Annotated in this window: 54 protein-coding genes and 1 tRNA gene (2 of these 55 only partly in view); 35 read left to right on the forward strand and 20 right to left on the reverse strand. The window is 71.1% G+C overall.

The genetic code is table 11. The annotated features are described in order from the left end of the window. The 3 genes from WFI16_RS05890 to WFI16_RS05900 all read left to right on the forward strand — a co-directional run. Window positions 1-234 carry the 3' end of an enoyl-CoA hydratase/isomerase family protein gene (locus WFI16_RS05890; RefSeq protein WP_419896858.1) on the forward strand. Its footprint begins 555 nt before the window's first position, so only the last 234 of its 789 coding nucleotides appear in the window; its start codon lies beyond the left edge, outside the window; the stop codon is at window positions 232-234. A gap of 14 nt (window positions 235-248) precedes the next feature. Further along, window positions 249-3,296, forward strand: a complete 3,048-nt coding sequence (ydiJ, locus tag WFI16_RS05895) for a D-2-hydroxyglutarate dehydrogenase YdiJ (protein WP_419896859.1) — start codon at window positions 249-251, stop codon at window positions 3,294-3,296. A 103-nt stretch (window positions 3,297-3,399) separates the two neighbouring features. Next, window positions 3,400-3,699: an alkylphosphonate utilization protein gene (locus WFI16_RS05900; protein WP_419896860.1), complete on the forward strand. Its 300-nt coding sequence runs from the start codon at window positions 3,400-3,402 to the stop codon at window positions 3,697-3,699. Here the strand turns inward: WFI16_RS05900 and WFI16_RS05905 are convergent, their stop codons facing one another. Continuing rightward, a complete protein-coding gene (locus tag WFI16_RS05905; protein WP_419896861.1) occupies window positions 3,700-4,551 on the reverse strand; it encodes a LysR family transcriptional regulator in 852 nt (283 codons plus the stop codon). 116 nt (window positions 4,552-4,667) lie between these two features. Between WFI16_RS05905 and WFI16_RS05910 the strand changes: the two genes are divergently transcribed. The 3 genes from WFI16_RS05910 (at window position 4,668) to WFI16_RS05920 (ending at window position 7,313) form a co-directional block, all read left to right on the forward strand. Then, the gene (locus tag WFI16_RS05910; protein WP_419896862.1) at window positions 4,668-5,453 is read left to right on the forward strand and encodes an SDR family oxidoreductase; all 786 of its coding nucleotides are present in this window, start codon (window positions 4,668-4,670) and stop codon (window positions 5,451-5,453) included. Window positions 5,454-5,464: 11 nt separating this feature from the next. Next, on the forward strand, window positions 5,465-6,181 hold the full coding sequence (locus WFI16_RS05915) for a ribonuclease activity regulator RraA (protein WP_419896863.1): 717 nt from the start codon (window positions 5,465-5,467) through the stop codon (window positions 6,179-6,181). Window positions 6,182-6,338: 157 nt separating this feature from the next. Beyond that, window positions 6,339-7,313 carry a Bug family tripartite tricarboxylate transporter substrate binding protein gene (locus WFI16_RS05920; protein WP_419896864.1) on the forward strand — a complete coding sequence of 325 codons (975 nt, stop codon included), beginning with the start codon at window positions 6,339-6,341 and terminating at the stop codon, window positions 7,311-7,313. Window positions 7,314-7,361: 48 nt separating this feature from the next. Here WFI16_RS05920 and WFI16_RS05925 read toward each other — a convergent pair whose 3' ends face one another. Next, window positions 7,362-7,631, reverse strand: coding sequence for an HU family DNA-binding protein (locus tag WFI16_RS05925; RefSeq protein WP_419896865.1), 270 nt, complete (start codon window positions 7,629-7,631; stop codon window positions 7,362-7,364). Window positions 7,632-7,831: 200 nt separating this feature from the next. Further along, window positions 7,832-9,016: an aminotransferase gene (locus WFI16_RS05930; protein WP_419896866.1), complete on the reverse strand. Its 1,185-nt coding sequence runs from the start codon at window positions 9,014-9,016 to the stop codon at window positions 7,832-7,834. A gap of 383 nt (window positions 9,017-9,399) precedes the next feature. Here WFI16_RS05930 and WFI16_RS05935 point away from each other — a divergent pair, with 383 nt between their 5' ends. Together WFI16_RS05935 and glnA are read left to right on the forward strand one after the other, a co-directional pair. Continuing rightward, window positions 9,400-9,738 carry a P-II family nitrogen regulator gene (locus tag WFI16_RS05935; protein WP_007002535.1) on the forward strand — a complete coding sequence of 113 codons (339 nt, stop codon included), beginning with the start codon at window positions 9,400-9,402 and terminating at the stop codon, window positions 9,736-9,738. A 211-nt stretch (window positions 9,739-9,949) separates the two neighbouring features. After that, a complete protein-coding gene (gene glnA, locus WFI16_RS05940) occupies window positions 9,950-11,389 on the forward strand; it encodes a type I glutamate--ammonia ligase (protein ID WP_419896867.1) in 1,440 nt (479 codons plus the stop codon). Between the two features lie 325 nt (window positions 11,390-11,714). On the opposite strand, the gene WFI16_RS05945 is transcribed toward glnA, so the two are convergent. From WFI16_RS05945 to WFI16_RS05970, 6 genes are all read right to left on the reverse strand, one after another. Continuing rightward, entirely contained in the window at window positions 11,715-12,845 is a 1,131-nt protein-coding gene (locus WFI16_RS05945) for an enolase C-terminal domain-like protein (RefSeq protein WP_419896868.1), read from the reverse strand. A gap of 6 nt (window positions 12,846-12,851) precedes the next feature. Beyond that, window positions 12,852-13,631, reverse strand: a complete 780-nt coding sequence (locus tag WFI16_RS05950) for an amino acid ABC transporter ATP-binding protein (RefSeq protein ID WP_442970643.1) — start codon at window positions 13,629-13,631, stop codon at window positions 12,852-12,854. A 5-nt stretch (window positions 13,632-13,636) separates the two neighbouring features. Then, window positions 13,637-14,299: an amino acid ABC transporter permease gene (locus WFI16_RS05955; protein ID WP_419896870.1), complete on the reverse strand. Its 663-nt coding sequence runs from the start codon at window positions 14,297-14,299 to the stop codon at window positions 13,637-13,639. Between the two features lie 77 nt (window positions 14,300-14,376). After that, window positions 14,377-15,219, reverse strand: coding sequence for a transporter substrate-binding domain-containing protein (locus WFI16_RS05960; protein WP_419896871.1), 843 nt, complete (start codon window positions 15,217-15,219; stop codon window positions 14,377-14,379). A 243-nt stretch (window positions 15,220-15,462) separates the two neighbouring features. After that, complete coding sequence (locus tag WFI16_RS05965) at window positions 15,463-16,026, reverse strand: transglycosylase SLT domain-containing protein (RefSeq protein ID WP_419896872.1); 564 nt, start codon at window positions 16,024-16,026, stop codon at window positions 15,463-15,465. A gap of 308 nt (window positions 16,027-16,334) precedes the next feature. Beyond that, on the reverse strand, window positions 16,335-17,000 hold the full coding sequence (locus WFI16_RS05970; protein ID WP_419896873.1) for a DUF1194 domain-containing protein: 666 nt from the start codon (window positions 16,998-17,000) through the stop codon (window positions 16,335-16,337). Between the two features lie 251 nt (window positions 17,001-17,251). Between WFI16_RS05970 and WFI16_RS05975 the strand changes: the two genes are divergently transcribed. From WFI16_RS05975 to WFI16_RS05985, 3 genes are read left to right on the forward strand one after another with little or no spacing between them, the layout of a single operon-like run. After that, window positions 17,252-18,760, forward strand: coding sequence for a circularly permuted type 2 ATP-grasp protein (locus tag WFI16_RS05975; RefSeq protein WP_442970644.1), 1,509 nt, complete (start codon window positions 17,252-17,254; stop codon window positions 18,758-18,760). 4 nt (window positions 18,761-18,764) lie between these two features. Further along, a complete protein-coding gene (locus WFI16_RS05980) occupies window positions 18,765-19,715 on the forward strand; it encodes an alpha-E domain-containing protein (protein WP_419896874.1) in 951 nt (316 codons plus the stop codon). Continuing rightward, complete coding sequence (locus WFI16_RS05985) at window positions 19,712-20,458, forward strand: peptidase (protein ID WP_419896875.1); 747 nt, start codon at window positions 19,712-19,714, stop codon at window positions 20,456-20,458. The genes WFI16_RS05980 and WFI16_RS05985 overlap by 4 nt, the downstream gene beginning before the upstream one ends. A gap of 66 nt (window positions 20,459-20,524) precedes the next feature. Here the strand turns inward: WFI16_RS05985 and WFI16_RS05990 are convergent, their stop codons facing one another. Then, a complete protein-coding gene (locus WFI16_RS05990) occupies window positions 20,525-21,160 on the reverse strand; it encodes a hypothetical protein (RefSeq protein WP_419896876.1) in 636 nt (211 codons plus the stop codon). A gap of 105 nt (window positions 21,161-21,265) precedes the next feature. Here WFI16_RS05990 and WFI16_RS05995 point away from each other — a divergent pair, with 105 nt between their 5' ends. The 5 genes from WFI16_RS05995 (at window position 21,266) to WFI16_RS06015 (ending at window position 25,166) form a co-directional block, all read left to right on the forward strand. Continuing rightward, window positions 21,266-22,336 carry a ligase-associated DNA damage response exonuclease gene (locus tag WFI16_RS05995; protein ID WP_419896877.1) on the forward strand — a complete coding sequence of 357 codons (1,071 nt, stop codon included), beginning with the start codon at window positions 21,266-21,268 and terminating at the stop codon, window positions 22,334-22,336. Beyond that, the gene (locus tag WFI16_RS06000; RefSeq protein WP_419896878.1) at window positions 22,333-23,937 is read left to right on the forward strand and encodes a cisplatin damage response ATP-dependent DNA ligase; all 1,605 of its coding nucleotides are present in this window, start codon (window positions 22,333-22,335) and stop codon (window positions 23,935-23,937) included. The genes WFI16_RS05995 and WFI16_RS06000 overlap by 4 nt, the downstream gene beginning before the upstream one ends. A gap of 75 nt (window positions 23,938-24,012) precedes the next feature. Continuing rightward, on the forward strand, window positions 24,013-24,186 hold the full coding sequence (locus WFI16_RS06005) for a DUF1328 domain-containing protein (protein WP_076955885.1): 174 nt from the start codon (window positions 24,013-24,015) through the stop codon (window positions 24,184-24,186). A 108-nt stretch (window positions 24,187-24,294) separates the two neighbouring features. Next, window positions 24,295-24,370: transfer RNA gene (locus WFI16_RS06010), tRNA-His, on the forward strand. A 31-nt stretch (window positions 24,371-24,401) separates the two neighbouring features. Further along, on the forward strand, window positions 24,402-25,166 hold the full coding sequence (locus WFI16_RS06015; protein ID WP_419896879.1) for an SDR family oxidoreductase: 765 nt from the start codon (window positions 24,402-24,404) through the stop codon (window positions 25,164-25,166). A 49-nt stretch (window positions 25,167-25,215) separates the two neighbouring features. On the opposite strand, the gene WFI16_RS06020 is transcribed toward WFI16_RS06015, so the two are convergent. Beyond that, on the reverse strand, window positions 25,216-26,388 hold the full coding sequence (locus tag WFI16_RS06020; protein WP_419896880.1) for a benzoate/H(+) symporter BenE family transporter: 1,173 nt from the start codon (window positions 26,386-26,388) through the stop codon (window positions 25,216-25,218). 83 nt (window positions 26,389-26,471) lie between these two features. Here WFI16_RS06020 and WFI16_RS06025 point away from each other — a divergent pair, with 83 nt between their 5' ends. From WFI16_RS06025 to WFI16_RS06050, 6 genes are all read left to right on the forward strand, one after another. Continuing rightward, window positions 26,472-27,176: a GntR family transcriptional regulator gene (locus WFI16_RS06025; RefSeq protein ID WP_419896881.1), complete on the forward strand. Its 705-nt coding sequence runs from the start codon at window positions 26,472-26,474 to the stop codon at window positions 27,174-27,176. Window positions 27,177-27,285: 109 nt separating this feature from the next. Continuing rightward, a complete protein-coding gene (locus tag WFI16_RS06030) occupies window positions 27,286-29,280 on the forward strand; it encodes a PhoX family protein (RefSeq protein WP_419896882.1) in 1,995 nt (664 codons plus the stop codon). A 118-nt stretch (window positions 29,281-29,398) separates the two neighbouring features. Next, window positions 29,399-29,557, forward strand: a complete 159-nt coding sequence (locus tag WFI16_RS06035) for a hypothetical protein (protein ID WP_419896883.1) — start codon at window positions 29,399-29,401, stop codon at window positions 29,555-29,557. Continuing rightward, window positions 29,557-30,282, forward strand: a complete 726-nt coding sequence (locus tag WFI16_RS06040) for a hypothetical protein (protein WP_419896884.1) — start codon at window positions 29,557-29,559, stop codon at window positions 30,280-30,282. The genes WFI16_RS06035 and WFI16_RS06040 overlap by 1 nt, the downstream gene beginning before the upstream one ends. Then, entirely contained in the window at window positions 30,279-31,373 is a 1,095-nt protein-coding gene (locus WFI16_RS06045; RefSeq protein ID WP_419896885.1) for a toxic anion resistance protein, read from the forward strand. The genes WFI16_RS06040 and WFI16_RS06045 overlap by 4 nt, the downstream gene beginning before the upstream one ends. A 103-nt stretch (window positions 31,374-31,476) precedes the next feature. Next, window positions 31,477-32,535: an alcohol dehydrogenase gene (locus WFI16_RS06050; protein ID WP_419896886.1), complete on the forward strand. Its 1,059-nt coding sequence runs from the start codon at window positions 31,477-31,479 to the stop codon at window positions 32,533-32,535. A 175-nt stretch (window positions 32,536-32,710) separates the two neighbouring features. Here WFI16_RS06050 and WFI16_RS06055 read toward each other — a convergent pair whose 3' ends face one another. After that, window positions 32,711-33,958, reverse strand: a complete 1,248-nt coding sequence (locus tag WFI16_RS06055; protein WP_419896887.1) for an amidase — start codon at window positions 33,956-33,958, stop codon at window positions 32,711-32,713. Window positions 33,959-33,968: 10 nt separating this feature from the next. Beyond that, complete coding sequence (locus tag WFI16_RS06060; protein WP_419896888.1) at window positions 33,969-35,000, reverse strand: bile acid:sodium symporter family protein; 1,032 nt, start codon at window positions 34,998-35,000, stop codon at window positions 33,969-33,971. A 104-nt stretch (window positions 35,001-35,104) separates the two neighbouring features. On the opposite strand from WFI16_RS06060, the gene WFI16_RS06065 reads away from it, so the two are divergent. From WFI16_RS06065 to WFI16_RS06120, 12 genes are all read left to right on the forward strand, one after another. Continuing rightward, on the forward strand, window positions 35,105-35,962 hold the full coding sequence (locus tag WFI16_RS06065) for a LysR family transcriptional regulator (RefSeq protein ID WP_419896889.1): 858 nt from the start codon (window positions 35,105-35,107) through the stop codon (window positions 35,960-35,962). A gap of 48 nt (window positions 35,963-36,010) precedes the next feature. Beyond that, entirely contained in the window at window positions 36,011-36,550 is a 540-nt protein-coding gene (locus WFI16_RS06070) for a hypothetical protein (RefSeq protein WP_419896890.1), read from the forward strand. Between the two features lie 89 nt (window positions 36,551-36,639). Then, window positions 36,640-37,020, forward strand: coding sequence for a hypothetical protein (locus WFI16_RS06075; RefSeq protein ID WP_419896891.1), 381 nt, complete (start codon window positions 36,640-36,642; stop codon window positions 37,018-37,020). Window position 37,021: 1 nt separating this feature from the next. Further along, window positions 37,022-38,287, forward strand: coding sequence for an MFS transporter (locus tag WFI16_RS06080; RefSeq protein ID WP_419897153.1), 1,266 nt, complete (start codon window positions 37,022-37,024; stop codon window positions 38,285-38,287). Beyond that, window positions 38,284-39,264: a Gfo/Idh/MocA family protein gene (locus WFI16_RS06085; RefSeq protein ID WP_419896892.1), complete on the forward strand. Its 981-nt coding sequence runs from the start codon at window positions 38,284-38,286 to the stop codon at window positions 39,262-39,264. Before WFI16_RS06080 ends, WFI16_RS06085 begins: the two co-directional genes overlap by 4 nt. A 224-nt stretch (window positions 39,265-39,488) precedes the next feature. After that, on the forward strand, window positions 39,489-39,839 hold the full coding sequence (locus WFI16_RS06090; RefSeq protein ID WP_076955897.1) for a RidA family protein: 351 nt from the start codon (window positions 39,489-39,491) through the stop codon (window positions 39,837-39,839). Window positions 39,840-40,179: 340 nt separating this feature from the next. Continuing rightward, window positions 40,180-40,899: a CHAP domain-containing protein gene (locus WFI16_RS06095; protein ID WP_419896893.1), complete on the forward strand. Its 720-nt coding sequence runs from the start codon at window positions 40,180-40,182 to the stop codon at window positions 40,897-40,899. 213 nt (window positions 40,900-41,112) lie between these two features. Then, on the forward strand, window positions 41,113-43,419 hold the full coding sequence (locus tag WFI16_RS06100) for a molybdopterin-dependent oxidoreductase (protein WP_419896894.1): 2,307 nt from the start codon (window positions 41,113-41,115) through the stop codon (window positions 43,417-43,419). Further along, complete coding sequence (locus WFI16_RS06105; RefSeq protein ID WP_419896895.1) at window positions 43,416-44,990, forward strand: PhoX family protein; 1,575 nt, start codon at window positions 43,416-43,418, stop codon at window positions 44,988-44,990. Before WFI16_RS06100 ends, WFI16_RS06105 begins: the two co-directional genes overlap by 4 nt. Window positions 44,991-45,039: 49 nt before the next feature. Continuing rightward, on the forward strand, window positions 45,040-46,089 hold the full coding sequence (locus WFI16_RS06110) for a phosphotransferase (RefSeq protein WP_419896896.1): 1,050 nt from the start codon (window positions 45,040-45,042) through the stop codon (window positions 46,087-46,089). Continuing rightward, window positions 46,086-47,408, forward strand: coding sequence for an aspartate aminotransferase family protein (locus WFI16_RS06115; RefSeq protein WP_419896897.1), 1,323 nt, complete (start codon window positions 46,086-46,088; stop codon window positions 47,406-47,408). The genes WFI16_RS06110 and WFI16_RS06115 overlap by 4 nt, the downstream gene beginning before the upstream one ends. A gap of 128 nt (window positions 47,409-47,536) precedes the next feature. Beyond that, complete coding sequence (locus tag WFI16_RS06120; protein WP_419896898.1) at window positions 47,537-47,845, forward strand: hypothetical protein; 309 nt, start codon at window positions 47,537-47,539, stop codon at window positions 47,843-47,845. A 29-nt stretch (window positions 47,846-47,874) separates the two neighbouring features. Here WFI16_RS06120 and WFI16_RS06125 read toward each other — a convergent pair whose 3' ends face one another. The 5 genes from WFI16_RS06125 to WFI16_RS06145 all read right to left on the reverse strand — a co-directional run bounded on the left by WFI16_RS06125 (window position 47,875) and on the right by WFI16_RS06145 (window position 53,875). Continuing rightward, window positions 47,875-48,576, reverse strand: a complete 702-nt coding sequence (locus WFI16_RS06125) for an ABC transporter ATP-binding protein (RefSeq protein WP_419896899.1) — start codon at window positions 48,574-48,576, stop codon at window positions 47,875-47,877. Then, the gene (locus tag WFI16_RS06130) at window positions 48,576-49,337 is read right to left on the reverse strand and encodes an ABC transporter ATP-binding protein (protein ID WP_419896900.1); all 762 of its coding nucleotides are present in this window, start codon (window positions 49,335-49,337) and stop codon (window positions 48,576-48,578) included. Before WFI16_RS06130 ends, WFI16_RS06125 begins: the two co-directional genes overlap by 1 nt. After that, on the reverse strand, window positions 49,334-51,181 hold the full coding sequence (locus tag WFI16_RS06135) for an ABC transporter permease (RefSeq protein WP_419896901.1): 1,848 nt from the start codon (window positions 51,179-51,181) through the stop codon (window positions 49,334-49,336). The genes WFI16_RS06130 and WFI16_RS06135 overlap by 4 nt, the downstream gene beginning before the upstream one ends. A gap of 9 nt (window positions 51,182-51,190) precedes the next feature. Beyond that, the gene (locus tag WFI16_RS06140) at window positions 51,191-52,411 is read right to left on the reverse strand and encodes an ABC transporter substrate-binding protein (protein ID WP_419896902.1); all 1,221 of its coding nucleotides are present in this window, start codon (window positions 52,409-52,411) and stop codon (window positions 51,191-51,193) included. 300 nt (window positions 52,412-52,711) lie between these two features. Continuing rightward, the gene (locus WFI16_RS06145; RefSeq protein ID WP_419896903.1) at window positions 52,712-53,875 is read right to left on the reverse strand and encodes an aminotransferase; all 1,164 of its coding nucleotides are present in this window, start codon (window positions 53,873-53,875) and stop codon (window positions 52,712-52,714) included. 125 nt (window positions 53,876-54,000) lie between these two features. Here WFI16_RS06145 and WFI16_RS06150 point away from each other — a divergent pair, with 125 nt between their 5' ends. Further along, entirely contained in the window at window positions 54,001-54,660 is a 660-nt protein-coding gene (locus WFI16_RS06150; RefSeq protein ID WP_419896904.1) for a DapH/DapD/GlmU-related protein, read from the forward strand. Here WFI16_RS06150 and WFI16_RS06155 read toward each other — a convergent pair. Beyond that, a complete protein-coding gene (locus tag WFI16_RS06155; RefSeq protein ID WP_419896905.1) occupies window positions 54,657-55,286 on the reverse strand; it encodes a DNA-3-methyladenine glycosylase family protein in 630 nt (209 codons plus the stop codon). The two genes, WFI16_RS06150 and WFI16_RS06155, sit on opposite strands and share 4 nt — an antisense overlap. Before the next feature lie 88 nt (window positions 55,287-55,374). After that, a protein-coding gene (locus tag WFI16_RS06160; RefSeq protein ID WP_419896906.1) for a hypothetical protein crosses the window boundary here: on the reverse strand, window positions 55,375-55,840 show its 3' portion. It continues 77 nt past the right edge of the window; only the last 466 of its 543 coding nucleotides appear in the window; its start codon lies off the right edge, out of view — the gene reads right to left on this strand; it ends in the stop codon at window positions 55,375-55,377.

Consider the following 55,840-nt stretch of genomic DNA (forward strand, 5'->3'; position numbering starts at 1 on the left):
GTGCTGCCCGAGGGCGCCGACCTGCAGGCCCGCGCGCTGGAGGTGGCCAAGACCGTCGCCGCCAACGCCCCCTTGACGCTGCGCGCCACCAAGGAGGCGATCAGCCGGCTGCGCCCGGCGATCTCCTCGGAGGAGGGCAAGGACCTGATCCTGATGTGCTATATGAGCCAGGATTTCCGCGAAGGCATGGATGCCTTCCTCAACAAGCGCCCCCCCGTCTGGAAGGGCGAGTAAGGCTTCACCCCCGCATGATCCCGCGCCTCGCAGACCTGCCCGCCCCGGCCGCGCCCGCCCTGGCCTTCCTGGACGAGCTGCGTCTGCGCGGCTTCGCGGGGGACCTCTCCGCCGGCTTCGACGACCGGCTGATGATGGCCACCGACAATTCCATCTACCAGCGCCAGCCGCAGGCGGTGGTCTTCCCGCGCGGGGTCGAGGATCTGCAGCGGATCGCCCGCGTCAGCGCCGATCCGCGCTTCCACGGTGTCGCCATCGGCCCGCGCGGTGGCGGCACCGGCACCAATGGCCAGTCGCTGACCGATGGCATCGTCGTCGATGTCTCGCGCCACATGAACCGCCTGCTCGAGGTCAATGCCGAGGAAGGCTGGGTCCGCGTCGAGCCCGGCCTGGTCAAGGATGCGCTGAACGCCGCCATCAAGCCGCTGGGCCTGTTCTTCGCCCCGGAATGCTCGACCAGCAACCGCGCGACGCTGGGCGGCATGATCTCCACCGATGCCTGCGGCCAGGGTTCCTGCCTGTATGGTAAGACGCGGGACCATGTGCTGTCGCTGTCCGTCGTGCTGATGGACGGCACCCTCTGGGACAGCCGGCCGCTGACCGACGAGGAACTGGCCCCGGTCGCCCGCCGCCAGGACATGGTCGGCGCCATCCACCGCGTCGCCGACGGCATCTTCCGCGAACATGCGGCGCTCATTGCCGAGCGCTTTCCGCCGCTGAACCGCTGCCTGACCGGCTACGACCTGGCGCATCTGCGCGACGAGCAGGGCCGCTTCAACCTGAATTCTCTTCTGTGCGGTTCGGAAGGCACGCTGGCGATGATCGCCGAGGCGCGCATCCGCGTCCTGCCGATCCCGAAGCGCAGCGCGCTCGTCAACCTGCGCTACGACAGTTTCGACGCCGCCCTGCGCGACGCCCGGGTGCTGATGGCGCTCGGCGCCGCCTCGGTCGAGACCGTCGATTCCAAGGTGCTGGGCCTGGCCCGCGGCGACATCGTCTGGTCCGGCATCGCCGAGTTCTTCCCCGATGACCCGGAAGGGGCGGCGGCCGGCATCAACCTGATCGAGTTCGTCGGCAATTCCGAGGCGGAGGTCCGCCGCACCCTCGACCCGGTCGTTGACCGGCTGAAGGCCGAGGGCCGGGCGGCGGGACGCCGCGGCTATACCATCGCCTGGGACGCCGCCGGCGAGCGCATCCAGGGCATGCGCAAGCGCGGCGTCGGCCTGCTCGGCAACATGAAGGGCGACCGCCGGCCGATCGCCTTCGTCGAGGACACGGCCGTCCCGCCGGAGAACCTGGCCGACTACATCGCCGAGTTCCGCGCGGCGCTGGACCGCCGCGGGTTGGAATACGGCATGTTCGGCCATGTCGATGCCGGCGTGCTGCATGTCCGCCCGGCCATCGACATGAAGGCCGAGGGCGCCGAGCAGCTGATCCGTGCCGTCTCCGACGAGGTCTTCGCGCTGACCCGGAAGTATGGCGGCCTGCTCTGGGGCGAGCACGGCAAGGGCGTCCGCTCGGAATACGTCCCCGAGGTCTTCGGGCCGCTCTACCCGGCGCTGCAGGCGGTCAAGGCCGCCTTCGACCCGCGCAACCAGCTCAACCCCGGCAAGATCGCCGGCCCGGATGGCGAGGCGCTGCTGGCCATCGACCGCGTCCCCATGCGCGGCCAGCTCGACCGCACCATCCCGCCCGAGGTGCGCGCTGGCTATGACGAGGCGCTGCACTGCAACGGCAACGGCGCCTGCTTCAACTACGACCTGCAGGACGCCATGTGCCCGTCCTTCAAGGTCACCGGCGACCGCCGCCATTCGCCGAAGGGCCGCGCCAGCCTGTTCCGCGAATGGCTGCGCCAGCTCGCCGCCGCCGGCATTGATCCGACGCGGGAGGCCACCGCCCTCGCGCGCGGCGCCCGGCTGCGCGACTGGCCGGCCCGGCTGCGCGCCACCCTGGCCCTGCGGCGCGGCGAGGAGGACTTCTCCCACCAGGTCAAGCAGGCCATGGATGGCTGCCTGGCCTGCAAGTCCTGCACCGGGCAATGCCCGATCAAGGTCGATGTGCCGAGCTTCCGGGCCCGCTTCCTGGAGATCTATCACGGCCGCTACCTGCGCCCGCTGCGCCACCACCTGATGGGTCAGATGGAGCGTGCGCTGCCGCTGGCCGCCCGCGTCCCCGCCCTTGCCAATTTCGCCCTCGGCAGCGCCCTGGGGAAGGTCGTCGGGAAGAAGCTCGGGCTGGTGGATGCGCCGCTGCTGACCGGCATCGACCTGCTGCGCGAGGCCGCCCGCCGCGGCGTCCTGCTCGCCTCCCGCGAGGCGCTGGCCGCCATCCCGACGGCCGAGCGCGACCGCCACGTCGTCCTCGTCCAGGACGCCTTCACCAGCCATTTCGAGACGTCGCTGGTCCTCGACCTGGCCGAGGCGCTGACCCGGCTGGGCTTCACCCCCTGGCTGGCGCCCTTCCGCCCCAATGGCAAGCCGCTGCATGTGCATGGCTTCCTCGGCGCCTTCCGCCGCCAGGCGGGGGCCAATGCCGCCATGCTGCGCGAGCTCGCCGCCACCGGCATCGGGCTGATCGGCCTCGACCCCTCGATGACGCTGGCCTATCGCAGCAGCGACTATGCCGGGCTCGACGCACCCAGCGTGCTGCTGCCGCAGGAATGGCTGGCCCGCCGCCTGGCCCTGCTGCCGCAGCTGCCCCCCGGCGAGGGCTTCGCCCTGCTGCCCCACTGCACCGAGCGGACCAATGCCACCGCCTCGCTGAAGGACTGGCAGGCGGTCTTCATGCGGCTGGGCACGCCGCTGACCATCCTGGCCTCCGGCTGCTGCGGCATGGCCGGCACCTATGGCCACGAGGCCGAGCACCGCGAGACCTCGGCGCAGCTCTACGCCCTGAGCTGGCAGCAGCACGTGGCGAAGCACGGTGACCGCCTGCTGGCCACCGGCTATTCCTGCCGCAGCCAGGTGAAGCGGCTGGACGACCAGCGGCTGCAGCACCCGATCCAGGCATTGCTGGCCCGGCTGCGGCAGGCGCCGGGCGAGCAACTGCCCAAAGCCGCCTAAGCACCGGGGGGAAGAATGAATTCTTCCCCCCGGAACCCCCCATCATCTTTTTCTGCAAGGCTGCCGCGGTCTGCCTCACAGGCGGGACGCGACAGAAAGACACATGAGCAACGACGACTACATCTACGACGAAGCCACCGGCGAATGGCGCCCGGCCAGCGAGGTTGCGGCCGCCGCCGAAGCCGCGAAGCCTCAGGCCAGGGACGCCTCGGGCAATCTGCTGGCCGATGGCGATGCCGTCACCCTGATCAAGGACCTCAAGGTCAAGGGCACCAGCCAGACCCTGAAGCAGGGCACCGTCATCCGCTCGATCCGCCTGACCGACGACCCGGAGCTGATCGACTGCCGCCACGACACCATCAAGGGCCTGGTGCTGCGCACCGAATTCGTCCGCAAGAAGTAGTCAGGCTTCCAGGAAGGCCCGCACCAGCCGGGCCCGCGCGCTGCTCCGCTGCCACAGCACGCCGATGCGGCGCGGCGGGCAGGGGCGGGGCAGGGCGATCCGCGCCAGCCGCAGCCCGGCCGGCCAGGGCGGCGCCCAGTCGGGCACCAGCGCGACGCCCAGGCCCCGGTCGACCATCACCGCGATCGCGTCCAGCGCGTCCAGCTCGTAGCGCTCCCGCGGCCGCAGCCGCGCCTCGCGCAGGTAGCGATCCGCCAGCCGCCCGCCCCACTGGTCGCGGTCGTAGCGGATGAAAGGCTGCGTCGCGAGCAGCCCATGCGGCTCCGCCCCGGCCAGCGCTTCCGGCGCCAGCAGCACCAGCGGCTCCTCCCGCAGCAGATGCCAGGCGCAGCTCTTCGGCGGCGAGAAATCCGGCTGCACGATCAGCGCCGCATCCAGCTCGCCCACCAGCACCCGGCGATACAGCTCGGCCGAGATGCCGGGTGAGATATGCGCCTCCATCCCCGGATAGCGCGCCGCCATCCGCGCCAGCAGCCCCGGCAGCAGCCCGGTCAGCCCGGTGGCGATGGCGCCCAGCCGCAGCTCGCCCGCCAGCCCGCCGCCGGTGGCGGAATCACGCAGGTCGCGCAGGTCGCGCAGCAGCGCCCGCGACCGCTCAAGGATCGCGAGCCCCGCCTCGGAGGGGGCCACCGCCCGGCCGGCGCGCAGCAGCAGCCGGGCGCCCAGCTCCTCCTCCAGCGCGCGGATCCGCTGGGCGAGGGCGGCCGGCGTCAGGTTCAGCCGGCGGGCGGCGGCGGCGATCGAGCCCTCCTCGACCACGGTGACGAAGCTGTCCAGGAATCGGGTGTCCATACGACAAGGAAAACTATCTTCCGAAAGCAGGAAAGGAAGGGTTTTCTGATGGGGACGCAGCCCGCACACTGCCCCCATCGCGGCCCCCGGCCGCATCGGGAAAGACTGGAAGAAAGATGGATCTCGGATTGAAGGGGAAGGTCGCCCTGGTGCTGGGCGCCGGCGGCGGCCTGGGCAGCGCCATCGCGGCGTCGCTGGCGGCCGAGGGTGCCAGGCTGGCGCTCGCCGATGTCAGCGCCGAGAGCCTGGCCCGCACCGAAGCCGCCGTGAAGGCCGCCGGCACGCAGGCCATCAGCCTGGTCTGGGACCTGGCCGACCTGGCCGGCGTCGAGACCAGCGTCGCCCGCATCGAGGCCGAGCTGGGCCCGGTCGCCATCCTGGTCAACAACACCGGCGGCCCGCCGCCGACCCCGGTTTCCGGCCAGGACCCGGCCGTCTGGGCCAAGCACTTCAACGCCATGGTGCTGTCGGTCATCGCGCTGACCGACCGCGTCCTGCCGGGCATGAAGACCGCCGGCTGGGGCCGCATCATCACCAGCACCTCGTCGGGCGTGGTGGCGCCGATCCCCAATCTCGGCCTGTCCAACGCGCTGCGCTCGACCCTGCTCGGCTGGTCGAAGACCCTGGCGCGCGAGGTCGGCGGCCACGGCATCACCGCCAACATCATCCTGCCGGGCCGCGTCGCCACCGACCGCATCAAGTTCCTCGACGAGCAGAAGGCCAAGCGCGAAGGCCGCCCCGTCGAGCAGGTTTCGGCCGAGAGCACCGCCTCCATCCCCGCCGGCCGCTATGGCCGTCCCGAGGAATACGGCGACACGGTTGCCTTCCTGGCCTCGACCCGTGCCTCCTACATCAACGGCTCGGTCATCCGCGTGGATGGCGGGCTGATCGCCAGCATCTGAAGGTCATCACCATGTCCGTCGAAGTCGCTCCGCTCGACCAGAAGATCATCGACACCCTCTCCGGCATCTCCACCGCCACCCTGACGACGGTGCTGCTGAAGAAGGGCCTGCGCAACGTCTGGATGCGCGGCACCCGGCCGCTGAAGCCGGGCCAGCCGCGCCTGGTCGGCCGCGCCTTCACCCTGCGCTTCGTCCCGGCCCGCGAGGACCTGGCGACGCCGGCCAGCTGGTCCAACCCGATCTCCACCCGCAGCGCCATCGAGGCGATGCCGGAAGGCGTCATCGTCGTCGCCGACGCCATGGGCAGCACCGATGCCGGCATCTTCGGCGACATCCTCTGCGCCCGCATGGCGAAGAAGAACGTCGCCGCCCTGATCACCGACGGCGTGGTGCGCGATGGCGCCGGCGTCATCGGCACCGGCCTGCCGGTCTGGTGCCAGGGCAATGCCGCGCCGCCGTCGGTCGCCGCCCTCACCTTCATCAACTGGCAGGAGCCGGTCGGCTGCGGCGGCGTCGCCGTCTTCCCGAATGATGTCGTGGTGGTCGACGATGACGGCGCCGTGCTGATCCCGCAGGCGATCCTGGAAGAGATCACCGCGCTGGCCGCCGAGCAGGAAGCGCAGGAAAGCTGGATCATGGGCGAGGTCGAGAAGGGCGCCTCGCTGCCCGGCCTCTATCCGCCCAACGCGGAGAACAAGGCCCGCTACGAGGCCTCCCGCAAGAAGTGATTTCTGTCGGTTGTCGCCGGACGCTGTCCGGCGACGCGGCTGATTGACGAGGGCAGGGGGCCACGCCCGCTGCGCTAAAGAAAGACCGGAAGCAGGCACGGCCCCCGCTGATAAGGGGCCGGCCGGCGGCCGGGAACCGGGAAAAGGAAAAGAGTCCATGACTGTCACCCGCCGCAGCCTGGCTGCGCTGGGCGCCGCGAGCCTGTTCGCGCCGCGCATCGCTTCCGCCGCCGCCTGGCCCACCGAGCGTCCCATCGTCTGCTACGTGCCCTTCCCGCCGGGTGGCGGCGTCGACCAGATGGCGCGCGTCTTCCTGCCGCATGTGCAGCGCCATCTGCCCGGCGCCACCTTCATCGTCGAGAACCGCCCCGGCGCCGGCAGCCAGATCGGCATGGAGGCGACCTTCAACGCGCGGCCGGACGGCTATGTCATCGGCGCTGTCACCTCGCCGGCGATGATGACCATCCCCTATGAGCGGCAGGTGCGCTACCGCGTCGCCGACTTCTCCTACCTGGCCAATGTCGTCGACGATCCCGGCGGGCTCTGGGTCAAGACGGATTCGCCGATCAAGGACCTGAACGACCTGATCGCGCGTGCCAAGAAGGACCGCGGCGCGCTCAGCTTCGGTACCACCGGCATCGGCTCCGACGACCATCTGGTGATGCTGGAACTCGAGCAGGCCTTGCCGGGCGTCGAGTTCAGCCACGTGCCCTTCAACGGCGCGGCGCCGCTGCAGACGGCGGTGCTTGGCGGCCATATCGATGTCGGCTGCTTCAATGTCAGCGAGGGCAATCCCGGCTTCCGCGACGGCCGCTTCCGCTGCCTGGCGCAGGCCGGCGCCGCGCGCGACCCGGCGCTGCCGGAGATCGCGACCCTGACCGAGCAGGGGGTGAAGGTGGTGGCCGGCGCCCAGCGCGGCCTGGTGGCGCCGCCGGGCCTGCCGCCCGAGGTGTCGCAGCGTCTGGCCGAGGCCTGCAGCAAGGCGCTGGCCGATCCGCAGTTCCTGGCCGATGCGCAGCGCCTGGCGCTGCCGGTCAAGGGCGCGGTGGGCGACGAGTACCGCACCCAGGTGCTGAGCCTGGCCAACCGTCTGCAGGAGATGTGGGCCCGCAAGCCCTGGAAGGACCAGTAGTCTCCTCTGGTCGGGGCAGCGGCGATGCCGCTGCCCCGCGCAGGTCGCTCAGACCGCCTTGCGCAGGTTCGGCGAGGCCTTGAAGCGGACGGTCTTGCCGGCCTTGATCTTCACCGGCTCGCCGGTGCGCGGGTTCATGCCCTTGCGCGCCTTGGTCTTGCGCACAGTGAAGGTGCCGAAGCTCGGCAGGGTGAAGCCGCCCGACTTCTTCATTTCCTTGACGATGGCAGCGATCAGATCGCCGGCGGCGCGGTTGGCGGCAACGCCGGTGCAGCCCGTGGAATCCTGCAGGACCTGGGAGATGAAGGCTTTGGACATGCTGGTGTGACTTTCGTTCTGTCTGGCGTTGTGTCTGGCGTGTTGATTAATGTTTTTTTGTCGAAAAGCGGCAAGTAACGGTTGCGGTGCTTAGCAACCCTCTGCGCGCATTTCCAGAACCAGACTGCAACTTCGACGAGGCGAAAGCCGAAGTTTACGCAACGGGCCGGCGACCAGGGGCCGTCGGCCCGGGCAGGAACTCAGATGGCCTGGGCGAGGGGGTTCGCGGCCTTCCAGGCGCGCATCCGCTGCAGGGCTTCCACCAGCACCGCCTCGCGCTTGCAGAAGGCGAAGCGGACGAAATGCTTTGGCGCGTCATGGCCGGCATAGAAGGCCGAGACCGGGATGGCGGTGACCTTGGCGGTCTCGGTCAGGTGGCGGCAGAAGGCGACGTCGTCGCCGGCGAAGCCGAGCGGCGTGATGTCGCAGGTGATGAAATAGCTGCCCTGGGTCGGCAGCACGCCGAAGCCGAGCTCGGTCAGGCCGGCCGCCAGCAGGTCGCGCCGCGCCTGCAGCTCGGTCGACAGGCTGTCGAAATAGGCGTCGTCCTTGGCCAGGCCGACGGCCACCGCGCGCTGCAGGTTCGGCGCGGTGGTGAAGGTCAGCATCTGGTGCGCCTTGGCGACATTGGCCGCCAGGCTGCGGTCGGCGGTGATGTAGCCGACCTTCCAGCCGGTCAGGCTGAAGGTCTTGCCGGCCGAGCCGATGCGCATGCAGCGCTCGCGCATCCCCGGCAGCGTCATCAGCGGGATGTGCTTCCAGCCGTCGAAGGTCAGGTGCTCATAGACCTCGTCGCAGACAGCATAGGTGTCGTGGCGCTGGCAGAGCTCGGCGATATAGGCCAGCTCGGCGGCGGTGAAGACCTTGCCGGCCGGGTTCATCGGCGAGTTCAGCAGGATCGCCTTGGTCTTCGGCCCGAAGGCGGCGGCCAGCTCGGCGCGCGGCAGCTCCCATTTCGGCGGCGACAGCCGCACCACCCGCGGCACCGCGCCGAGCAGCTTCACCACCGGCAGGTAGGTGTCGTAGAGCGGCTCGATCAGCACCACCTCGTCGCCCGGATTGATCACCGCCATCAGCGAGGCGGCCAGCGCCTCGGTGGCGCCGGAGGTGACGATCACCTCGGCATTCGGATCGATCTCGAGGCCGTAGAAGCGCCGATTCGCCGCCGCCACCGCCTGGCGCAGCTCGGGCAGGCCGGTCAGCGGCGGATACTGGTTGCGGTTGTCCAGCAGCGCGTCGGCGGCGGCCCGCACCACATCCTCGGGCCCCTCGTAGTCCGGGAAGCCCTGGCCGAGATTGATGGCGCCGTGCTGCACGGCCAGCGCCGACATCACGGTGAAGACGGTGGTGCCGGTGGCGGAAAGCAGGTCGTTCTGCGGCTTCATGGGCGGATGTCTGTCCAGCACGGCCCCGGCGCGGGCGGCGCGCCCGGCGGGGAACAAGGCGGCCCGCTGCTTCAGGGGCACCGCCCCCCGCCCCGGCCCCGGGCGCGCGGCGATAATGTCGAGGCGGGGCAGGGGACGCAACCTCGATGCGTGCATGCCTGCCACTTCTGGAGGCAGCCTGCCTCAACTCCGGGCGGAGGCGGGGTTGGCGGGGCTTGCGGGGGTGGAAAAAGCCGCTGCCCGGCATTGCCGGGCGAGGCCATGGCATGCAACACAGCAGTCAAGCCGCGCAGGGCCTGGAGCCAGCCTCCGGACAGCGCGGAAGACCCGGGAGGAAGGAAGGACGGTGCCAGCCTCTCCGGGCTGTGCCGTGGACGGAGCCGATGAAAAAGATCGAGGCGATCATCAAGCCCTTCAAGCTCGACGAGGTGAAGGACGCGCTGCACGAGATCGGGCTGCAGGGCCTGACCGTGGTGGAGGCGAAGGGGTTCGGTCGCCAGAAGGGGCATACCGAGCTGTATCGCGGCGCCGAATATGTCGTCGACTTCCTGCCGAAGGTGAAGATCGAGGTGGTCTGCTCCGACGACCTGGCCGAGCGCGCCATCGAGGCGATCCAGGCCGCGGCCCGCACGGGCCGCATCGGCGACGGCAAGATCTTCGTCTCGGACGTGCAGGAAGTGATCCGCATCCGCACGGGCGAGCGCGGCGAGGACGCGGTCTGACCGCCAGGGCGCCGGCGGGCGGCCCGCGGCCCGGCAGGGTCTGACGGGCGGCCGGCGCGGCGCGCCATCCCGGCCAGGGCGGCAGCGCCGCCAGGGCCGGCCGATTTCGTGGCAGGACAGCGCCGATCACGGCCGCTCCTGCCCCGCGGACGGGGAAAGCCCCCGCACCGCGCGACTACCGAGAGTGTCTTAGGGAACAGGACCACACACGATGGCGAAGAAGCCCGCAGCCGCCGCAGCGCCCAGCGCTGTCTCCAAGGTCATGGACATGATCAAGGAGAACAGCGTCGAGTACGTGGACTTCCGTTTCACGGACCCGAAGGGCAAGTGGCACCACACTGCCCAGCACGTCTCCACCATGGAGGAGGAGATGTTCACGGACGGGATCATGTTCGACGGCTCCTCGATCGCCGGCTGGAAGGCGATCAACGAGTCCGACATGATCCTGATGCCGGATGCGGCCTCGGCCTGCATGGACCCGTTCTCGGCCAAGCCGCAGCTGATCCTGTTCTGCGACATCATCGAGCCCTCGACCGGCCAGTCCTATTCGCGTGACCCGCGCTCGACGGCGAAGAAGGCCGAGGCCTACCTGGCCTCGACCGGCATCGGCGACACGGCCTTCTTCGGTCCGGAAGCCGAGTTCTTCATCTTCGACAACGTCAAGTTCGGCACCGGTGGCAATTTCGGCCACTACTCCCTCGACAGCATCGAGGGCCCGGGCGCCAGCATGAAGGACTACCCGGAAGGCAACATGGGCCATCGCCCGGTCGTCAAGGGTGGCTACTTCCCGGTGAACCCGGTCGACAGCGAAGTCGACCTGCGCGCCGAGATGCTCTCGACCATGATCGAGATGGGCGTCGCCGGCGAGAAGCACCACCACGAGGTGGCGCAGTCGCAGCACGAGCTGGGCACCAAGTTCGGCCCGCTGGTGCAGCAGGCCGATCACATGCAGATCTACAAGTATGTGATCCATAACGTGGCGCATAGCTACGGCAAGTCGGCGACCTTCATGCCGAAGCCGATCTATGGCGACAACGGCTCGGGCATGCATGTCCACCAGTCGATCTGGAAGGCCGGCAAGCCGATCTTCGCGGGCAACGGCTATGCCGACCTGTCCGACTACGCGCTGTGGTACATCGGCGGCATCATCAAGCACGCGAAGGCGCTGAACGCCTTCACCAACCCGTCGACCAACTCCTACAAGCGCCTGATCCCGGGCTTCGAGGCCCCCGTGCTGCTGGCCTATTCGGCCCGCAACCGCTCGGCCTCCTGCCGCATCCCGTATGCGACCAACCCGAAGGCCAAGCGCGTCGAGGTCCGCTTCCCCGACCCGACCGCCAACCCTTACCTGGCCTTCGCCGCGATGCTGATGGCCGGCCTCGACGGCATCAAGAACAAGATCCACCCGGGCGATGCCATGGACAAGGATCTGTACGACCTGCCGCCGGAAGAGCTGAAGGGCATCCCGACGGTCTGCGGCTCGCTGCGCGAGGCGCTGGAGTCCCTGGCCGCCGACCACGAGTTCCTGCTCGCCGGCGACGTCTTCTCGAAGGACCAGATCGAGAGCTACATCGATCTGAAGTGGCAGGATGTGTACAAGTTCGAGCACACCCCGCACCCGGTCGAGTTCGAGATGTACTACTCGGTCTGATCGTTCCCACGATCAGCGCTGGAAGCCGGGGGAGAGCAATCTCCCCCGGTTTTTTGTGTCTGCGGCACAGGGCAGAGGCAGGTCGGGGGAATGAATTCCCCCAAGCCCCCATCTTTTTTCTGACTATCGGCCGTTCAATGACCAGAGCTTCGAGGGCGCCGTCGCAAGGGCATCATGGCGGGACGCCATCTGCATAAAAAAACAGCACGACCGCAAAGGTCGTGCTGTGAACTGGCCGTTTCACGTCCCGTCGCCACGTGGACATGGCAATCAGACAGAAAAAAAAGGGGTCCAGGGGAATTCATTCCCCTGGCCTTATCCCTGTCTAGGCTTCCGCCAGATGCTTCGCCCCGTGCTTCAGCGAATAGTCGCTGATGCGGATGCCGAGGCCCGGCATGTCCGGCACCACCACCTCGCCATTCACCTGGGGGATGCGTTCCTCGAGGACGTCCTCGGTCAGCACGTGGTGCGGCATGTAGAACTCGCAGCCCAGCGAGATGCCGGGGGTGGCCGCGATCAGCTGGGTGCCGGCGGCCAGCGCGATGCCGCCTTCCCACAGCGTGCCGCCATAGCCGGGCAGCCCCGCGGTGTCGGCGATGGCCATCAGCGCCTGCGCCTTCAGCAGGCCGCCCACCTTCATCAGCTTCACGCTGATGGCGTCGGCGGCCTGGCGGCGGATGATTTCCATCAGGTCGTTGGCGTCGAAGCAGCTCTCGTCGGCCAGCACCGGGGTGTCGAGCGCGGCGCAGAAGCCGGCCATGGCGTCGAGGTGCCGGCGCGGCACCGGCTGCTCGATGAAGGTCGGGCGGAAGCGATCGACATCGCGCAGCACGGTCATGGCGCGGAACGGCTCCAGCGCCTGGTTGTAGTCGAGCCGCAGGTCGATGCGGTCGCCGAAGGCGTCGCGCATGGCTTCCAGATGCGCCATGTCCTCGGCATGCGGCTTCACGCCGGTCTTCACCTTGAACAGGCGGTGGCCGTCGGCGACCATCGCATGCATCCGCGCCAGGTCGGCCTGGAAGTCGGGATCGGCAATGGAGAAGGAGAGGGGGATGGTGTCGCGCACTCGGCCGCCCAGCAGCTCCGACACGCCGAGCCCGGTCTGCCAGCCGAGAATGTCGAGCATCGCCATCTCGACCGCGACCTTGGATTCCGGGTGGCCGGTCAGCGCGCGATCCATCTTCGCCATCAGGCTGCGCAGCCGGCGCACCGGCGCGCCCACCACGATCGGGCGGAGATAGAGGTCGAGCGCCAGGAAGGCGGCTTCCGGCGTGCCGGTGAAGACCTCCCAGGGGGCAGCCTCGCCCCAGCCGACGGTGCCATCGCTGGCGGTCAGCTGCAGCAGCACGCGCCGCACGCTGCCCTTGACCGAGCCGACGCCCTGGGCGCGGGCCATCTTGATCGGGCTTTCCACCAGGAAGACCCGCATGCGCTCGATGATGGGACCGGCATTCATGGGCGATCAGGCCTCGCGCTGGCGGTGGAAATGGGAGAGGAAGGCCTGGGTCGCGGCCTCCCGCGGGGAATCGATCACCTGGCGGGCCGGACCATCCTCCAGGATGACGCCGTCGCGCAGGAAGACCACGCGGTCGGCGACCTCGCGGGCGAAGGCGATCTCGTGGGTGACGATGACCATGGTCATGCCCTCCGCCGCCAGTGCCTGCATGACGCCCAGCACCTCGCCGACCAGCTCGGGGTCGAGGGCGCTGGTCGCCTCGTCGAACAGCATCACCGCCGGCTCCATCGCCAACGCGCGAGCGATGGCGACGCGCTGCTTCTGGCCGCCGGAGAGGCGGGAGGGGTACTGCTCCGCCTTGTCGGACAGGCCGACCTTGGCCAGCAGGCTGAGCGCCAGCGTCTCGGCCGCCGGGCGGGCCATGCGGCGGACGGTCAGCGGGCCTTCCATGACATTGGCCAGCACCGTCATGTGCGGGAACAGGTTGAATTGCTGGAAGACCATGCCGGTCGCGGCACGGAATTTCGCCAGGGCCTGGGTGCCGGGCAGCTTCGCGCCGCTGCCGAAGGCGAAGCTGAGCTCGCCGACGCGGACGCGGCCGCCATCGGGGACCACCAGCAGGTTCAGGCAGCGCAGCAGGGTGGACTTGCCGGAGCCCGAGGGGCCGATCAGCGCCACCACCTCGCCGCGCGCGACTTTCAGCTCGACGCTGCGCAGCACGGTGTTGTCGCCGAAGGTCTTGCTGAGGGCCGCGACCTCGATCATGGGCTGTTCGCTCATCGCCATTCCCCTCAGTCGGCCCGCGCCAGGCGGCGCTCCAGCCGGTTGACCAGCAGCGTCAGCGGGAACAGCACGACGAAGTAGATCACGGCGACCACGGTGTAGATCTCGAGCGGGCGGTAGCTGTCATGCGCCGCCGCCTGGCCCTGGTAGAGCAGGTCGGGCACGGCGAGGACCGAGACCAGCGAGGTGTTCTTCAGCTGGATGATCGACTGGTTCATCAGCGGCGGCACCATCCGCTTCAGCGCCTGCGGCAGCACGATGCGGCGCATCGACTGGGCCGGCGTCATGCCCAGCGCCAGCGCCGCCTCGCTCTGCCCGGTCTCGATCGAGGCGATGCCGCCGCGCACGATCTCCGAATAGAAGGCGCCGCCATAGAGCGAGAGCGCCAGGATGCCGGCGGTCGTCGCCGTCATCTCGATGCCCGCCAGCATCGGCAGGGCGTAGTAGAACCAGACCAGCTGCACCAGCACGGGCGTGCAGCGGAACACCTCGACATAGGCCTGGCTGAGCCAGCGGATCGGCGCGAAGGACGACAGCCGCGCCAGGCCCGAGACCAGCCCGGCGAGCAGCCCGAGCACCACGATGGCCAGGGTGAAGGCCAGCGTCACGCCGAGCCCGTTCACGAAGAGCCAGCGATAGCTCCAGACAACAGCGAAATCCCATTGGTACATGCGTCGATCCCGGAAAGGCGCGCCGCCGGAGGCAGGCCCCCCGGCGGCGCGTGGTCGTCACGTCGGTCGGCTGAGGATCAGAGCGAGACGCCCGGCGGGAAATCGGCTTCGGAGATGCCGACCAGCTCCATGTTGGAGACGATGGCGCTGCGCACCGCGCCGAGTCCCTTGTTGAACTCGATCCAGGTGTTGACGTAGTCGCGCCAGGTCTTGTCGGCCTCGCGGCGGAAGCCGGCATTCGAGGTGGTGGCGAAGATCGGCGTCGGCACCGCGACGCCGCCGAGGTTGGGGATCTTCTTCGCCGCCGTCAGCGCCAGGATCAGCACCAGGCATTGCGCGTCGGCCCGGCCGGACTGCACCGCCATGGTCGCCTCGTCGGCGCTCTTGAAGCGGGAGACGCTGGCCTTCGGCAGCAGCCGCGTCACCACCTGGTCCTGCGAGGAGCCGGTGTCGACGGCGATCTTCACCTCGGGCTTGTTCAGCTCGTCCCAGGTCTTCGGCGAGAAGCCGCGCTTCACCAGGAAGGAGAAGGCATTGCTGAAGCAGGGCACGGAGAAGTCGACCACCAGGGCGCGCTTCGGCGTCGGGTTCAGGCCGAAGAAGATGTCGATCTTGTTCGACTGCAGGTCGAGGACGGCGTTGCCCCAGGTGGTCTCGGTCAGCTCGAGCTCGCACTCCAGCTCCTCGGCCAGCATCTTCAGCAGGTCGATGTAGAAGCCGCGCCACTGACCGCTGGCGAGATCCTTGTGGTAGTAGGGCGCGCCGCCCGGCACCGCGGCGCTGCGCAGCTTCTTGGTGCGGCGGATACGCTCGAAGGTCGATTCGCCCGGCGTGCCCTGCGCCACCGCCGGGGCCGCCGAGGCGGCGGCCATCGCCAGTGCCAGGCCGGCCGCGCTGCCCATCATGCGACGTGAAACCATGGTCGATCTCCATGTTGCGGCGGAACGGCCCGTATTCCCGGTGCGCGGCCCCTGCCGGTTATCGAAAAGCATCCCCGTGGCGGCGGCTTTCAATGACCTTCTTAGCGGCATGTGACCGCCTCGGGGAGGGCGCATCAGAAGCTGCACAATTGTTAAGGTCAGCAGCGGGCATGAAGAAAGGCCGGAGGAATGATTCCTCCGGCCCTGCCTGGCATTTCTGTCAGTTTGACGTCCGCGAGACGGTCAGTTGGCTTCCGCCAGCTCCAGCAGGGCGCGGCCATCGCGCCGGCCGCGCGCCACCTGGCTGCGGCCGCAATCCGGATCGCCGAGCACGGTCGAGCCGGGATTCACCACCTGCAGCTTGGCGTCGACGCGGCAGACCAGCTTCATCGAGGCAGCCCCACCGCCATTCCAGCGGCGCAGCGCATCCGACCAGTTGCCGGTGTTCTCGTAGTGCATGCGCAGGTAGCGGGCGGCCCAGTCGGCCGAACGCGCCGGGTCGAGCGGCCAGTCATTGCCGTTGCGGGCATGCACCCGGGCATTGACCTGCACGCAGCCAGCCATCACCGAGGCGCGTGCCGGCGCCTGCACCAGCAGGGCCCGCGCTTCCGACCGGCTTTCCGGGTAGTAGGCCCGGCCGCCGATATTCAGCGCATGCGCATGAAGACCTGATTCCGCCAGGGCGACAGCCACCAGCAGGCCTTCGGGCAGATCGTGCTTCACTTCCGCCGCCCGCACCGCCTCGAGACAGGCATTGCGCGGACCGGCCTCGGCCGGCTGGCTGAAAGCGAGGGGAGCAGCGAGCAAGGCGGCTCCCAGAAAGAACATCCCCAACCACCTTCTTGGTGGTGCCTTGCGGGGCCGATGCGTGGTGCCTCTTTGGCGAGGCTTGAAGGCGCTCCGTGCCGAATGGACCGGGAACGCCGCGGAGCGTGGATGGTGCGGGGGCACCATCCGGCGGATCGCGGACGTCATGCAACTGTCGCTACCACAGGCGGTTCCCGCTCCAAAGAAAAAACTTGTCGCGAGAAAAATTCCGTTCACCACATCAAGATATCAGCATGTCCTGATGAAACTTTCGGAGGACAGGCCGAAAATGGCGCCGTTTTCGCCTTTCAGGCGATTTCCCGTACCAACTTCGCGCGCAGCGCGCGGGAAAAATCGGCGCGCCCGTCGGCGGTGAGCACGAAGGCGCCCGGACCGCCGATCACCTCGGCCTGGTAGCTTTCCACCAGCCCGGGGCGGCCGCGCAGGATGGCCAGGGCATTGATGGTGATGCCGGCGGCCACCGCCTCGTCGCGGGCCAGCGGCGCCCGGCGCAGCCCGCGCATGTCCGGCCCGTCGCCGGAGACGTCGATCACCTGCCGCGTCGCCTCGAAGGGGCAGGCCTGCAGCAGGGCGCTGGCATGGTCGATGGCATCGCCGATGGCGTTCCAGCTCTGGGCCGAGCGCGGCGCCTCGCGGAACCGGGCGGCCAGCGCCGCGGCGCTGCCGGCATCCTGCACCGCCTGCCAGCCGACCACGGTCGCGGCGCCGCCGGGGGCGCCCCATTCGACCATGGCCAGGGCGATGCGGCCCAGCGCGCCGCCGCGGATCGCCGCCAGCACCGCCGGGTGGGTGATCGCCTCGGCGCAGCCCTCGCGCTGCAGGCGGAATTCCTCCTCGCCGATGCTGCCGGAGGCGTCGACCGCCAGCACCAGCGCGACATCGACGGCGGTCTCCGCGGCGGCAGCGGTGGACATCGCCAGGAAAGGCACGGCAAGCAGCGGGCGGCGGCGCATCCTGCGGTCTCCGCGGGGAAGGAGGGGCGGGGCAGGGGAAGCCTCGGCCGCCCTCCGGCCGCGGGTCAAGCGGAAGCCGTGGCCGCCGCCGCGGCGGGCAGGTTTGCCGCCAGCTTGGGCAAAGCGGGGCCGGCCGGGCACCGGGACCGGTCGCCAGGCTGCGAAGGCGGCTTGCGCGGAGACGGCCCGGCTTGCTCAACTGGGGCGGAGGCGCTGTCGCGCCCGCCCCTTGATGAGGACGCCGGAACCACGTGGCCGATCGCCCTGCCGCTGCCTTCGACGAGATGAACGCCGACGGCGTCATCCGTCCCCCCTATGCCGAGATGGCGCGTTTCCTGGACGCCACCGGCCAGGAAGCCCTCGACCAGAAGCGGCGGGAGGCCGAGGTGCTGTTCCGCCGCATCGGCGTCACCTTCGCCGTCTATACGGAGGGCGGCGACCCCGAGCGGCTGATCCCCTTCGACGTCATCCCGCGCATCCTGTCGCGCGCCGAATGGGACCGGCTGGGCCAGGGGCTGGAGCAGCGGGTGCGGGCGCTGAACGCCTTCCTGGCCGATGTCTATGGCCCGAAGGAGATCATCAAGGCCGGCCGCATCCCGGCCGAGCTGGTGCTGGAGAACGAGGGCTACCTGAAGCAGATGGAAGGCTTCACCCCGCCGGGTGGCGTCTATACCGTGATCAGCGGCATCGACCTGGTGCGCACCGGGCCGGACGAGTTCTACGTGCTCGAGGACAATTGCCGCACGCCCTCCGGCGTCAGCTACATGCTGGAGAACCGCGAGGCGATGCTGCGCCTCTTCCCCGAGCTGTTCACCCGGCACCGCATCGCCCCGGTCAGCCACTATCCGGAAGAATTGCTGGAGACGCTGAAGAGCCTGGCGCCGGCGAGCTGTCAGGGCGATCCCAAGGTCGTGGTGCTGACGCCGGGCCCCTACAACAGCGCCTATTACGAGCACTCCTTCCTGGCCGACGAGATGGGCGTCGAGCTGGTCGAGGGCGCTGACCTCTTCGTGCGCGACCTGCAGGTCTTCATGCGCACGACCGCCGGGCCGCAGAAGGTCGATGTCATCTACCGCCGCATCGACGACGACTATCTCGACCCCGAGGCCTTCCTGCCCGACAGCGCGCTCGGCGTGCCCGGGCTGATGGCGGCCTACAAGGCGGGCAATGTCGCGCTGGCCAATGCGCCCGGCGCCGGCATCGCCGACGACAAGGCGATCTACCCCTATGTCCCCGAGATGGTGCGCTTCTATCTCGGCGAGGAGCCGATCCTCTCCAACGTGCCGACCTTCATGTGCGAGCGCGAGGCCGACCGCGAGCACGTCCTGGCCAATCTCGACAAGCTGGTGGTGAAGCTGGCGCGCGGCTCCGGCGGCTATGGCATGCTGGTTGGCCCGCATGCCACCGAGGAGCAGCGCGCCGACTTCGCCGCCCGCATCCGCGCGAAGCCGGGCGACTACATCGCGCAGCCGACGCTGGCGCTCTCCACCGTGCCGACGCTGTGCGAGGAGGGCTTCGCGCCGCGCCATGTCGACCTCCGCCCTTTCGTGCTGTTCGGCCGGAGCGTGCGCATGGTGCCCGGCGGGCTGACCCGCGTCGCGCTGCGCCCCGGCTCGCTGGTGGTCAATTCCAGCCAGGGCGGCGGCACCAAGGACACCTGGGTCGTCGAGGATGTCCTGTCCGTCCAGACCCAGACGATGGGCGGCATGACGCAGTCGCAGACGCTCACCACCATCACCCCGCCCCCGGGAGAAAACTGAAAAAATGCTATCCAGGACGGCGGATTGCCTCTTCTGGCTGGGGCGCTATTCGGAGCGTGCCGGCAATGTGGCGCGCGGCCTCGGCGCCACGCTGCGCATGGCGCTGCTGGCCAACCCGCTGAGCGCCGCGGACGATGAATGGCGCGCGCTGATGATCGCCACCGGCTGCGAGCCCGGCTTCCAGCAGCGCCACCCCGTGCTCGGCCAGGACACGGCGGTGCAGTGGCTGACGCTGGATCCCGAGAACCCCTCCGGCATCGCCGCCTGCATCGAGGCGGCGCGGCGCAATGCCCGCACCGTGCGCACCGCGCTGACCGTCGACATGTGGGAGGCGATCAACGACACCTGGATCGAGTTCCGCCGCCTCGATTCCAGCGCCATCAAGGGCGACCGGCTGCCAGGCTTCCTCGACTGGGTGCGCAGCCGCACGCTGCTGTTCAACGGCGCCGCCGCCGACACCATGCTGCGTGACGATGCCTGGCGCTTCTGCCATCTCGGCACCATGCTGGAACGCGCCGACAACACCGCGCGCCTGCTCGACGTGCGCCACGCCGCCTTCGCCGCCGATGCGACCGAGGATGCGGCGAATTACGCGCAATGGCAGGCGGTGCTGCGCTCGGTCTCGGCGCTGCGCGCCTTCCAGCATGTCTACCACAGCCGCCTGGCGCCGGCGCCGGTGGCCGAGCTGCTGGTGCTGCGGCCGGAGCTGCCGCGCTCGCTGCTGGCCTGCTACCGCCGGGTCGAGCAGACCCTGGCCTCGATCGCCGAGGCCAATGGCGGGCAGCGCGGCGCCTGCCATCGCCGCGCCGCGGAGCTGCACGCGCAGTTGCGCCAGGGCCGCATCGACCGGATGCTGGAAGCCGGGCTGCATGATTTCCTGACCGGCTTCATCGACCAGAACGTGCTGCTGGGCCAGGAGATCGGCCAGCTCTACCTGAACGGACGGCAGCCGTGACCTATTGCGTCGGGCTCTGGCTGGAGCGGGGGCTGGTCATGCTCTCCGACACCCGCACCAATGCCGGCGTCGACAATATTTCGACCTTCTCCAAGATGTACACGGCGACGGCGCCCGGTGAGCGGATGCTCTGCATGCTGGCGGCCGGGAATCTCGCGATCACCCAGGCGGTGTGGAACCGCCTGCAGGAGGGGCTGCTGCTGGAGGGCGAGCGGCACACCCTGCTGACGGTGCCCAGCATGTTTCGCGCGGCGCAGCTGGTCGGCGCCGCCATCCGCGCCGTCTACGACATCGACGGGCCGATGCTGAAGGCGCAAGGGGTGGGCTTCGACGTCTCGATCATGCTGGGCGGGCAGATCGCCGGCGGGCCGGTGCGGCTCTATTTGGTCTATGCCGCCGGCAATTTCATCGAGGCGACGCCCGAGACCCCCTTCCTGCAGATTGGCGAGCATAAGTACGGCAAGCCGATCCTCGACCGCGCCCTGCTGCACCAGACCAGCCTGGAGGATGGGGTGAAGCTGACCCTGGTCAGCATGGACAGCACGCTGCGCTCCAACCTGACCGTCGGCCTGCCGCTCGACCTGCTGGTCTATGAGGCGGGCACGCAGGAGATCCGGCTGCAGCGCCGCATCACCGAGGAGGATCCCTATTTCAGGGCGCTGCGCGAGGACTGGTCCACGGCGCTGCGCGAATCCTACCGGCGCATGCCGGAGCCGGACTGGTTGCAGCCGACGCCCCCCTGAGGCGGGATCGCCGGCGGCAGGCGGGGCCTGGTCGCCCTGGTGGACGCCGCCGATCGCGGCAGGCGGTCAGGCCGGCAGGGGCAGCGGCCGGAAGCGCTCCCATTCGACCTCGGCGACGCCGCGCATGCCCGGGGCCCGCAGCGCGATGCTGACCTCCTTGGCCGATTCCCGGTCGGGGTGGGGCGCGAAGCCCGGCGCGCCCAGCATGAAGCCGTGCAGCCAGAGCGGCGCATTCTGGAAGGCGACATGCTCGCCGTCGCAATAGGGCGGATCGCCGAGCGCGCGGGACAGCGCGGCCACCGCCTCGATCCGTGGCGCCGCGAACAGCGCGACCCCGTCCATATGGATCGGCGGCCCGTCGCGGGGCACCATGATCTCGGCGAGCCGCCCGTCCTGGAAGGTCAGCACCAGCCCGCAGCGGCGATGCTCCAGCACCATGCCCTGCTGGAGCTGCGCGGCCTCCGCCATGGCGCCCCGGGTGGCGGCGATATCCTCCTCCGAGATCAGGTCGCCGAAGGACTGCAGCAGTGCGGCGAGGTCGCCGGGGCCGGCGCCCAGGTCGTTCTCATAGGTGATCGGGCCCAGCGGCCCGGCCTGGGCGGCAACCTCGGCGCGGGTCATGCCCAAATGCAGCCCGCCGATGCCGGTCCGCGGCCGCACTGCCCAAGGGTCATGCGAGTGGTCATCCGAGGGGTGATCCATGCGCTGCATCCTCTGCTACCGCTCCCATCATCGGCGGGCGGCGTGGGGAGGCGCGAATGACAAGGGCTTGTGCAGCCGAAGCCCCCCCTTAGCTGTTACCAGGCCATGGCCGCGCCACACCCCGAGAGCTGGATCCGTGTCACCCCGCAGGGGCTCTATTGCGAGCCCGGGGATTTCTTTGTCGATCCGGCCCTGCCGGTGGCGCGGGCGGTGATCACCCATGGCCATTCCGACCATGCGCGCCCCGGCCATGACGCCGTGCTGGCGACGCCGGAGACGCTGGCCATCATGGCGGCGCGGCTCGGCGCCGGCGGGCCGCGCAACCCGCAGCCGCTCGCCTATGGGCAGAGCGTCTTGCAGAACGGCGTGCGGGTGACGCTGGTGCCGGCGGGGCATGTGCTGGGCTCGGCCCAGGTGGTGCTGGACTGGCAGGGCAGCCGGCTGGTGGTCTCCGGCGACTACAAGCGCGAGGCCGACCCGACCTGCGCCCCCTTCGAGCCGGTGCCCTGCGACGTCTTCGTCACCGAGGCCACTTTCGCCTTGCCGGTGTTCCGGCACCCGCCGGCGATCGGCGAGATGCGGCGGCTGCTCGACAGCCTGTCGCTGTTTCCCGACCGCGCGCATCTGGTCGGCTGCTACGCGCTGGGCAAGTGCCAGCGGCTGATCGCGCTGCTGCGCCTGGCCGGCTTCGACCGGCCGATCTACCTGCACGGCGCCCAGGCCAGCATGTGCGAGCTCTATGGCCGCTTCGGCATTGAACTGGGAGAGCTCCGCCCGGTGCCGCGGCCGCAGAAGCGCGGCGAGACGGTGCTGCCGGGCGAGATCGTCCTGGCCCCACCCTCGGCCGAGGCCAGCCCCTGGATGCGGCGGCTGGCCGATCCGGTGACGGCGGTGGCCAGTGGCTGGATGCGGGTGCGGCAGCGGGCCAAGGCGCGCGGCGTCGAACTGCCGCTGATCGTCAGCGACCATGCCGACTGGGATTCGCTTCTGTCCACCATCGCCGAGGTCGGCGCCCCCGAGGTCTGGGTGACGCATGGGCGGGAGGAGGCGCTGATCCATGCCCTGGCCGGCCGGGGCGTGCGTGGCCGCGCGCTGCACCTGCTCGGCCGTGAGGAGGAGGAGGATCTCAGCCTCGAACCCGAGCCCGAGCCGGCGGCGGAGGGCGCCACCCCATGAGCCTGCCCGCCTTCGCCGAACTGCTGGAGCGGCTGATCTTCACCCCCGGCCGCAATGCCAAGCTGGCTTTGCTGAAGCGCTGGTTCGCGACGCAGAAGGACGCCGATCGTGGCATCGGCCTGGCCGCCATCGCCGGCGAGCTTTCCTTCACGGCGGCCAAGCCCTCGATCGTGCGCGACCTGGTGCGCAGCCGCGTCGACCCCGAGCTGCTGGCGATGAGCCACGACTATGTCGGCGACCTGGCCGAGACCGTCGCGCTGATCTGGCCGGAGCCCGAGAACCGCCCGAACCGGCCGCCGCCCGACCTGTCGGAGGTGGTGGAGACCCTGGAGCTCGCGCCGAAGGACCGGATCCCGGGGCTGCTGGAGGCATGGCTGGACACGCTGGACCCCGGCGGGCGGATCGCGCTGATCAAGCTGGTCACCGGCGGGCTTCGCGTCGGCGTCTCCGGCCGGCTGGCGCGGCAGGCGCTGGCCGACTGGTCCGGCCAGCCGGTCGAGGAACTGGAAGAAATCTGGCACGGGGTGCCGCCGCCCTATCTGCCGATGTTCGCCTGGCTGGAGGGCAGGGGCCCGCGCCCCGATCCGCGCGACGCGCCGGTCTTCCGCTCGCCGATGCTGGCGCAGCCGCTGGAGGCGCCGGATATCGCCGCCCTCGACCACCGCGACTTCCGCGCCGAGTGGAAATGGGATGGCATCCGCGTCCAGGCATCGTCGGGTCCGGGTGGGCGGCGGCTGTGGTCGCGCACCGGCGAGGACATCTCCCAGTCCTTCCCCGAGATCCTGGAGGCGATGGAGTTCCACGCCGTGCTGGATGGCGAGCTGCTGGTGATGCGCGACGGCGAGGTCGCGCCCTTCGCCGAACTGCAGCAGCGCCTGAACCGCAAGGTGGTCGGCCCGAAGATGCTACGCGACTACCCGACGGGCCTCCGCGTCTACGACATCCTGTTCGAGCAGGGCGAGGATCTGCGCCCGCTGCCCTTCGACACCCGCCGCGAGCGGCTGGAAGCCTGGTTCGCCGCGACGAAGCCGGCCCGCATGGACCTGTCGCCGCAGATCGCCTTCGTCTCGCTGGAGCAGCTGGAGGGCCTGCGCGAGGGGGCGCGTGCCGCCGGCATCGAGGGGCTGATGCTGAAGCGCGGCGACGCGCCCTATGTCGCCGGCCGGCCGAAGGGGCAGTGGTGGAAGTGGAAGCGGGCGCCGCTCTCGGTCGATGCCGTGCTGATGTACGCGCAGCGCGGCCATGGCAAGCGCAGCAGCACCTATTCCGACTACACCTTCGGGCTGTGGCGCGAGGACGGGCAGGGCGGGCAGGAGCTGGTGCCGGTGGGCAAGGCCTATTCCGGCTATACCGATCAGGAGCTGGTCTGGCTCGACCGCTGGATCCGCAACCACACCACCGGCCGCTTCGGCCCGGTGCGGGAGGTGGAGAAGGCGCTGGTCCTTGAGATCGTCTTCGACGCCGCCCAGCTGTCGGGGCGGCACAAATCCGGCGTCGCCATGCGCTTCCCGCGCATCGCCCGGCTGCGCGCCGACAAGCCGGCGGCTGAGGCCGACCGGCTAGAGACGCTGATGGCCATGGTGGAGAACCGCGCCGCCTGAATTTTTGCCGCGAGCGGGAACTGGGCCGCCCGCGCGGCGTTGCCCCCCCAGGGTCAACCAGGGGAGTGGACCATCATGCTGAAATGGGCGCTGATCTGCCTCGTCATCTCGATCGTTGCCGGCGCGCTGGGCTTCACCGGCGTCTCGGCGGTGGCCGGGCGAATCGCCAAGATCATCTTCGGCGTCTTCCTGCTGCTGTTCATCCTGGTGCTGGTGATGGCGCTGATGGCGGGCGAGCTGATCTTCTGACGCTTTTGCTGCGCGCGGGCTGTTGACGGCAGCGCGCGCGCGGCTTATTTCCCGCGCCACCTCGAAGCCCGCTGGTCAGCCGGCGGGCCCGGGGGGAAGGTGGTTATGGCGGCCTTAGCTCAGTTGGTAGAGCGCCACGTTGTGGTCGTGGATGTCACGGGTTCGAGCCCCGTAGGTCGCCCCACTTCTTCCCCCGTCCAAGAGGTTTTCCAAAAATGCAATTATCCCTGGCCGGCCGGCACGCCCTGATCACTGGCGGCTCGAAGGGCCTTGGCCTCGCCATGGCGCGCGCCTTCATCGCGGCCGGCGCCCGCGTTGCCATTGTCGCGCGCGACCGGGCCACCCTGCAGCAGGCCGCGGCCGAGACCGGCGCCACTCCGATCGCCGCCGATATCAGCACCGCCGAGGGCTGCCAGGCCGCCTATGACGGCGCCGTCGCTGCCTTCGGCCAGGTCGATATCGTGGTCAACAATGCCGGCACCAGCCAGCGCGGCCGCTTCGCCGAGGTCAGCGACGCGCTGTGGCAGAACGATCTGGACCTGAAGCTCTTCGCCGCCATCCGCCTGACCCGCCTGGCCTGGGCCGGGATGGAGCAGCGCCGCTGGGGCCGGGTGATCAATGTGCTGAACATCGGCGCCAAGGCACCGCCCGCCGAGGGCGCCCCGACCGCCGTCAGCCGCGCCGCCGGCATGGCCCTGACCAAGGTGCTGGCGAATGAGGGTGCCCCGCACGGCATCCTGGTCAATGCCCTGCTGGTCGGCATCATCGAGAGCGACCAGTGGGTCCGCCGCCATGCCGCCGATCCGCGCGGCCTGAGCTTCGACGAATGGAAGGCCGAGCAGGGCAAGACCGTGCCGATGGGCCGCCTCGGCAAGCCCGAGGAATTCGCCGCCACCGCGCTGTTCCTGGCCAGCGATGCCGGCGGCTACATCACCGGCACCGCGCTGAACGTCGACGGCGGCAAGAGCCCGGTCGTCTGACTGATAGAAAAAAGATGGGGTCCAGGGGAATTCCTTCCCCTGGCCTTTCTTATTTCCTGATCCGGTCGAGCGTCATCAGCGCCCCGCCCGCGACGAGTCCCCAGAAGGCCGCGCCGATCCCGAAGATTGCCAGTCCCGAGGCGGTGGTCGCGAAGGTGGTGATGGCCGGCAGGCGCTGCCGCTCATCGGCCAGGGCCGCGGTCAGCGCCCCGCCCAGGCTGGCCAGCAGGGCGAGGCCCGCCACCGTCTGGATCAGCAGTGGCGGCGAGGCGGCGATGAAGGCCACCGCGAAGCTGGCGCCGAGGCCGAGCAGGATATAGGCGCCGCCGCAGGCCAGCGCCGCGATCCAGCGCCGCGCCGGGTCCGGATGGGCGTCACGGTTGGCGCAGAGCGCCGCGGTGATCGCTGCCAGGTTCAGCGAATGGCCGCCGAAGGGGGCGATGGCGGCGCTGGCCAGGCCGGTCCAGGTGAAGATGGGCCCCGGCTCGGGCCGGTAGCCATGCGCGTTCAGCACCGCCAGCCCCGGCACGTTCTGCGAGGCCATGGTGACCAGGAACAGCGGCACCGCGATGCCGATGGCGGCGCCGGCGGAGAAGCCGGGCGTGACCCATTCCAGGCGCGGCGCGATCTCGGCCAGGGCGCCATGCGGCAGCGGGGTGGCCAGCACGATCAGCACCGCGGCGACGGCGACCGCAATCGGCACGGCGTAGAGCCGGACGAAGCGCCAGGCCAGCGCCCAGGCCAGGATCACCGGCAGGGCCAGCATCGGCATGGCGCCGACCGCGCGCATCGGCGCCAGGCAGATGTCGAGCAGGATGCCGGCCATCATCGCATTGGCCAGGCTGGGCGGGATGGCGGCGACCGCGCGGCCGAAGGGCTTCCACAGCCCGGCCAGCAGGATCAGCAGCCCGGCCATCAGGAAGGCGCCTACCGCCACCGGGAAGCCGCCTGCCGGCATGCCGGTCGCGACCAGCAGCGCGGCACCGGGCGTGGACCAGGCGATGATGATCGGCAGCCTGAGCCGCGTGCTCATCCAGATCGCCAGCAGCCCCTGCATGACGCAGAGGGCGAGCAGCCCCGAGGCCGCCTGCGCCGGCGTCGCGCCGACCGCGCGGAAGCCCTGCAGCACGATGGTGAAGGAGCTGGCGAAGCCGACGATGGCGGCCAGCACGCCGGCGACCAGGGGCTGCACCAGTCCGGCGCGGGCAGGCGATGACGACACGGCCGGAACTCCCTCTGGCTTCGCCCTGGCAGGGTAGCGTAATGTTGGATCCAATCAACGGCCGGATGATGGATACCCGACCTGTGACTGCCGCAGAGACCTCCCCGCTGGACCGCCTGGCGCCCGAGCTGGCCGCCGGCTGGCGCACCGCCACTGAATATGTCGAGGGCATCCTGAAGGCCGCGATCCTCGACGGCCGGCTGCCCGGTGGCACCGCGCTGCGGCAGGAGGAGCTGGCGGCGCGCTTCGGCGTCAGCCGCATGCCGGTGCGCGAGGCATTGCGCCAGCTGGAGGCGCAGGCGCTGGTCGATGTGCTGCCGCATCGCGGGGCCGTGGTCACCGCCATCTCCGCCGTCGATGCCGCCGACGGCTATGCCATCCGCCGGGCGCTGGAGCCGGCGGTGCTGCGCCTGTCGATCCCGCGGCTGACGGCCGCCGACCTGGCCGAGGCGGCGCAGCTGATCGCCGCGATGGACGAGGAGGCCGACCCGGCGCGGATGGGCCAGCTGAACCGGCGCTTCCACATGGCGCTGTACCGCGCCGCCGGCCATGCGCGCATGCTGGCGCTGGTCGGGCAGGAGCTGGCCGGATTCGACCGCTACCTGCGCTTCCACCTGGCGGCGCAGGGGCGGGAGCACATGGCGCAGCAGGACCATCGCGCCATGCTGGCCGCCGCCGGGGCGGGCGATGTCGCGGCGGCGGTGGCGGTGCTGGAGCGGCACCTGGACCAGGCGGCCGCCGCCATCGCGGCCTTCTTCACCCGGCGCGGTGCCCCGCGCGACGCCTGACACGCTGTCACCGAGACTTCTCCGGACTGTCATCCGGCTGTCGCGCCGCGCGGTGTTCCTGCGGGCCTCGGCGCCCGCCCCGGGGCGCTGCCGGCACGGAACGAGCTTCATGACCCACAGCACCGACCAGGGCGGCGCCATGCCGCGCGAGCGCCTCGAGCTCGAGGATATTGGCAGCAACCCGACGCCGCGCGAGACGATCGGCGAGCTGGTCGAGCGCCGCCTGTCGCGCCGCGCCGCGCTGCGCGGCCTGCTGGGCGCCGGCGCGGCGGCCGGGCTCAGCGGCCAGCTGCTCGCCTCGGCCAGCCCGGCGGCGGCGCAGGGGATGGCGGCGCAGGGTGGGGCCGGCAGCAGCCTCGGCTTCCGCGAGATCGCGCACCAGATGACCGAGCGCGACGCGGTGCCCGAGGGCTACGAGATCCAGACCGTGATCCGCTGGGGCGATGCCGTGCTGCCGGATGCGCCGGCCTTCGACCCGCAGCACCAGACCGCCGCCGCCCAGGCGATGCAGTTCGGCTACAACAACGACTTCATCGAGTTCTTCCCGCTGCCGCAGGGCAGCCGCACGGCCGATCACGGGCTGCTGACGGTCAACCATGAATACACCGACCCGCATCTGATGTTCCCGGGCCTGACCGATGAGGAATTGGCGCGGCAAAACCCGACGCGGGAACAGGCGCTGACCGAGATGGCGGCGCATGGCATGTCGGTGGTCGAGATCCGCCGCGAGAACGGCCGCTGGGCGCCGGTCGCCGCCGGCCGGCTGAACCGCCGCATCACCGCCGGGACGCCGATCCGGATCAGCGGCCCGGCCGCAGGCCATCCCCGGCTGCAGACCAGCGCCGACCCCACCGGCCGCCAGGTGCTCGGCATGCTGAACAATTGCGCCGGCGGCAGCACGCCCTGGGGCACCGTCCTGACCGCCGAGGAAAACTTCAACCAGTATTTCGGCGGCGCCACGGCCACCACCGGCGCCCAGGCCGCCGCCTACAAGCGCTACGGCATCGTCGAGAAGGCGGGCTATGGCTGGAACAGGCATGTCGCGCGCTTCAGCCTCGACGCCGAGCCGAACGAGCCGAACCGCTTCGGCTGGATCGTCGAGATCGATCCCTACGACCCGCAGGCGGCGCCGGTGAAGCGCACCGCCCTCGGCCGCTTCAAGCATGAGGGCTGCACCCACGCCGTCTCCGCCGATGGCCGCGTGGTGTTCTATTCGGGCGATGATGAGCGCTTCGACTATGTCTACAAATTCGTCACCGCCCGCGCCTGGAACCCGGATGACCGCGCCGCCAACCGCGACCTGCTGGATGAGGGCACGCTTTATGTCGCCCGTTTCCTGGAGGATGGCCGCATGGAGTGGCTGCCGCTGGTGCAGGGCCAGGGCCCGCTGACCGAGGCCAATGGCTTCGCCAGCCAGGCCGATGTGCTGATCGAGACGCGTCGCGCCGCCGACCTGCTGAAGGCGACGCCGATGGACCGGCCGGAGGACGTCCAGCCCAACCCGGCCAATGGCCGCGTCTATGCGATGCTGACCAACAACACCCGCCGCAAACCGGAGCAGGTGGACAAGGCCAATCCGCGCGCCGCCAACGCGCATGGCCATGTCATCGAGATGATCCCGCCCGGCGCCGGCACCGACAAGGTGGACCACGCCGCGACCGAGGGGCGCTGGGAGATCTTCCTGGTGGCCGGCCGGCCCGGCGTCGATGCCGGCGCGCAGTACCACCAGGGCACCAGCGCCGAGGGCTGGCTGTCCTGCCCGGACAATTGCGCCTTCGACAGCAAGGGCCGCATCTGGATCGCCACCGATGGCGCGCCGGGCACCTCCAAGGTGGCGGACGGGCTCTATGCCGCCGATACCGAGGGGCCGGGCCGCGGCTTGACCCGGCTGTTCTACCAGGCGCCGACCGGCGCCGAGGTCTGCGGCCCCTGCTTCACCCCGGACGACCAGACGGTGTTCCTGGCGATCCAGCATCCGGGCGACGACAAGGGCAGCAATTTCGGAAACCCCTCCACCCGCTGGCCGGATTTCGACGCGGCCCTGCCGCCGCGGCCCAGCGTCATCGCCATCGTCCGGCGCGGCGGCGGTGCCATCGGGTCCTGAACCGCCCGGCATGACCAGGGCTGGCGCCGGGGGCGGCTCTGCCCCCGGCGCCGCTTTTTGTAGGGGGTTTTTGGGCGGGCGGCTTTTTTTTCACCCCTGGCGGGGCAATCTCTGCACCATGAATCGTCGCTTCCCTCCCTTGCGCCGCCCGCCGGTGACGCTGCCGTCGGGGCAGGGCGCCTTGAGCCGCTTCGGCGGCTTCGCGCTGCTGGGCTTCTCGCTCTGGCTGGTGTCGCTGCTGGCGCTGTTCCGCGCCCTGGTGGGGCTGTTCAGCTGATGCCGGTCGAGCCCCTGCGGCGCGAGCTGCGCCGCCTGCGCGGCGCCATGCTGGTGCTGGTGGCGCTGCCGCTGCTGCCGGCGCTGCTGGTCAACCTGATCGGCGGCGCGCAGCGGCCGCTGCTCGGCATCCTGCTCGGCCTGCTGCTGCTGGGGCTGGCGGTGCACCGGCTGCGGCGCGGGAAGTCGCAGCCGGCTGCCGTGCTGGTCGGCGTCGCCACCGGCCTGCTCGCCGGCCTGTCCGCCGGGGTGGCGCCGCTCGGCGCCGTCGTCTTCGGTGGCATGGCCTGGTTCGGCGCCCGCCTGCTCTACCAGGACGCGCTGCCGGCCGTGGAGGAGCCGCCGGCGCCCGTCGCCCCGCCGCCGCCGCCGGCGCCCGACCTGCTGGAGCGGCCGCGCGCCCGGCTGGCCGTGCTGCAGGGCGCCGATACCCGGCTGCGCCCGGCCGTCGCCGCGCTGGGCACCCTGCTGGCCGAGCTGGCAGAGCGTCCCGGCGCCCTGACCGAGGCACGCCGCTTCCTCAACCTGCAGCTGGACGGGCTGGAGCGGATCAATGGCCGGCTGCGCGCGGGGGCCGAGCCGCCGCCGAGCCTGGGCGAGCTGGTCGAGGACATGGCGCGCGGCAGCATCCAGCTGCGCGACCGGGTGCGCGCCGCCGAGACCGAGGCGCTGGAGATCCAGGTCAAGGTGCTGGCCGACCGACTGCGAGAGGAGGGTTACGCATGAGCCATTCCATCGGCACTTCCCCGGGTGTCGCCGCCACCGAGACCCTGGCGCGCGAGACCATCGCGCCGGAGCGGGTCACCGCGCTGGCCGCCGAGATCGACCTGCGCGACCCCTCCACCATCCTGCGCTTCGGTGCCGAGGCGCAGACCCGTGCGGCGACGGCGGCGGATGCCATGCTGGGCGCCGTGCGCAACCAGGCGACCGGCGAGGCGGGCGAGGCGCTGTCCGGCCTGCTCTCCACCCTGCGCGGCTTCGACGTGACCGCGCTCGGCGAGAAGCCCGGCTTCTTCGCCCGCGTCTTCCGCCGCGCCGGCGCCGAGGCCGCCGTGGTGCTGCAGCGCTACGAGACGGTGCGCGGCCAGATCGAGACCATCGGCGACAAGCTGGACAACCACCGCACCCGGCTGATGGAGGATGTCGAGCGCCTCGAACGCCTTTATGGCGCGACGCTCGACTGGTTCCACGCCCTGGCCGAGCATATCGCCGCCGGCGAGACGGTGCTGGCCCGCACCGATGCCGAGGTGATCCCGCAGGCGGTGGCCGCCGCCGCCGACAACGACAATCCGCTCGGGCCGCAGCGGCTGCGCGACCTACGCTCGGCGCGCGACGAGCTCGACCGCCGCGTCCATGATCTGCGGCTGACCCGGCAGGTGGCGATGCAGTCGCTGCCGGGCATGCGGCTGATCCAGGAGAACGACAAGGCGCTGGCCTCGAAGATCCATTCGGTGCTGGCCAACACGGTGCCGCTGTGGCGCACCCAGCTGGCCCAGGCGCTGGCCATCCAGAACATGCGTGAGGCCAGCGGCGCGGTGCGCGCGGCGACCGACCTGACCAACAAGCTGCTGACGGCCAACGCCGAGACGCTGCGCCAGGGCAATGCCGAGGCGCGCATCGAGGTGGAGCGCGGCGTCTTCGACCTGGCCGCCGTGCAGCAGGCCAATGCCGCGCTGGTGGCGACGCTGGAGGACAGCCTGCGCATCGCTGAGGAAGGCCGCGCCGCCCGCCGCCAGGCGACCACCGAGCTGGCCAAGGCGGAGGCCGAGATCCGCCGCGCCCTGAGCGCCGCCGGGCCCTCCACCCGCCGGGCCTGATCCTGCCCGCCTGATTCTACCAGCCTGATCCTGGGGGCGGGGGGCTTGACCCGCCGCCCGCCAGGGTTTCCCATCCCTTGAGTCCAAGAAGGGAGAAGTCGACATGCGCGCCTGGGCCGTGGTCGAATGCGGGGAACCGCTGCAGAACATCGAGATGCCGCTGGCCGAGCCGGTCGGTGAGGAAGTGCTGGTCGAGGTGACGCATTGCGGCGTCTGCCATTCCGACCTGCACATCTGGGAAGGCAGCTACGACATGGGCAGCCGCGGCAAGATGTCGCTGAAGGACCGCGGCGTGGTCCTGCCGCTGGCCATGGGGCATGAGATCGTCGGCCGTGTCGCCAAGCTGGGCCCGGATGCCAAGGGCGTGCAGGTCGGCGATGTGCGCATCGTCTTCCCCTGGCTCGGCTGCGGCACGTGCAACCGCTGCCAGGCTGGCCAGGACAACATGTGCCAGGTGGCCGCCCGCAGCATGGGCGTGTTCCAGAACGGCGGCTACGCCACCCATGTCATCGCCCGCAGCCCGAAGCACCTGATCGCCTTCGACGGCATCGACCCCGCCGTCGCCGCGACCTATGCCTGCTCCGGCGTCACCGTCTATTCGGCGATCCAGAAGGTGCTGCCGCTGCCGCCCGAGACGCCGATCGTGGTGGTCGGCGCCGGCGGCCTCGGCCTCAACGCCATCGAGATCCTGAAGGCGCTGGGCCACAAGCGCATCATCTCGGTCGACATCTCGGCCGAGAAGCTGGAAGGCGCCAAGAGGGCCGGCGCCACCGACACGCTGCAGGCCGGTGGCGAGGACACCACCGCCCGCCTAGTCGCGCTTTGCGGCGGCCCGGTCGAGGCGGTGATCGACCTGGTCAACGGCACCCAGACCGCGCGCTTCGCCATCGACGCGCTGGGCAAGGGCGGCAAGCTGATCCAGGTCGGCCTGTTCGGCGGCGAGATGAACGTGCCGCTGCCGCTGATGGCCACCAAGGCGCTGACCATCCGCGGCAGCTATGTCGGCAACCCGCAGGAACTGCGCGAGGTCGTCGGCCTGGCGCAGCAGGGCAAGCTGTCGCCGCTGCCGGTCAGCACCACGCCGGCCTCCGAGGTGAACAACGTGCTCAACCGCCTGAAGGACGGGAAGATCAACGGGCGCGTGGTGCTGACGGCGGCCTGAAGGAACAGAAGAAAGGCCGGGGGAAGGAATTCCCCCGGACCCCCATCTTCTTTCTGATTCAGAAGTCAGCGCCGCGTCTGCCGGGCCGTGGCGCACCCGTCTTCACGGGGACATGGCAATCGGACATAAAAAAGAAGGGGTCCAGGGGAATTCATTCCCCTGGCCTGCCTCTGTCTTACTTGCCGATGACCCGCTCCACCCACTGCGCCCAGCCGAGCAGCGCCGCGTCCTGGCCGAAGGGCGCGACCAGCTGAATGCCCAGCGGCATCCCGGCCGGGCCCCGCCCGGCGTCCAGGCTGATGCAGGGACCGTGCAGCGCGGTCCACAGCGCGTTGCAGGCAGGCTCGCCGGTGGAATGCAGCCCTTCCGGCGCCTCGCCGGGGGCAGAGGCGGTCAGCAGGATGTCGTGATCCGCCATCAGCGCGGCGAAGGCGGCGCGGCCCGTGGCGAAGGTCGCGCGGCTCTGCGCCAGGGTGGCGGCGCTCATCGTCTCGGCCCAGTCGAGGCGCTCGTTCAGCACCTCGGAAATCCGGTCGCGGTGATGCGCCCGCTCCCAGGCCAGGGCCTGCAGGGTCTCGCCATGCATGACGGTGGCATGGATCTCGTGCACGGCGTGCACCGCCTCGGGCAGGGCGAGCGCCGTCACCCGGGCGCCGGCGGCAGACAGGCGGGCGGCGGTGTCCTCCAGCAGGGCGCGGGTCTCCGGCGACAGGCGGTCCTCGGCCGGGCCGAAGCACAGCGCGACGCGCGGCGCGGTCTCGGCGATGGCGGAGAAGTCCTGGTTGGTCAGCACCCCGGCGAAGAGCGCGCAATCGGCGGCGCCCCGGCCGAAGACGCCGATGGTGTCGAGGCTTTCGCTCATCACCTTCATGCCGGCGCGGTGGATCAGCCCGTGGCTGGGCTTGAAGCCGGCGATGCCGCAATAGGCGGCGGGGCGCAGCACCGAGCCCGCGGTCTGCGTGCCGAAGGCCAGCGGGAAGAAGCCGGCCGCGACCCCGGCGGCGGAGCCGGAGCTCGATCCGCCAGGGGTGCGCCGGGCGTCGTGCGGGTTGGTCGTCGGGCCGGGCTGGCGGGTGGCGAATTCGGTGGTCACCGTCTTGCCGATAACGCGGCCGCCGGCCGAGCGGGTGCGGCTGACGGCGAAGGCATCGGCGCGCGGCTGGTGGCCGGCCCAGATCGGCGAGCCGTATTCGGAGGCCAGGTCGGCGGTGTCGAGCACATCCTTGACGCCCACGGGCAAGCCGCCGAGCGGGCCGGCGACCACGGCCGGGGCGGCGCCGGCACGGATGGTGAAGGCGCGCACCACCGGCTCGCGCTCGGCGATGCGCGCCTGGCAGGCTTCCCACAGGGCGTCGGCGGTCAGCTGCCCGGCGGCGATGCGCCGCAGGGCTTCGGTGGCGGAGAGATCGGCGGGATGGGTCATGGCCCCGATGCTAGGCCAAATGCGGCATCGGTCCAGAGGCGAGGGCAGGGGCCTCGGCTTTCGTTTCCTCCTGCTCGGCGCGGGCGGCATAGCGACGGGCGAGCGCGGCGCAGGCGAAGAGCTGCAGCTGGTGGAACAGGATCAGCGGCAGCACGATCAGGCCCAGGCTGGCGGCGGGGAACAGGATATTGGCCATCGGGATGCCGCTGGCGATGCTCTTCTTCGAGCCGCAGAAGACGGCCACCACCTCGTCGGCGCGGGAGAGGCCCATGCGGCGGCTGACCAGGCGGGTGGCGCCGAGCACGGCCGCCAGCAGCGCCGCGTTGACCGCGACGATCAGCGCCAGGGTGGCCAGGTCGATCTGCTGCCAGATGCCGGCATTCATGCCCTCGGAGAAGGCGGTATAGACCGAGATCAGGATCGAGCCGCGATCGACCAGCCCGACCACCAGCTTGTTGCGCTTCAGGAAGCCGCCGATCCAGGGCCGCGCCGCCTGGCCGAGCGCGAAGGGCAGCAGCAGGTGCAGCGCGATATCCTTGACGATGTCGGTGGAGAAGCCGCCGGCGCCGCTGGTCCGCATCAGCAGCGCCACCAGCAGCGGCGTCAGCAGCATCCCCACCAGGTTGGACAGCGTCGCCGCGCAGAGCGCCGCCGGCACGTTGCCGCGCGCCACCGCCGTGAAGGCGATCGACGACTGCACGGTCGAGGGCAGCACGCAGATGAAGAGAATCCCGAGCGCCAGCATCGGCGGCAGGAAGGGCTTCAGCGCGAAGGTCAGCGCCAGGCCGAGCAGCGGGAAGAGCAGATAGGTCGAGCCCGCCACCAGCGCCTGCAGCCGCCAGTGCAGCAGCCCGTCCAGCACCGCCTTCGGCGCCAGCTTGGCGCCATGCAGGAAGAACAGCAGGGCGACGGCCAGCGAGGCGACCTGGGTCATGGCCTCGGCCGCCCGGCCCTGCGCCGGCAGCAGCGCCGCCAGGATGACGGTCGCCACCAGCTGGATCAGGAAGGGGTCGATGCGCAGGCGGCGCAGGAAGGCGGGCATCGCGGCAGCTCCGGTTGCAGTGCCGCAGAGCTAGGCCCACCGCTCTCATTCCGCGAGGGAATGTTTCTGATATCAGTCACCACGATTTATGATAACAGGAAAGAATGGTCCCGCCGCTGCTGCTCCGCTCCTTCCTGGCTGTCGCCGAGACGCGCAGCTTCACCCGCGCCGCCGAACGGCTGGGGCTGCGGCAATCGACCGTCAGCCAGCATATCCGCAAGCTGGAGGAGCAGATCAGCCGCGCCCTCTTCGCCCGCGACACCCATGCCGTCGGCCTGACCCCGGATGGCGATGCGCTGCTCGACTTCGCCCGTCAGGTGCTGGAGGCGCAGGCGCGGATGCAGCGCTTCCTCGAGGGCAGCCAGCTGCGCGGCCGCATCCGCCTCGGCGCCTCGGAGGATTTCGTCTCTGCCCAGCTGGCCCAGGTGCTGGCGGAATTCATCCAGGCGCATCCGGCGGTGGACCTGGAGCTGACCGTGGGCCTCAGCGGCATCCTCTATGAGCGGTATGACGCAGGCGAACTCGACGTCATCGTGGTCAAGCGCCGCGCCGGCGATCCGCGCGGCCAGCTGGCCTGGCGCGAGGCGCTGGCCTGGGTCGGCCGCCCCGGCTGGCGCCCCGACCCGGCGCTGCCGCTGCCGCTGGTGCTCTACCCGCCGCCCTCCATCACCCGGGCGTTGGCGCTGGCCGCGCTGGAGGCGGCCGGGCGCTCCTGGCGCGTCGCCTGTTCCAGCGCCAGCCTCAGCGGGCTGCGCGCCGCGGCGCAGGCGGGGCTGGGGGTGGCGCCGCATTCGCGCCGGCTGCTGCCGCCGGGGCTGGCGCCGCTGCCGCCCTCCCGCCACCTGCCGCCGCTGGGCGAGATCGAGTTCGTCGTCATCGGCCCCGGCCCGCAGCACCGCGTCGCCGCCGCCCTGATCGAGGCGCTGCTGGCCCGCCCGCCGGAATGGCAGCCGGACGGCTGACACCCGGCCCCCTGGCGGAGAGCGGGCGGAACCCCCATTTTCGCGGCCATGTCCGATGCCCGCTCCCAAGGCGCCACCATCCGGGTGGCGGTCGGCGCCGACGGGGCGCTGCTCTATGCCGTGCCCGGCGGCCCCGAATCCCTGCCGCCCGTCGCCCCCCGCGCCCTGAGCCTGGCCTGGGACGCCGCGCGCGCCGCCGCCGCCGCCGAGGCCTGGGGGCCGCATCGCAGCCTGGCCTTCGCCTCCGGCGTGGTGCTGGCGCTGGCCGATGCCGATGCCGCCTGCTGGGCCGAGGCGGTCGACCGCAGCGTCGGGCTGGAGCGGCTGGAGGGCCTGGCGCTGTGCCTGCGGCTGCTGGCGCTGGTCGAGCTGATGGGCCGCGCCCGCTGGCTGCGCGGCCTCTTCGCCATCGGCGCCGAGGGGATCGAGCTGCATCCGGCGCTGCTCTCCGCCGCCGCGGTGCAGCCGCTGGATGCGGCGGGGCGGTTCGACGAGGCCGCCATGAAGCGCCTCCTGTCCAACCGCATCGCCGGCCCGTCCGGCGCGGCGGCCGCCGGGGAGGGGGCGGGGCGCATCGCCTCGCCCTGATTTTCTTGTCTTTGGGGGGCTGCGCGCCGGCCGCGCCCCTGTCAGACTCTGCCCCTCAGACTTCGTGACCAGACCCGCCGGAGCGCGCCATGAAACGCCTTGTCCTTCCCCTGCTGCTGTTGACGGGCGCCTGCGCCGTGGCCCCGCGCAGCGCCGAGGAGCAGCAGAACGACGCCGCCCGCGCCGCCTGCCGCGTCGATGCCGAGCGGCAGATGCGCTACCGCGAGCGCGGCCAGACCATGCGGGTGGACGAAGCCGAGTCGCGCATGGGCAGCGGCGCCTATATCGGCAATCCGCTGGAGCGCAGCCAGATGGGCGCCCGCTTCGAGATGGAGCAGATGATCCAGGAATGCCTGCGCGGCGCCAATGCGCAGCAGCAGGCCGCCCCGGCCGCCGCCGTCGACACCCCGGCCACGCCGGCGCCGACGCCGGCCGCCACCCCGCCCGCGCGGAGCCGGCGAGGCCGCTGACCTGCCGCTCTTCCGGTCGCCCTTCGGCGCGCTGAGCCGCGCGCTGGCGACCCGGAACGCGCGGATCTTCTTCGGCGCCAGCCTGACCTCCTGGACCGGCCTCTGGATGCACCGCATCGCGGTCGCCTGGCTGGCCTGGGAGATGACCCACAGCGCGCTGTGGGTCGGGCTGGTCGCCTTCAGCGACCTGGCCCCCGCCGCAGTGATCAGCCCGATCGCCGGCGCGGTCGCCGACCGGGTCGACCGGCTGAAGCTGGCCACCTTCTCCCAGGCGGTGATCGGCATCGAGGCGGCGGTGGTCTCCACCCTCGTCGCCACCGACAATATCTCGATCGGCCTGCTGGTGGCGCTCGAGCTCTGCAGCGGCACGGCGGCCAGCTTCGCCCAGCCGGCACGGCAGACGCTGATGTCGGGCATCGTGCCGCGCGCCGACCTGCCCGCCGCCGTCGCCTGCAATTCGCTGGTCTTCAACGTGGCGCGCTTCATCGGCCCGGCGCTGGCCGGGCCGGTGATCGCGGTGTTCGGCGTGGCGCCGGCCATCGCCTGCAATGCGCTCGCCTATCTCAGCGCCGTGCTGACCATGCCGATGCTGCGCGTCGACCCGGCGCATCGGCGCGGCCATCCGGCGACCGCCAGCTTCCTGGGCGAGGTGCGCGAGGGCTTTCTGTACGTTGCCCGCCACCCTGGCCTTGGCCCGCTGCTGCTCTATGCCGCCAGCATCGGCGTGCTGCTGCGCTGCGTGCAGGAGCTGCTGCCGCCCTTCGTCGAGCGCAATTTCGGCCGCGGCGCCGAATCGCTGGCGCTGCTGACCGCCTGCTTCGGCATTGGCGCGCTGGTCACCGGGCTGTGGCTCGCCGCGCGCGGCCGCACGGCGGGGGCCACCCGCATCGCCATCCGCGCCGGCATGCTGCAGGCCATCGCCACCGCCGGCTTCGTCGCCACCGGCTGGTTCCCGATCGGCCTGATCTGCGCCGCGATGATCGGCGCCAGCGCCTCGCTGCACGGCATCTCGGTGCAGCAGCTGGCGCAGACCGCGGCCGACCCGGCGATGCGCGGCCGGGTGCTGGCGCTCTGGGGGATGATCACCCGGGCCTGCCCGGCGCTCGGCGCCCTGCTGCTCGGCGCCACCGGCGAGGTCTTCGGCCTGCGCTGGCCGACGCTGGTCTTCTGCGCCCTGGCGCTGGCCATCTATGCCTGGGGCTATTCCCGGCAGGACAGGATCGAGGCGGTGCTCGAAGGCCCGCCTGACGACGGAGAGAACAGATGAGCCTGCAAGCTGCCATCATCGGCATGGGTCGCTGGGGCCGGATCCTGGTGGAAAGCATCCAGGGCCGCAACGAGGCGGGCCTCCGCTTCGTCGCCGGCAGCACCGGCACGCCGGACAAGGCGCGCGACTGGGCGGCCGCCCAGGGCATCCGGCTGCACGACAGCTACGAGGCGGCGCTGGCCGACCCCGCGGTGCAGGCCGTGGTGCTGGCCACCCCGCACAAGTTGCACGCGGCCCAGGTCGAGGCCGCTGCCGCCGCCGGCAAGCATGTCTTCGTGGAGAAGCCCTTCACCCTCGACAAGGCCAGCGCCGCCGCCGCCGTCGAGGCCTGCCGTAAGGCCGGCGTGGTGCTGGCGCTGGGTCATAACCGCCGCTTCCTGCCCGCGGTGGCCGAATTGAAGGCCATGCTGGCGGATGGCCGCATCGGCACGCTGCTGCATGTCGAGGGCCAGTTCAGCGGCCCGGGGGCGGCCGCCTACAAGCCCGGCATGTGGCGCGCCGACCGCTCGGAAAGCCCGCTTGGCGGCATGGGCGGCATGGGCATCCACATGATCGACATGATGGTGAACCTGGCCGGCCCGATTGCCGAGGTCACCGTCGCCAGCACCGCCCGCGTGCTGACCAATGGCCTCGACGACACCACCGCCATGCTCTGCCGCTTCGCCAGCGGCGCCACCGGCACTTTCGCGACGCTGGCCTATGCGCCGCGCTGCTGGCGCGTGGCGCTCTATGGCAGCGAGGGCTGGGCGGAGCTGACCGACCACGAGCACCTGGTCTATCGCCCGCGCGAGGGTGAGACGGTGGTGCGCGACTTCCCCAAGGTCGATATCGAGCGGGCCGAGCTGGAGGCCTTCGCCGCCGCGGTGGCCGGCGGCGCGGCCTATCCGCTGCCGCTCGACCAGGCGATCCACGGGGTCTCGGTCTTCGAGACGATGATCGTCTCGGCGGCCTCGGGCGGCAGCCACGCGGTTCCCTGAAGCGCCGGGACAGGTCGCGCTGCCACCGGGCCGTGTCACCGCCCGTCGTCACCCGGACATGGCCATCTGACAGAAAGAAGAAGGGGTCCAGGGGAATTCATTCCCCTGGCCTGCCCGCCTCTTCTCTTGGTCCCCACCTTGCGGCCTCTCCGGCCCAGCCTTAGAAGCGGCGGGCCTCGTGTCGCCAGCGTCATGCTGGCGGCCTCACCGCAGGGAGCGCGACGATGAGCAAGATCACCCGCCATGACAGCAACGCGGTTCTTTCCGGCGCTGTCGAGTATCATGGTTTCGTCTTCCTGGCGGGCATGACCGCCGACGACCTCTCGCAGGACGTCCTGGGCCAGACCAAGCAGGTCCTGGCCAAGATCGATGCCGCCCTGGAGGGTCATGGCACCGACAAGACCCGTCTGCTGCAGGCCCAGATCTGGCTGAAGGACATCCGGGATCGTGACGCCATGAACAAGCTGTGGTCGGCCTGGCTGCCGGAGGGCGGCGCCCCGGTGCGCGCCTGCGTGCAGGCCAACATGGCGGATCCGCGCCATCTGGTTGAGATCATGATCACCGCCTGCCGCTGATCTGGCTCGGCCGGGATTTTTCCGGCCTGGCTGATGAAGAATCGGCGCCCTGGAGGGAACTCCAGGGCGCCTTTTTTGTTATCAGTTTGAACGGTTTGAAGCCCTGTTGCGGATTTGCCGCAACACTGTGGCTTTCATTGCTGTTGCGCGCTCCCGTAGGATTTACTTCTTATTAAGGCGCGCTGCGCGGCAAGTGAATTCGCGAATCACGCCGCATTTCGAGCTGTAACATACCCAGTGGTTGCCCCGCCTCGCGCCGAATTGGTAGCCGGGGTGCATCGCGGCGAAAGTCGTGATGGGGGCAGTTGTTGGGGGTTTCATGCGAGGCAAGAGCACAGCGGTGGCATTCGCCGTTCTGTTGGGTGCGTTCTGCACGGGTCATGCGGCCGATGCCGCGACCAGTCGCAACGCCCGGGAGACGGTGAAGCAGCAGCCGCGGGCCGCCTCGACCCAGCACGCCACGGCGGCCAGCCGCAGCGCCAAGCCGACGGCCGCCAAGCCGCAGCAGGTCGCGCGCCGCGCCGGCGCCGCGGCGCCGAGCTTCGCCGGCATCTCCTGCGTTCCCTATGCCCGCTCGGTGACCGGCATGGAGATCAGCGGCAATGCCTATGCCTGGTGGGCCAATGCCGCCGGCGTTTATGCCCGCAGCCAGCGCCCGGAGCGCGGCTCGGTGCTCAGCTTCCGCTCCTCGGGCGGCATGCGCTCGGGCCATGTGGCCGTGGTCTCCCGCGTGCTCGGCCCGCGCGAGGTGCTGATCGACCATGCCAACTGGGAAGGCCCGGGCATCCGCAAGGGCACCGTGATGCGCGGCGTCTCGGTGATCGACGCCTCCGAGAACAACGACTGGACCTCGGTCCGCGTCCAGGTCGGCTACAGCGACGGCACCTATGGCCGCGCCTATCCGACCAACGGCTTCATCCACAACCGGGCGGTCGGCTCGATCCGCACCGCCTCGGCCAATGGCTTCGAGGAGGTCGCCGAGGCCCCGGTGGCCGCCCGCGCGCATGCCGAGCATCTGGCCGGCGCCCTGCAGAACATGGCGCGCGACGCCGCCCGCTAAGCCTGCCTTCCAAGCGACCATCCGGACCGGCCAGGGCGCCTTGCCCGCCGGTCCGGCCCCCCCTTCCGCCCGACGCGCCTGACGCGGGGCAGGGGGCCAGCCGATCGGGCTGGAGCATGGCTTTTCCGCCCGCTTCCGCACCGCGCCATCTTTCTTCCGTCGTGATCGCAGCGCATTCTCCGCCGCCGCCGGGTTGAAGGAGTTCTGCGCACCATGGCCGTCATCAAGCCGCATGCCGCGCATTGGGGCAGCTACGACACGGTGGTCGAGGATGGCCGCCTGACCGGCATCCGCCCCTTCGCCCGCGACCCCCATCCCGGCGCGCTGCTGGAGTCCGTGCCCGACGCGCTCTATTCGAAGGCCCGCATCGACCAGCCCTATATCCGCGCCGGCTGGCTGCGCGGCGAGCGCCGCGGCGCCGAGCGGGGCGACCGTGATTTCGTTCCCGTCTCCTGGGACCAGGCGGTGCGCCTCGCCGCCGAGGAAACCGCCCGGGTCCGCGCCGAATCCGGCCATCCCTCGATCATGGGCGGCTCCTATGGCTGGAGTTCGGCCGGGCGCTTCCACCATGCCAAGAGCCAGCTGCAGCGCTTCCTGGGCCTGGGCGGCGGCTACACCACCCAGGTGACCAACTATTCCTACGGCGCCGGCATGACGCTGATGCCGCATGTGCTGGGCACCAACGACGTCATCCAGGGGCCGGTGACCGACTGGTCCAGCATCCTGAAGCACACGAAGCTGATGCTCTGCATCGGCGGCCTGCCGCTGAAGAACGCGCTGGTCACCGCCGGCGGGGCGGGGGCGCATGAATATGTCCCCTGGCTGAAGCGGATCGCCGAGGCCGGGGTGCGCTTCGTCAATATTTCTCCGTTCCGTGGCGATGCGCCGGACTTCCTCGACGCCGAATGGGTGCCGATCCGCCCCAACACCGACACCGCGCTGATCCTGGCGATGATCCACACCCTGGTCGCCGAGGGGCTGGAGGATCGCGGCTTCCTCGCCACGCATTGCACCGGCTGGGACAAGCTGCGGCCCTATGTGATGGGCGAGACCGACGGCCAGCCGAAGACCGCCGACTGGGCTGCGGCCATCACCGAGGTGCCAGTGGAAAAGATCCGCGCCCTGGCCTTCGAGACGGCGCGGCTGCCGACCATGCTGACCGCCACCTGGTCGATCCAGCGCGCCGAGCATGGCGAGCAGCCCTGGTGGGCGCTGGTGGCACTCGCCGCGACTTTGGGCGGCATCGGCAAGCCGGGGCAGGGCGTCACCTTCGGCTATGGCTCGATGAACGGCATGGGCACGCCGCGGCGCGAGATCCCTTCGGTGTCGATGCCGGCCAGCCGCAATGCCGGCGGCCTGGCCATCCCCGTCGCGCGGGTGACCGAGCTGCTGGAGCGGCCGGGCGAGATCCTGCAGTACAACGGCCGCGACATCACCCTGCCGGATACCCGCATCATCTGGTGGGCCGGCGGCAACCCGTTCCACCACCACCAGGACCTCAACCGGCTGCTGCGCGCCTGGAACCGGGCGGAGACCATCATCGTCCAGGAGCCCTGGTGGACCGCCGCCGCGCGGCATGCCGACATCGTGCTGCCGGCGACGACGACGCTGGAGCGCAACGACATCGCCTCCTCCTCGCGCGACCGCTTCGTCCGCGCCATGCACCAGGCGGTGGCGCCGATCGGCCAGGCCCGCCATGACCACGACATGCTGGCCGACATGGCCGAGCATCTGGGCTTCCGCGACCGCTTCACCGAGCAGCGCGACGAGGCCGCCTGGCTGCGCCACCTGTATGAGCGCTGGCGCCAGGCCTGCCGCCATTTCGATTTCGCGCCGCCGAGCTTCGAGGAATTCTGGGAGACCGGCCATGTCGAGGTGCCGCCGCCCGACCGCGATTTCGTCCTGTTCGAGGATTTCGCCCGCGACCCGGCGAACCATCCGCTGAACACCCCCTCCGGCAAGGTCGAGCTGTTCTCCGAGACCATCGCCGGCTTCGGCTATGCGGAGATCGGCGGCCATCCGCGCTGGCAGCCGCCCACCGAGTTCCTCGGCGCGCCGCTGGCCGAACGCTTCCCGCTGCACCTGCTGTCCTACCAGCCGGCGACCCGGCTGCACGGCCAGCTCGACACCGGGCGGGTGGCGGCGGCGAGCAAGATCCAGGGCCGCGAGCCGCTGCTGATGCATCCCGAGGATGCCGCCGCCCGCGGCCTGACCGAGGGCGCCATCATCCGCGTCTTCAACGACCGTGGCGCCTGCCTGGCCGGGCTGCAGGTCTCGGCGGGCATCCGCCGCGGCGTCGTCGCCATGGCCACCGGCGCCTGGTGGGACCCGGAGCACCGCCCCGGCCGGCTCGACGTGCATGGCAATCCGAATGTGCTGACGCATGACTACGGCACCTCGCGCCTCGGCCAGGGCAGCGCGGCGCAATCCTGCCTGGTCGAGATCGAGGCTTTTTCCGACACCTTGCCGCCGGTGACCGTGCACGACGCGCCGCGCCCGGTGGCGGAGGCGCTGTCGTGACCGGCCGGCGCGCCCTGCTGGCCGGCGTCGCCGGCCTGCCCCTCCTGGCCCGTGCCGCGGCGGCGCAGATCGTCACGCTCGACATGCCGCCGCTGCGCTTCCCGGTGAAGCCGGATGACAGCCTGGCCCCCGGCTACCGGCGCGAGGTGCTGGTGCGCTGGGGCGACCGCGTCACCTTCGACGCGCGGCCCTGGGACCCGCGCCGGCCAAGCGCCGAGGCGGCCTCGACCCAGTTCGGCTGGGACGGGCGGATCTGCGGCCTGGTGCTGTCGCCGCCCGGCGCCGATGGCCTGGCGCGCGGCGTGCTGGCGGTGGCGCATCCCACCGTCGATCCCGCCATGGTCTATCCGGATGGCCGCGACCGGCCGGCGGTGTCGTCCCAGCTGCAGGGCGCCTCGCTGCTCAACATCGAGAAGCAGGGGGCGCGCTGGGTCGTCGTCGATGGCGGCTACCAGTCGCGCCGGCTGGCCGGCGACACGCTCTGCCGCCTGACCGGCCCGGCGTCGGAGGCGGTCGGCACCGCCATCCAGGGGCTGCTCGGCCTCTCCGGTGGCTGCGCCACGCCCTGGGGCACGCTGCTGCTGGCCGAGGACGACCCGGCCCCCTGGGTCGCGCGCCTCTCGCGCCTCGACCCGCGCTTCGCCGACGGCACCCGCTTCGGCTGGGTGGCCGAGCTCGACGCGCTCGATCCGGCCGCGGTGCCGGCCAAGCGCACGGCGCTGGCCCGCTTCCCGCGCGGCGACGTGGCGGCGGCGCTGACCCGCGACGGCCGCGCCGTGGTCTATCTGTCGGACCACCGCGCCTTCGGTTTTCTGTTCCGGTTCGTCTCGGCGGGGCCGGCCTCCGAGCCGGATGCGCTGGACCGCGGCACGCTCTCGGTCGCCCGCGCGACGCGCCAGGGCATCGCCTGGGAGGCGCTGCCGGCCGGCGCCGAGACGTCCCTGAACCCGATCGCCGCGGCGGGGCAGGCGGGGGCAATGGCCTTCGACCTGCCGGCGGGCCTGGCGATCGATCCGCGCTCCGGCCGGCTCTACCTCGCCTGCAAGGGCAATGCCGCCCGCCGCCCCGACCAGGTGGACGCGCTGAACCCGCGCGCCGGGTCGAATGCCGGGCAGGTGCTGGAATTCATCCCCGCCGGCGGCGACCATGGCGCGGCGACGGCGACGGCCTCGATCCTGCTGATGGGCGGCCAGCCGCGCCCCGGAGCCGGCGCCTGGCCGGACTCGCCGGCGACGCTGGCGGTGGATGCCGCCGGGCGGCTTTGGATCGGCACCGACCATGACGGCCGCGTCGGCGCCCAGCCCGACATCCTCTACGGATGCGACACCGAGGGGCCGGGGCGCGGCTTCGCCCTGCCGCTCTACAGTGCGCCGCGCGGGGCGGCGATTGGCGGCGCGGCGATGTCGCCCGACGGGCTGGCGCTGTTCGCCCTGGTGCGCACGCCGGGCGCCGAGCCGGGCGCCAGCTTCGACCGCCCCGGCACCCGCTGGCCGGCCTTCGACCCGGCCATCCCGCCGCGCACCACCCTGGTCACCCTCTCGCGCGAGGGCGGCCAGCGCGTCGGTGGCTGACTCGCCCACGCAGTCGTCGTAGATTGTATAAAATGGCTTGGATGAAAGCATGACGGAGCAGCTGGGCGCGGTGCTGGACAACCCGGTGCCGGCTATCACCCTGGCGGAGGCCGAGGCGCTCGCCCGCGATGCCTTCGGCCTGGCGGGCACCGTCCGCCCGCTGACCGCCGAGCGTGACCGCAACTTCCTGCTGACCACCGGCGACGGGCGCGACTATGCCATGCGGGTGATCAACGCGGCGGAGGATCCGGCGGTCTCCGACTTCCAGAGCCGCGCGCTGATGCATGCCGCCGCCGCCGATCCTGCGCTGCCGGTGCCACGGCTGCACCCGCCGCTGGCGGGATCGTCGCCCGAGGCGGTGTGGCAGCCGGCCGATGGCGGCGCCCCCTGCCGCGTGCGGGTGCTCGACTACCTGCCCGGCCGGCCGCTCTACCAGACCGCGCCGGACCGCGCCCAGCGCACCGCCATCGGCCAGTGCCTGGCGCGGCTGGACGCGGCGCTGGCCGGCTTCCGCCATCCGGCGGAAAGCCATGTGCTGCTCTGGGATATCCAGCGCGCGCTGCAGCTGCGGGGCGCCGCGGCGCAGCTGCCCGACCCCGAGGATCGCGGCCTGGCGCTCGGCGTGCTCGACCGCTTCGAGCGGCATGCGTTGCCGGGGCTCGGCGACCTGCGGCCGCAGGTGATCCACAACGACTTCAACCCGCACAACATCCTGGCCGATGCGGTGGATGACCGGCGGATCACCGGCATCATCGATTTCGGCGACATGGTGCGGGCGCCGCTGGTGCAGGACCTGGCCACGGCGGCGGCCTATTCGCTGGCGCCCGAGGGCCATCCGCTGGAAGGCCCGGCCCAGCTGATCGCCGCCTTCGACGCCGCCTGCCCGCTCTGGGAGGAGGAGCTGGAGGTGCTGGCCGACCTGATCGCGACGCGCTGCGCGGTCTCGGTCGTCATCAGCGGCTGGCGCGCGCTGCGGCAGCCGGAGAATGCGGACTACATCCTGCGCAACTACCCCCGGAGCCTTTCGGGGCTGCGCCGCATGGGCGCCTTGCCGCGCCAGGATGCCCAGACATACCTGCGGGAGGCTCTCGGCCGATGACCATGATCAACGCCTATGATTCGCGCGCCACCAACGGCGTGGCGGAGCGCGAGCGCGCCCTGATCGCCCGGCGCGAGCGGCTGCTCGGCCCGGCCTACCGGCTGTTCTACGCCAACCCGGTGCATCTGGTGCGCGGCGAGGGGGTCTGGCTCTACGATCCCGACGGCAATCCCTATCTCGACGTCTACAACAACGTCGCCTCGGTCGGGCATTGCCACCCGCATGTGGTGGAAGCCCTGGCGCGCCAGGCCTCCCTCCTCAACACCCACACGCGCTATCTGAACGAGGGCATCCTCGACTACGCGGAAAAGCTGCTCGGCTATTTTCCGCCCGAGCTCAGCCACGTCATGTTCACCTGCACCGGCAGCGAGGCCAATGACCTGGCCTTCCGCGTCGCCCGCTCCTACACCGGCGGCACCGGCTTCATCGTGACGAAGCTGGCCTATCACGGCGTGACGGTGGCGATCTCCGAGATGTCGCCCTCGCTGGGCACCGGCATCACGCTGGGCGAGAACATCCGCACCGTGCCGGCGCCGGATGGCTATCGCGGCGGGCCGGGCGTGGCCGAGCGCTTCGCCGCCGATGTGCGCGCCGCCATCGCCGACCTGCAGGCCGCCGGCATCACGCCCGCGGCCCTGCTGGTTGACACCGCCTTCACCAGCGACGGCGTCTTCACCGACCCGGCCGGCTTCCTGGCCCCCGCCGTCGCGGCGATCCGCGAGGCCGGCGGGCTGTTCATCGCCGACGAGGTGCAGCCCGGCTTCGGCCGCACCGGCGACGCCATGTGGGGCTTCGCCCGGCACGGCCTGGTGCCGGACATGGTCACCATGGGCAAGCCGATGGGCAATGGCCACCCGATCGCCGCCATGGTGGCGAAGCCCGAGATCCTCGCCCGCTTCGGCGAGCGCACCCGCTATTTCAACACCTTCGGCGGCAACCCGGTGTCCTGCGCCGTCGGTCAGGCGGTGCTGGAGGTGATCGAGAATGAAGGGCTGGTGGAGAATGCGCGCAGCACCGGCGCCTATCTGATGCAGGGCATCCGCCGGCTGGCCGAGCGCTTCGCGGTGATCGGTGATGTGCGCGGCGCCGGGCTGATGGTCGGCGTCGAGCTGGTCGCCGACCGCGCCAGCAAGGCGCCCGCGACGGCCGCCACCGCCGCCCTGGTCAACGGGCTGCGCGAGCGGCGGGTGCTGATCAGCGCCTCCGGCCCGCATGCGAATGTGCTGAAGATCCGCCCGCCGCTGGTCTTCCGCCCCGAGCATGCTGACCATTTCCTGGCGGCGATGGAGGCGGTGCTGCCCGGCCTGCCGGCCGGCTGAGGGCTGGCGGGCGAGGGCAGGGTCGTTACGGCACCCTCACCAAAAAGTTTCCTGCTTTGTTCTTTTTTCGGGGCGGCTGTGGCGGGCCTGCGCTTGCGACCGTGTTCTTTTTCTGTTCCCATCCGCCCATGCCGAGCACCTCCTTTTCCCCGCCTGCGCCATTCTCCTGGACCCCGCCGCACACCCCTGCGGCGCCCCCCTCCTGGCGGATCGCCCCGCGGAACGGGCGGCGTCCCGGCTGGGCGCGGGCGGGCCTGGCCGGCCTGCCCGCGCTGCCCCCCATCCTCCGGTCGCGCGGCGCCGCGCAGGCGGCACTGCTGGCGCTGCCCTGGCGGCACTGGCACCGGGTCAGCCGGCAGGTGATGCTGGCGGTGGTGCTGGGGATGGGCGGCGGCTGGTTCGCCGGGCGGCTGGCGGTGCTCGTCGTCGGGGTGTGACGCGGCCGCTCGGCAGGCGGCGCGGCACCTCAGACGGAGAGATAGCGCGCCCTGAGCCCGGCATCCGCCATCACCGCGGCCATCGGGCCATGATGGCGGATATGGCCGGTCTCCAGCAGATAGGCGCGGTCGGCGATGCTGGCGGCGAAGCCGGGGTTCTGCTCGGAGAGCAGGATCGCCAGCCCCTCGGCCTTCAGGCCCAGCAGCGCCTCGGCCAGGCGGTCGACCACCACCGGTGCGAGGCCTTCCGAGGGCTCGTCCAGCAGCAGCAGCCGCGGCTGGCCCATCAACGTGCGGGCAATGGCCAGCATCTGCTGCTCGCCGCCGCTCATCCGCCCGCCGGGACGCTTCTTCATCGCGCCAAGGCTGGGGAAGAGGGCATAGAGGCGCTCGGCCGTCCAGGGCGCCTGGCCGGGCCGCGGCGGGCGGCGGCCGACCTCCAGATTCTCTTCCACCGTCAGCTCGGGGAAGATGCGCCGCTCCTCGGGGACATAGCCGAGGCCGAGGCGCGCCACCGCATGCGGGGCCAGGCCCGCCAGGTCGCGGCCTTCGAAGCGGACCTGGCCGCCGCTGGGCGGCAGCAGGCGCATGATGGCCTTCATCGTGGTGCTCTTGCCGGCGCCATTGCGGCCGAGCAGGCAGACCACCTCGCCGGCGGCGACGTCCAGGCTGATCCCGTGCAGGATATGGGCGCGCCCGTAATGCGCCTGCAGGCCGTCCACCGCCAGCATCAGCCCTGCTTCCCCAGATAGCTCTCGCGGACGCGCGGATCGGCGCGGACGGCGTCCGGCGCGCCCTCGGCGATCAGCCGGCCGCGATCCAGCACCATGACCCGGGCGGCATGGCCGAAGACGACATCCATGTCGTGCTCGGTGAACAGCACGGCGATGTTCTCGGCACGGGCGATGGTGGCGGTCTGCGCCATCAGGGCGAGGCGGGATTCGGGCGCCATGCCGGCGGTGGGCTCGTCCATCAGCAGCAGGCGCGGGCGGTTGGCCAGCGCCATCGCCAGCTCCACCCGCTTCAGGTCGCCATAGGCCAGCACGGCGCAGGGCCGCGCCGCCTGCGCCGCCATGCCGACGCGCTCGAGCAGGGCTTCCGCCTCCCGGGCGAAGAGGTCGCGGGAGGGGCGAAGGAAGGAGAACACCCGGCGATGGTGCGACAGCAGCGCCAGCCGCACATTCTCGGCGACGCTCAGCGAGGCGAAGGTCGCGGTGATCTGGAAGGTTCGCCCCACCCCGCGCCGCCAGAGCTTGCGGGGGGGCAGGCCGGTTACATCCTCGCCCGACAAGCGGACCCGCCCGGCATCCGCGCGCACCTGGCCGTTCAGCAGGTTGAACAGCGTGCTCTTGCCGGCGCCATTGGGGCCGATCAGCGCCAGCATCTCGCCGGGGGCGAGGGCGAGGGAGACGCCATCCACCGCCCGCACCCCGCCCCAGGCCTTGGTCAGTCCCTCGGCCTGCAGCACCAGAGGCGTCCCGGGCGCGCTCATGCGTCGCGCCGGCGGAAGGCACCGGCCAGGCCGCGCGGGAAGAACAGCACGAGCGCCAGGATCACCAGCCCCAGCACCAGCCGCCAGTAATCGGTGGCGCGGGCCAGCTGCTCCTGCAGCCCGGCATAGGCGATGGCGCCGACGATTGGGCCCGTGAGCGTCTGCACGCCGCCCAGCAGCACCATCAGCAGCGCATCGACGCTGCGCGGAATGCCGAGGAAGGAGGGAAACACGCTGCCCTTGCCATAGGCGAAGAGCGCCCCCGCCAGACCCGCCAGCGCCGCGCTGACCGCGAAGGCGATCCAGCGGAGCAGAAAGCCGTCGAGCCCGATGGCCTCGGCGCGCAGCGGCGAATCGCGTTGCGCCCGCAGCGCCAGGCCGAAGGGGGCGCGGATGATCCGGCGCAGCAGCAGCACGCCGGCCGCCGACAACGCCAGCGTCAGGGAGAAGAAGACCAGCCGCCCGCGCGCCCAATCGCTCGGCCAGACGCCGAGGATGCCGTTGTCGCCGCCGGTCACCTCGACCCATTGGAAAGAAACGCTCCAGGCGATCTGGGCAAAGGCCAGGGTCAGCATGGCGGCATAGACGCCCGACAGCCGCACGCAGAACCAGCCGAACAGCAGCCCGACCAGCCCGGCGGCGAAGGGGGCGGCGACCAGCCCGACCTCCATCGGCGCGGCCAGGTGCTTGAACAGCAGGGCGGCGGCATAGGCGCCGGCGCCGAAATAGGCGGCGTGGCCGAAGCTCGCCATCCCGCCCGGGCCCATGATCAGGTGCAGGCTGGCGGCGAAGAGGACCAGGACAGCGAAATCGGCCAGCAGGATCAGCGGATAGTCGCCGAGGAAAGGCGCCACCCCCAGCAATACCAGGCCAGCGGCGATGGCGGCCCATCGCAGCGCCGGCGGCAGCGGTCCCGGCAGCGGCGGGGCAGGGGCGGCGACCGGGGCGGTGGCCGCCCCGCGCCCCAGCAGCCCCTGCGGCCGCAGCACCAGCACCACCGCCATCACCAGGAAGACCAGCACCAGGGTGATGCGGGGAAACACCAGGATGCCGAAGGCATGCAGCTCGCCGATGATCAGCGCGGCCAGCGCAGCACCACCGAGGCTGCCCAGGCCGCCGATGACGACGACGACGAAGGCCTCGACGATGACGGCCATGTCCATGTGCAGCGTCACCGCCTCGCGCGGGATCTGCAGCGCGCCGCCAAGGCCGGCCAGCCCGGCCCCCAGCGCGAAGACCCCGGTGAACAGCCGCTTCTGGTCGACGCCGAGGGCTGCCACCATCTCGCGGTCATGCGTTGCCGCGCGCAGCAGGATGCCGAAGCGGCTGCGGTGCAGCAGCAGCCAGAGCAGCCCCAACACCACCGGCCCGACCGCGATCAGGAACAGTTCGTACAAAGGAAAACGCGCGCCGAAGATTTCCGTGGCGCCCCGCAGCAGCGGCGCACGCGGCCCGAACTTGTCGTCCGGCCCCCAGAGCAGCAGCGCCAGGTCCTGCACCACCAGCACCAGGGCAAAGGTGGCCAGGAGCTGGAACAGCTCCGGCGCCGCGTAGAGCCGGCGCAGCACCGTCATCTCCACCAGCGCGCCGAGCGCCGCGACGGTCAGCGCCGCGGCCAGGATCGCGCCCCAGAACCCGAAAAAGCCACCGAGTTCGGCGAAGGGGCCATGCGCGGTCAGCGTCCAGGCAAGGAAGGCGCCCAGCATGTAGAGGCTGCCATGCGCGAAATTGACGATCCGGCTGACGCCGAAGATCACCGTCAGCCCCGCGGCCACCAGGAACAGCGAGGAAGCGCTGGCCAGCCCGTTCAGCCCCTGGACGACCAGCCCCTGCCAATCAAGCATGGGCGAGGGTCAGTCCTGGGGACGCCAGGCGCGCACCTCGGCCTCGCCGGGCAGGTAGTCGGCGCCGTCGGCATAGCGCCAGTCGACCATCTTGCCGCGACGGCCCTCCAGCTTGGTGCGGCCGACGAAGGCGCCGAGCGTCGATTGGTGGTCGGCGGCGCGGAAGGTCACCTCGCCGGTGCCATAGCCGGTGGGGAAGCGGATGCCGCGGAAGGCCTCCACCATCGCCTCGGTCTCGGTGGTCTTCGCCTTGCGCAGCATGGCGGCGATCGCCTGGACGGTGTCATAGCCGACGATCGAGCCGCAGCGCGGCAGCTCGTTGAACTTCTGGCGATAGGCGTCGCGCAGCCTGGTATGGACCTCGTTGTCCAGCTCGTCGCGCGGATAGCCGGTGACGATCCAGCCATCCGGGCATTCCTCGCCCAGCGGCTCCAGATATTCCGGCTCGCCCGACAGCATCGAGGCGACCACGCGGCCCTCGAACAGCCCGCGGGTATTGCCCTGGCGGACGAAGTTCAGCAGGTCGGTGCCGAAGGTGACGTTGAAGAGGCCCTCCGGCCGCAGCCGCTCCAGCGCCTGCACGGTGGCGCCGGCATCGATCCGCCCCAGCGCCGGGAACTGCTCGCCCACGAAGGTGACATCGGGGCGCTTCTTCGCCAGCAGCTCGCGGAACCACTTCACCGCCGACTGGCCGTATTCGTAGTTCGGCGCGACGGTGGCCCAGCGTTTCGCAGGAAGCTTCGCCGCCTCCTCGACCAGCATGGCAGCCTGCATGTAGGTGCTGGGCCGCAGCCGGAAGGTGTAGCGATTGCCCCGCGACCAGACCAGCGCATCGGTCAGCGGCTCGCTGGCGGCATAGAGCTTCTTGTTCTGGCGGGCGAAGTCGCCGAGCGCCAGGCCGACATTGGAAAGATAGCCGCCGGCTAGCAGCGCCACGCCCTCGGCATTGACCAGCTCGCCGGCCAGGCGGACGGCATCCTCGGGCTTGCCGGCATCGTCGCGGAAGACGGTCTCCAGCGGGCGGCCATCGATGCCGCCGGCGGCATTGACCTGCTCCTGCGCCAGCAGCCAGCCATTGCGGTAGGGGCCCAGGAAGGCCGGCTGCGCGGTGTAGGAATTGATCTCGCCGATGCGGATCGGGCCCGTCTGCGCCCGCAGCACCGCCGGGCGCGCCAGTGCCGCCACCGCCACACCCGCCATCAGGCCGCGCCGGCCCAGATCACCACGCATCGCTCAAACCCCTCGCCAGTCCGGCGGACCATCCGACAGAAAGAAAGGCAAGGAAAGGCTGGGGAACGGAATTCCCCCGCAAACCTGCAGGTTTGCGCCGATCTTTTTTACATCCGTGCTGCCGCGTCAGGATAGGGCGGCGAGACTACTGGCAGCGAGCCCTGAGCCACCGGATCAGCGCCCAGGCCAGCAACCCCAGGAGCACACTCCAAAAGATCACCAACAGGATGTCCGGCAGCCGGAGCGACTTGATGACCAGGATCAGGAAATGAACCGCTTCGAAAATTCCGCCGCCGCCTCTCATCCCAACCGGCTGGGCAGCGCCGCCAGGGCCTCGACCTCGGCATTGGCGAAGGCCAGCCGCAGATGGCGCTCCTGCCCGGGGCCGAAGAACGGGCCGGGCAGGGTCAGCAGGCCACGCTCGGCCGCCAGCGCCTCGGCCACCGCCAGCGCGTCGCCCCGTCCCGAGGGAATGCGCAGATAGGCGAAATAGGTGCCCAGCGCGTCGATCTGCCAGTCGGGGGCCGCCGCCAGGGCGGTGCGGAAGGCCTCGGCCCGCCCGGCCATGATCGCCCGGTTGCCGCGGCGCCACTCGGCCAGCGCTGGCACCGCCCAGGCCAGCGCCGCCTGCGCCGGCCGCGCGGCGCAGATCTGCATGGTGTCCAGCAGCTTCATCAGCTCGGCCCGGAAGGCGCCGCCGCCGAGGATCGCCCCGACCCGGTGCCCCGGGATGCAATAGGACTTGGCGAAGGAATAGAGCTGCACCAGCCCGTCGCCCCAGTCCGGATCGGCGAACAGGGCGTGCGGCGGCGTGGCGGCCTCGGGCAGGAAGTCGCGATAGGTCTCGTCCAGCACCAGCCAGATGCCGCGCTGCCGGCAGGTCTCGGCGATGGCGGCGATGACGGCGGGCGGATAGATCGCGCCGGTCGGGTTGTTCGGCGTCACCAGCACCACCGCCCGGACATTCGGCGTCAAGGCCGCCGCCAGCCGCTCGGGATCAGGAACGAAACCGTCCTCGGCGCGGGTCTCGAAGGGCAGGGCGGTGATGCCCAGCAGTTCCAGCGCCATGCGGTGGTTGAAGTACCAGGGGGTGGGCAGCAGCACCGCGTCGCCGCTGCCGGCCAGCACCGTCATCGCCATGGTGAAGGCCAGGTTGCAGCCGGCAGTGATCGCCACCTGGGCGGGCGAGAGGGTCGCGCCGTAGAAGCCGCTGGCATCGGCGGCGAAGGCCTCGCGCAGCGGCAGGTCGCCATCGATCGGGCCATAGCCGGCGCTGGCGCGCTGGCCGGCGGCCTCGGCCAGCCGGGCCAGCATCTCGGGATGCGGCGGATAGCCCGGCACCGCCTGGGTCAGGTCGAGCATCGGCCCGGCCTGCCCGGCATAGCGGGCGGCCCAGCCCCGGGCGGCGGGAATCGGCGGCGCAGAGGTCGCGCCGACGCGCGGCGACAGGCGAAGGCTTGGCATGCCACCCTCATGCCGCGCCGCTGGGGGAAAGCAAGTGCTTTCCGTTGCCGATCTTTCTCGCCCCTGTCGCCGAAGCGTCACAGGGCGGCGCTATCACGCCGCCCCGACGCCTGGAGGAACCGCCCTTGCCCAAGCTGGCCGAAACCTGTCTGCATCCGACCGTCCGCCAGCGCGAGACGATCATCGGCCGGTCCTGCGAGGTGCTGGAGCACAGCGCCCTCGAATACAGCACGCTCGGCGACTACAGCTATCTGGGCCAGCACTGCATGGTGGCCGATGCCGAGATCGGCCGCTTCTGCGCCATCGCCGCCATGGTGCGGATCGGTGCGCCGAACCACCCGACCGGGCGGGCGGCGCAGCACCGCTTCACCTATTGCCCGGAATATTACGACGCCGGGGCCCGGCGCGATGCCGGCTTCTTCGCCGAGCGCCGCGGCGACCGGGTGGTGATCGGCCATGACGTCTGGATCGGCCATGGCGTCACCGTGCTGCCCGGCGTCACCGTGGGCCATGGCGCCGTGCTGGCCGCCGGCGCGGTGGTGACGAAGGACGTGGCGCCCTACAGCATCGTCGGCGGCGTGCCCGCCCGGCCGATCCGCGACCGCTTCCCGCCGGCGATCGCCGCGCGCCTGCTGCGCATCCGCTGGTGGGACTGGCCCTTCGCCACCATCATGGAACGGCTGCCCGACTTCCAGAGCGACGATATCGAGGCCTTCTGCGCGCGCTGGGATGCCGGGACTCTGTCACCCGGCGACGCGGACGCCAGCCCGGCCGCGGCGGACTAGGCATCCTCCCCCGCCGGCCGCCCGGTCACGTGGCGCCAATGGTGCCAGAGCAGCCGGGCCGCCAGCGACCGCCAGGGGCTCCAGGCTTCCGCCAGCCGCGCCAGCTCCTTTGGCGTCGGCCGGGCCGGCAGGGATTTCAGGTGCTGCAGCCCGGCGGCCAGCGCCACGTCGCCCTGCGGGAAGATATCCGGCCGCGCCTCGGCGAAGAGCAGATGCACCTGCGCCGTCCAGGGCCCCAGCCCGCGCTGCGCCGAGAGATGCGCGATCGCCGCCGCGTCGGCCATGCCGGGCAGGGCGGCGAAATCCAGCACCCCGGCGCGGCAGGCCTCGGCCAGGCTGCGCAGATGCGCGACCTTGGGGCGGGACAGGCCGGCGCTGCGCAGCTGCTCGTCGGTCAGGACCAGCAGGCCGGCCGGTTCCAGCGCCCCGGGCAATGCCGAAAAACGCTTCCAGATGGCGGTGGCGGCCTGGTTGCTGATCTGCTGGCCCACCACGGTGCGCGCCAGCCCGCCGAAGCCCTGCGGCCGGCTGCGCCAGGGCAGCGGGCCGGCGGCGGCCTCGATGCCGGCGAAGGCCGGGTCCAGGACGGCCAGCTCCCGCAATCCGGCGCGTGCCCATGCCGGCACAGCCGGCGTATCATTACCGCCCGGCACAGCCGGCGAATCCTTGCCGTCCGGCACCGCCGGCGAATCCTTGATGACGGTCATGCCCGCCTTATTCGGGGCAGAGTGCATCCTCCGGCAAGCCGCCCAGCTGCAGCGCCATGGCCATCCGCCCGAAGCGGCGCGGCTCGACATCGCCGCTGCCGACCAGCCACAGCATGTCGGCGCCGCGCGAGATCAGGGCGACGCGCGACCCCGGCATCTGGCGCGGCGGCAGCCCTTCGCGCGGGCCGAGCCAGAGGCCCAGGCGGCAGCGGCCCGGGCCGCGGTATCCGGCATAGATGCCCCCGGCCACGCGCTGGCTCTGCACCAGGGTCAGCCCGGCGCCGGTCAGGTCGGGCAGGCCGGTCAGGCTGGGGGCGGGGAGCATGCCGGGGCTGCGCAGGCCGGCGGTGAAGGCGCGGTGCGCGGCCAGCACCGGCGGTTCGCGCTCGCGCTCGACCAGCAGGGCGATGCCGCCGGCCAGGGCCAGGGCGAAGGCGACCCCGGCGGCGAAGCGCAGCCAGTCCCGGCGCGTC

The sequence above is a fragment of the Roseomonas sp. USHLN139 genome, assembly GCF_037145735.1.
GTDB lineage: Bacteria > Pseudomonadota > Alphaproteobacteria > Acetobacterales > Acetobacteraceae > Pseudoroseomonas.

Coding starts and splice junctions, on each gene's coding strand:
- ydiJ (WP_419896859.1), top strand. CDS start 249: ATGATCCCGCGCCTCGCAGACCTGCCCGCCCCGGCCGCGCCCGCCCTG.
- WFI16_RS05900 (WP_419896860.1), top strand. CDS start 3,400: ATGAGCAACGACGACTACATCTACGACGAAGCCACCGGCGAATGGCGC.
- WFI16_RS05905 (WP_419896861.1), bottom strand. CDS start 4,551: ATGGACACCCGATTCCTGGACAGCTTCGTCACCGTGGTCGAGGAGGGC.
- WFI16_RS05910 (WP_419896862.1), top strand. CDS start 4,668: ATGGATCTCGGATTGAAGGGGAAGGTCGCCCTGGTGCTGGGCGCCGGC.
- WFI16_RS05915 (WP_419896863.1), top strand. CDS start 5,465: ATGTCCGTCGAAGTCGCTCCGCTCGACCAGAAGATCATCGACACCCTC.
- WFI16_RS05920 (WP_419896864.1), top strand. CDS start 6,339: ATGACTGTCACCCGCCGCAGCCTGGCTGCGCTGGGCGCCGCGAGCCTG.
- WFI16_RS05925 (WP_419896865.1), bottom strand. CDS start 7,631: ATGTCCAAAGCCTTCATCTCCCAGGTCCTGCAGGATTCCACGGGCTGC.
- WFI16_RS05930 (WP_419896866.1), bottom strand. CDS start 9,016: ATGAAGCCGCAGAACGACCTGCTTTCCGCCACCGGCACCACCGTCTTC.
- WFI16_RS05935 (WP_007002535.1), top strand. CDS start 9,400: ATGAAAAAGATCGAGGCGATCATCAAGCCCTTCAAGCTCGACGAGGTG.
- glnA (WP_419896867.1), top strand. CDS start 9,950: ATGGCGAAGAAGCCCGCAGCCGCCGCAGCGCCCAGCGCTGTCTCCAAG.
- WFI16_RS05945 (WP_419896868.1), bottom strand. CDS start 12,845: ATGAATGCCGGTCCCATCATCGAGCGCATGCGGGTCTTCCTGGTGGAA.
- WFI16_RS05950 (WP_442970643.1), bottom strand. CDS start 13,631: ATGGCGATGAGCGAACAGCCCATGATCGAGGTCGCGGCCCTCAGCAAG.
- WFI16_RS05955 (WP_419896870.1), bottom strand. CDS start 14,299: ATGTACCAATGGGATTTCGCTGTTGTCTGGAGCTATCGCTGGCTCTTC.
- WFI16_RS05960 (WP_419896871.1), bottom strand. CDS start 15,219: ATGGTTTCACGTCGCATGATGGGCAGCGCGGCCGGCCTGGCACTGGCG.
- WFI16_RS05970 (WP_419896873.1), bottom strand. CDS start 17,000: ATGCGCCGCCGCCCGCTGCTTGCCGTGCCTTTCCTGGCGATGTCCACC.
- WFI16_RS05980 (WP_419896874.1), top strand. CDS start 18,765: ATGCTATCCAGGACGGCGGATTGCCTCTTCTGGCTGGGGCGCTATTCG.
- WFI16_RS05990 (WP_419896876.1), bottom strand. CDS start 21,160: ATGGATCACCCCTCGGATGACCACTCGCATGACCCTTGGGCAGTGCGG.
- WFI16_RS05995 (WP_419896877.1), top strand. CDS start 21,266: ATGGCCGCGCCACACCCCGAGAGCTGGATCCGTGTCACCCCGCAGGGG.
- WFI16_RS06000 (WP_419896878.1), top strand. CDS start 22,333: ATGAGCCTGCCCGCCTTCGCCGAACTGCTGGAGCGGCTGATCTTCACC.
- WFI16_RS06005 (WP_076955885.1), top strand. CDS start 24,013: ATGCTGAAATGGGCGCTGATCTGCCTCGTCATCTCGATCGTTGCCGGC.
- WFI16_RS06015 (WP_419896879.1), top strand. CDS start 24,402: ATGCAATTATCCCTGGCCGGCCGGCACGCCCTGATCACTGGCGGCTCG.
- WFI16_RS06030 (WP_419896882.1), top strand. CDS start 27,286: ATGACCCACAGCACCGACCAGGGCGGCGCCATGCCGCGCGAGCGCCTC.
- WFI16_RS06035 (WP_419896883.1), top strand. CDS start 29,399: ATGAATCGTCGCTTCCCTCCCTTGCGCCGCCCGCCGGTGACGCTGCCG.
- WFI16_RS06040 (WP_419896884.1), top strand. CDS start 29,557: ATGCCGGTCGAGCCCCTGCGGCGCGAGCTGCGCCGCCTGCGCGGCGCC.
- WFI16_RS06045 (WP_419896885.1), top strand. CDS start 30,279: ATGAGCCATTCCATCGGCACTTCCCCGGGTGTCGCCGCCACCGAGACC.
- WFI16_RS06050 (WP_419896886.1), top strand. CDS start 31,477: ATGCGCGCCTGGGCCGTGGTCGAATGCGGGGAACCGCTGCAGAACATC.
- WFI16_RS06055 (WP_419896887.1), bottom strand. CDS start 33,958: ATGACCCATCCCGCCGATCTCTCCGCCACCGAAGCCCTGCGGCGCATC.
- WFI16_RS06060 (WP_419896888.1), bottom strand. CDS start 35,000: ATGCCCGCCTTCCTGCGCCGCCTGCGCATCGACCCCTTCCTGATCCAG.
- WFI16_RS06065 (WP_419896889.1), top strand. CDS start 35,105: ATGGTCCCGCCGCTGCTGCTCCGCTCCTTCCTGGCTGTCGCCGAGACG.
- WFI16_RS06070 (WP_419896890.1), top strand. CDS start 36,011: ATGTCCGATGCCCGCTCCCAAGGCGCCACCATCCGGGTGGCGGTCGGC.
- WFI16_RS06075 (WP_419896891.1), top strand. CDS start 36,640: ATGAAACGCCTTGTCCTTCCCCTGCTGCTGTTGACGGGCGCCTGCGCC.
- WFI16_RS06085 (WP_419896892.1), top strand. CDS start 38,284: ATGAGCCTGCAAGCTGCCATCATCGGCATGGGTCGCTGGGGCCGGATC.
- WFI16_RS06090 (WP_076955897.1), top strand. CDS start 39,489: ATGAGCAAGATCACCCGCCATGACAGCAACGCGGTTCTTTCCGGCGCT.
- WFI16_RS06100 (WP_419896894.1), top strand. CDS start 41,113: ATGGCCGTCATCAAGCCGCATGCCGCGCATTGGGGCAGCTACGACACG.
- WFI16_RS06110 (WP_419896896.1), top strand. CDS start 45,040: ATGACGGAGCAGCTGGGCGCGGTGCTGGACAACCCGGTGCCGGCTATC.
- WFI16_RS06115 (WP_419896897.1), top strand. CDS start 46,086: ATGACCATGATCAACGCCTATGATTCGCGCGCCACCAACGGCGTGGCG.
- WFI16_RS06120 (WP_419896898.1), top strand. CDS start 47,537: ATGCCGAGCACCTCCTTTTCCCCGCCTGCGCCATTCTCCTGGACCCCG.
- WFI16_RS06125 (WP_419896899.1), bottom strand. CDS start 48,576: ATGCTGGCGGTGGACGGCCTGCAGGCGCATTACGGGCGCGCCCATATC.
- WFI16_RS06130 (WP_419896900.1), bottom strand. CDS start 49,337: ATGAGCGCGCCCGGGACGCCTCTGGTGCTGCAGGCCGAGGGACTGACC.
- WFI16_RS06135 (WP_419896901.1), bottom strand. CDS start 51,181: ATGCTTGATTGGCAGGGGCTGGTCGTCCAGGGGCTGAACGGGCTGGCC.
- WFI16_RS06140 (WP_419896902.1), bottom strand. CDS start 52,411: ATGCGTGGTGATCTGGGCCGGCGCGGCCTGATGGCGGGTGTGGCGGTG.
- WFI16_RS06145 (WP_419896903.1), bottom strand. CDS start 53,875: ATGCCAAGCCTTCGCCTGTCGCCGCGCGTCGGCGCGACCTCTGCGCCG.